Below are 54,101 nucleotides of genomic sequence, written 5' to 3'. Positions count from 1 at the left end.
TCAGCAATTTTTGCAGCAACGATGTTTTTGGCAATGTATCTGGCAGCGTAGGCTGCTGAACGGTCTACTTTCGTCGGGTCTTTACCGCTGAATGCGCCGCCGCCGTGACGGGCGTATCCGCCGTAAGTATCCACTATGATCTTTCTGCCAGTAAGCCCCGCATCCCCCTGCGGCCCGCCGATGACAAACCTGCCTGTAGGGTTAATGATATACTTCGTTTCCGCATCAAGCAGTTCAGCCGGCACGATTTCATTTATGACATGGTGCTTAATGTCTTCACATATTTTTTCAGTCTTCACGTGGTCATCATGCTGCGTGGAAATGACGACTGAATCTATTCTTTTCACTTTACCCGACTCATCATATTCAACCGTTACCTGCGTCTTACCGTCAGGCCTCAGATACTCCAGGATATTCTCCTTCCGCACCCGGGTCAGCCGTATGGACAGCTTATGCGCGAGGGATATTGGCAGCGGCATCATCTCTTCTGTTTCATTACAGGCAAAACCAAACATCAGCCCCTGGTCCCCTGCGCCGGTGGACACAGCTTCAGCCTCCCTTGTTTCTATCGCATTGTCGACACCCTGTGCGATATCCTGCGACTGTTCGTCGATACCTGTAAGTACTGACATCGTTTTATAATCGTAACCGTATTTCGCATTGGTATAACCAATATCCTGCACCGTACTTCTCACGATTTTAGGAATATCCACGTAAGTTTCAGTGCTGATCTCCCCCACTATCATTGCCATTCCGGTGTTGACAACAGTTTCACATGCCACCCTCGCATGTTCATCGCCCTTTAACATTTCATCCAGAATCGCGTCTGAAATCTGATCCGCAATCTTATCCGGGTGCCCTTCCGTCACCGACTCGGAAGTAAAAAGCCTGCGTTCTGCCATTGATAAAACTCCTTTGATTTTATTAGCCATCTCTTAGTAACAAATAAAAGCCTTTTCCCCGGAAAAGGAAAAAGGCTACGCTTTCCCCCTTATCGATCAGAATAACATCTGCATCCTTTAGCACCTTTCTTTATTGGAAAAGAGGTTGCTGGGCTTCGTCGGGTATGTTCCCTCCACCGGCTCTTGATAAGAGATAACTTAACATATAATATACTAGAATAATGAAGGCAAATCAAGGCGTGGTCGCTTGCAATCATAAATGGTCCAGTGTTTCAGCCAGCTTATAACAACTGTTCTCAGTCGTTAATATTTTTATATACAAGCTGATTTTATCCTGATATGTACTTCGGTAACTGCCGGCATCTATTGTTCCAGATTATCTACAGCATACTGTGCTTCTTCAGCCGTAAACTGTTCTCCATAATCAGATATCAATTGATCATAAATCGCTGAATGAGACATATCCATCATTTCCTGATAACTTATTGCTGACGCCAGGGCATTCTCTTTCCAATCAACCTCAATATTATCAATAGCATACTGGGCAGCTTCCTCCGGGAAATTCCCTCCATATTCAGAGACAAGCTGGTCATAGATTCCTGCTTTTGACATATCCATCATTTCTGCGTATGAATAAGCACTGTTTAATGCAGACTCCCATTCTTTCGGTATATCCTCTTCTTCTGCCATTCCACTTTCTTCTGTAGTTTCTTCGATTGTCCGTTCTTCAGTTTCTTCTTCCACAGTTTCTTCGGTTGTCTGTTCTTCAGTTTCTTCGGTTGTCTGTTCTTCAGTTTCTTCCTCCACAGTTTCTTCAACCGATGCTTCTTCTGAATCTTCTTCAGTTGATTCTTCCCGTTGTTTCAACGCTTCGTTTTCTTCCTCCAGAGATTCCACTTCTCCGGTCAATGTTTCCACTTCCCCGCTCAGGCTTTCATTTTCCTCAGTCAGAGAAGATATTTTTTCATCATTTGCTTCAATGGTTTCATCATCGTCTTCACCCTGTGCTCTGAGAGATTCATTTTCTTCTTTCAATTCTTCTATTTGTCCGTTATCCGCTTCGGCTGTTTCTTCTGCCTCTCCTGAACATGCTGCTAAAAATAGCGTTGCTGTCAGTCCGCCTGCTAACAAATACTTATTCATACCAGCTCTCCTTTTCAATATATTTACATTTATTATATCGTTTTACAGTAAAAATATCTACTTATTTTAAATAAATTGCTTCCCTCCTGAGAAATTTACGAATCGTGGACAATATACTGGAACCAGAGCTTGATTAGAAGTAAATTTATATATAATATACTTTATATAATCATCAGGCGGATTTCCTTGAATTAATATGCCACATCATTTTATAATGTGTTATACTATTTCCTGAAAACGTTATACTCATCAACTACCTACATACTATGGGAGGCATTAATATGGTTAATCATTCCGAGCTGATTCAAAATTTAATTTCAAAAGAAACTGCACAGTTTCAGCTTTCTACTTCTCAGCTTGTAGAAAGCTCCCTCAGAAAAGGTGAAGGCAGGCTGACATCAACCGGTGCCCTAAGGGCTGTGACCGGAGAATACACAGGCAGGAGCCCTAAGGACCGCTTTATCGTGGAAGATGATGTTTCTAGAGATAAAGTGGACTGGGGAGAAGTAAATCAGCCAATTTCAGAGGAGATATTTAATAATCTTTATAAAAAAGTGATTAATCATTTGGATGAAAAAGAAGAAATTTTTATCTTTAACGGCTATGCGGGTGCGGATGAAAATACCAGATTGAATTTAAGGGTAGTCAATGAATTCAGCTGGCACAACATGTTTGCCAGAACGATGTTCATCCGCCCGGGATCCAAGGAGGAAGCTGAAGAAATTTCTCCGCAGTTCACTATCGTTTCTGCACCAGAGTTTAAAGCGGATCCTGCTGTTGACGGTACGAAGTCCCCTACTTTCATCATTGTCTCTCTGGAAAAGGGAATCATTTTGATTGGCGGGACTGAATACGCCGGAGAAATGAAGAAATCCATATTCTCCGTGATGAACTATCTCCTTCCTGAACAGAATGTAATGAGCATGCACTGCTCTGCAAACGTAGGTGAAAATAAGGATGTGGCATTATTCTTTGGACTCTCCGGGACTGGTAAAACGACATTGTCGGCGGACCCTCAGAGAGAACTGATCGGTGATGATGAGCACGGCTGGAATCAAAATGGCGTATTCAACATTGAAGGCGGCTGCTATGCCAAAACGATCAACCTGTCAGAAGAAAAGGAACCTGAAATTTATAAAGCGATTAAATTCGGGTCTGTGCTTGAAAATGTAGTCATTGATGAAGAAGGCACACCGGATTACGATGATGGTTCATTAACTGAAAACACACGTGCCGCTTATCCGCTTGAACATATCGATAATGCACGCATCCCATCGGTTGCCGGGCATCCAAATACGATCATATTCCTGACTGCAGATGCGTTCGGAGTACTGCCGCCGATTTCAAAACTGACGAAATCACAGGCAATGTATCATTTCCTCAGCGGATTCACATCTAAGCTTGCAGGAACAGAAAGAGGTATTACATCACCTCAGCCGGTATTCTCCACATGCTTTGGATCACCCTTTCTGCCGCTTCATGCCACTACCTATGCAAACATGCTGGGCGAATTGATCGATAAACACGGTGTCAGTGTCTATCTTGTCAATACTGGCTGGTCCGGCGGCGAATACGGTGTCGGCAAGCGCATGGATCTTACCTACACACGCTCCATGGTCAGACGGGCTATCAGCGGTGAGCTCGAATTACATTCTTTTGTTGAAGATTCCATCTTCGGTCTGAGCATCCCGACATCTGTTCCCGGTGTCCCGAGCGATATTCTGAACCCGAGAAATACATGGGAATCTTCTGAAGCCTACGATGAGAAAGCCCATAAATTAAAAGAGGCTTTCATCGAAAACTTCAGGAAATTCGATAAATCTTCAGAACAGATTGCCGCCGAAGGCGGATTCAAACTGTAAGTAAAAACAGCACATCAGTGCTGTTTTTTTTATTTATTCGAAAAATTCATGTTTCTTGCTCAAATCATACAAATATCTGATACATGCATCTTCAAGCAGCAAACTTCTTTCTTCATCGGGGACGTCACCTGCTGTTCCATATAAAACCGGTCCGTAGGTTTCCATGTATTCACATTTAAAGAACAGATCTTTTATTTTCACGAAATAGACTGCTTTTGTAAAAGGCTGGGGGCCATGCACCGTATAGCTGCCGATACATTTTAAATCCTCGATGCTCCCCCCGGTTTCCTCAAATACTTCCCTGTGCACCGCTTCCTGCAATGATTCGTGACCGTCGACCTTACCGCCGGGAAATTCAATCCCCCTCACCTGATGATGGGTCATCAGGTATTTTCCATTAAATCTGCAGATCGCAAGCACATGTCTGGCCTCCGGACTGCTGTCAAAATCAAGCGTCACTAATCTATCGTGAAAATCTTTAAATTCAAGCAATTGACCATCTCCAATGTTTGCCTTAATCAGGCCGAACCTTTATCATTGTAATAATAAATTAAATCGTATCATGATTACGATCCGGAGGATTATAATGAAATCCATAATATTGTCCATATTCAAATTTTACCAGAAATACATCTCCCCTGCTTTCCCGCCGAGCTGCCGCTTCGAACCGACTTGTTCCCATTATGGTATAGAAGCGGTCCAGGAACATGGGGCGCTTAAAGGCTCGTATCTAGCGGTCAAGCGTATTTTAAAATGTCATCCCTTCCATCCCGGGGGATACGATCCGGTACCGCTCAATCCGAAAAACTATGAAAATAAAGAGCGGTAGGCAATCTACCGCTCTTTTTCCGCTTCATACACTTCTTTGTTTTTTGCTCGTGAAACTTTACCAGTAGACGTCATAAAGACTTTTTCTGTTTCATGGGTCTCTTTTGGCAGTTTATAGCGTGCCAGACGGTTTTCAAGATGACTTTTGATTTTCCCGGAATCTACGTTTGCACCTTCTTCTGGTTCAAACAGGAGCACAGGCACTTCGCCCCAATTCTTATCTTTCTTCTTGATGACGACCGCCTGACTGATTCCATCCAGCGATTTAACTGCATCTTCTATTTCCTTTGGGTAGATGTTTTCACCGCCTGAGATGATCAGGTCATTTCTGCGATCTAAAATATATAAGTACCCGTCGTCATCGATATAACCAATGTCACCGGTTCTGAAAAACCCGTCTTCTTTTTCCAGTTCGGCATTTACATATCCTTCGGTCACCGCCGGCCCTTTGACTAGAAGCTCTCCGTCCTGATGATGATCAATTTTCAAAGATATATTATCAAGCGGCCGGCCGACAGTCCCTCCCAATATCTTGGGGTCCCGCGGTCCGATTGAAACGATTTGCGAGCAGGTCTCAGTCATGCCGAATGAATTATAAACTGGCAGTCCCCAATCAAGCGCACGTTCCAAAATGTCCATGGTGACGCCCGCACCGCCGAGCAGTATGCCTTCAAGCTTATGATCCATATCATATTTCATCATGCGCTCGAGCATCACGGGTACCATGCTGGTGTGGGTGACTTCATATTGATTTATTTTGTTCCATACTGCCTCAGGATCGAATTTCCGATTGAGCACCATAGTACATCCCCGGATCACTGAGCGCATGAGTATGGAAAACCCTGAAATATGATAAACAGGATTCACGTTCATCCAAATACTGTTTTCATTATAGCTGAAGCGTTTTTCACATCCAAGCGCTGACTCATAATGATTATTGTAGCTCTGCCTTACCGCTTTTGCCCGCCCAGTGGTCCCGGAAGTAAACATGATGGATAGCGTATCTTCACCAATAGTATCATTAATGATTTCCCATGATTCCAACTGCTCCATATCTTCAAATGTATACACCCTGTACTTATCCGAAATGAAATCCGCTGTCGTGAGTACAGTATCGACACCGACATCATTCAGCTGCCTGTCGATTTCGTCACCTGTCAGCCTCAGATTGATCATGACACATTCAATGCCTGCCTGGATACATGCATGAATCAATATCACTGAATTCAGATGATTATCTGCATATAAACCGACTCTGCCCCTCTCAAGAGACGTAAGTTTTTGTGCCAGTGCCAGGGACTGGTCATGGAGTTCACTGAATGTAACAGAATTCTCCTCAAATATAACCGCTTGCTTTTTCGGCAGTGTTTCTGCCTGAATTTGTAACCAGTTGGTTTTCACGTTACGCACCTCACTTAAAAAGCCCATCACTTAAGATGGGCGGATTCTTCGTCTTATGGGAATCTTGGGAATTGGCCAAAATCGGGATCTCTTTTCTCTTTAAATGCTTCTCTGCCCTCTTTAGCCTCATCAGTTGTGTAATATAGGAGTGTTGCATCTCCTGCCATCTGCTGCAGACCGGCCAGTCCGTCTGAATCTGCATTCATGCCCGCCTTCAGAAGACGCAGCGCTGTTGGGGAATGCTGCATCATTTCTTCGCACCATTGAACGGTTTCATCTTCCAATTGATCAAGAGGCACCACTGTGTTCACAAGACCCATGTCCTCTGCCTGCTCTGCATCATATTGTCTGCACAGGAACCAGATCTCCCGCGCTTTTTTGTGCCCGACGATCCGAGCCAGATACCCGGCACCATACCCGGCATCAAAGGAACCGACTTTAGGCCCCGTCTGACCAAATCGTGCGTTATCTGCAGCAATGGTCAGGTCACACACGACGTGAAGTACATGGCCGCCGCCGATTGCATATCCTGAAACCATGGCCACAACAGGTTTGGGGATGACGCGGATCAGACGCTGTAAGTCCAGGACGTTCAACCGGGGTACATCGTCTTCTCCTACATAACCGCCGTGTCCGCGCACCTTTTGGTCTCCGCCTGAACAGAACGCCTTGTCGCCTTCACCGGCAAGTACGATCACAGCAACATTCTGATCGTCTCTGGCCCGGGTGAATGCATCTATCATTTCGTTAACAGTAAGCGGTGTAAATGCATTGCGCACTTCCGGACGATTGATTGTCACTTTTGCTATACCGTTGTAGAATTCATACTTGATTTCCTCATATTCTTTGAGTGTCTGCCATTCTCTTGCCATTATTGCATCCTCCTCTTAAAAATCCTAATACTATTATAGCAAACTTTTTGCGGGCTTCCATATGAATGTTATGTCCTGTGCCGTTTACAATTTTCAGCTGCGGATATGGCAGCAGCTGCGCCATGGATTTGTTTATTTCCTTAAATTTGTCGTCCTTTTCTCCCGCCAGCAGGAGTACCCGCTGGTCGACATGTTTAAGATCTTGCCAATAGGCACGCTGCACACCGGTACCATATTTAATCAGGCTGTCAGCCACTTCAAGCGGATCTTGCGACAGCCGGTTCTCTTTTTGTTTCCGCAGCAGATTCCCGTCAATTTGAGTCTGGGAATCAAATAACCCCATCTGTCCCCATTCCTTGATGAACGTTTCATAATCATCCGTTATATGTGCTGCCCGTCTTTGGTCAATTTCATATCTGACAGCTCTCTCATGCATATTTTCTATGCCCGGAGAGGTGCTTTCAAGCACAGCTGAAAGCACCTTTTTGGGATGATTGATTAAGAATGATATGGCCGTCCGGCCGCCCATCGAATATCCGAGCACATGCACTTTTTCAAGACCCAGTGATTCAGTCAGCGATGCAAGGCCAGCAGACAGCTCATCCATCGTATAATCAATACCGGTACTTCGCGTGCTTCCAAAGCCGGGTAAATCAACCTGTAAAATATTGAAATCAGAAGCCAGATCTTTGCATACTGTGTCCATACTGGACATGTCTGAGATGAACCCATGCATCAGAAGTACAGTTTCCCGCTTATGGTTATTGTTGAATCTGTAGTTAATATCCAATGGACTTCACCATATCCCCGATTTCCGTTTTCATCTGCTGGTGCTGCTTCAGATTTTGTTCTCTGTCGGTTTTTATCTCAATCAGGTTCCTGCCGGCCGCATTGACAAGCCGGCTGTCTATATCTGCGTAGCTGTTGACTTCATGATAGTTGAAATCATACAGAGCAGCGGTATGTCTGAAGTCAAGGTCGAGCGGAGTCCCAAAAAGACGTTCGAAATGATCCTGATTGTCATACTGCGGGAGAAAACTGAATATGCCGCCGCCATTGTTGTTGAATACGATAATGTTGAGATCCACATCTTCAAGTTTCGACATGATCAGACCGTTCATATCATGGTATAGTGCCACATCTCCAATGATCAGTGTCACTTTTTGTTTTGATGCCATACCAAGTGCTGTGGATACTACACCGTCGATACCATTGGCGCCTCGGTTGGCATAAATGGTATGTGTGTTCACTGTATCATATCGTTCCCCGTCCCTGACCGGCATGCTGCTCGAGAGGAAAAAGGAACGCCCGGCTTCAGTATGCTTGAAAATTTCATACGTGCATCTGCCTTCATCAGTATATTGATGGATATTTAAATCGATATGTGATTCTACAGCGGCATCCATATTGGAAAACCAATGCTTGAACCGACGGCCGCCCGGTTTGAATTCAATATTCTTTAATGTTCCCCGGACCTGACCGACAAACGCCTGGTAAGGTGCGATCGGAAAAGTTTTTAAATTTTGATGTTCACTGATGAGGTACTGTGGAATTTCAGTTGCAGACAAAAAACTGTTGACTGCTTTTGAGGTTAACGGGTCTCCAATTCTTAATATATAATCCACATTCTCTTCGATGTATGAGAATTGATCTTCATCAAGTGCATTGAATATCAAATCATGATGCGTCACAGTATTGTGCAATGTTTTCCTGATATGCTGCCTGGGATCAGCAATAACGGCCAGATAATCTTTATCGAGCACAGGTTCGATACCGCTGAGCGTTTCCATCGTCTCTCCGATTAACACAAGCCCTGTACCCGTTAATTCTGTCAAAGCATGGTCTGTCAGCTGGTATTCGGGGCGGACTGCCTTTTCCCTGTAAAACAAGTCGGTTCTTGTTATATCCGGTATCAACGGTTCACGTACAGGCACGTTAATCTGGACCGGCCCCGTTTCATTGCCGTTAAAATATCTGGAACACTGCATAACTTTAGTCCCGATTAGATTCAGCGCTGACTTGTGAGCATCAGCAGGAGGGAGTTCAGTGTAATATTTAACATAATTCCCATACATATTATTCTGATCGATCGACTGCGGTGCACCGACATCCCTCAATTCATGCGGCCGATCTGCTGTTATGGCGATGAGTGGAAGATGACTGAGTTCGGCTTCAGCGATGGCCGGAGTGTAATTAGCCGCAGCTGTTCCGGAAGTACAGATGATACCGACTGGTGAATGGTCCCTTTTGGACAGCCCTAAAGCAAAAAACGCTGCACTCCGCTCATCGGGGTGCACATAAGTTTTAATATGCGGATGTAATTCTGCTGCAATGGCAATCGGTGTTGATCTCGATCCCGGACTGATGACCACTTCATCCACACCATGAGACCAAAGGATATCTACCAGGGTAAATACCTGCTTAGTCAGTAATTCCTGATGATTCATCTCTATTGGCCTCCAGTACATTCAACATAGGTGTGAATTTCACCCTTGTCTCTTCAAACTCTTTTTCACTTGAAGAGCCTTTCACAATGCCGCATCCGGCAAACAATGTCGCGCTTTTTGCCTGTACCAGCATGGAGCGTATGGCTACGACAAATTCGGATTCATTATCTTCATGAATCAATCCAATCGGTGCGGCATACAATCCACGGGTCCCATACTCTTCCGCCATTATATATTCCCTTGCTTTATCTTTTGGCAGGCCGCCGACTGCAGGTGTGGGATGAATGGCGTCCAGCAGTTCAAATACGCCTGTTTTCTCGTTCAAAACTGCTTCAATCGGAGTGTGAAGATGATAAATATACTTGTTTTCCATAATATTGGGGTCGGGAGAATATTTCACCTCATCAGAATAGGGTTCCAAATCACTGACAATGGATTCTCTGACCAGTTCATGTTCATATCTGTTCTTTTCATCTGCCATCAGGAAGGATACTTGTTCCTCATCCCTTGTCACATCACCTGTCCTTTCCGATGAACCGGCGACTGCATTCGTAATCAGGTTATCGTCTTTAACATGAAACAGTTTCTCCGGCGACTTTGAGATGAAAGCCGATTTATTCTTTTCGTAATATACCGTGTAAGTCCCTTCCTCGTCATCCAGCCTCTTTAGAAGGTAGAGCGGTTCCGCCGGGGTTTTAAAAGTGATCAGACGCTGTCTTGCCAGCACCACTTTCCTGAAATCCTCATCATTCAACACATCCACCGCCTGGTCCACAAGCTGTTTCCAGGCGCTTGGGAAAATGTCTTTTTCCATATTGATCTCAGGTTTCTCGGGTGCAGGTGTCTCCGCCGAATCAATCGCCTTTAATTCCGAATGGATATCGGTGAGTATGGACTCAATGTCCACATCCGAAATTCGTATGGAATAGAACAACTCACGGTTCACCAGATCAAACTGCCATTTTGGCAGATGGAATTCAACCATTGCATAGTCATTCCATTCGTCAGTGGTGTCCTTGTCATCAAACCGTGTACCGCCAAACAGGCTCAGCCGGGAGCACATCCCTTCCCTTGCAGAAATATGCTGTATACTCCGATATAATCTATCCTTCTCAATGGATAGTGCTTCTGCAGAATATTTATCTCTTTTAATGGTCTCCAAATACCCTATCCCGACCGAATTATACCTCTCATCTTTCGAGCGAAACCAGTATCTGGAGCCCAGCTCATCGGTGAAATGGGAAAATATTTTCTTCTCATCAATATCCAATTCATCGAATGGTAATTGCAGAGTCAAGTAGGATTTCTCAGAATCCAGCCTGATTTCATCAAGAATTGTTTGATCGGTTTCCAAGTTCATTTACTACACACTTCTTTCTGCATGATTAAGACTATTTTATCATTTATTCATATAGTTGTGTATCGTGTATGATGAAATATGCTAAAATTATAATACTAAATGTATAAAGGAAGATGGTAATGCAAGGTACGGATACGCACACCGGCATCAAAAAATATATAAGTCTTACCCGCCCGCACACGTTAACGGCGAGTTTTGTTCCGGTCTTAACAGGGACCGCCTGTGTCCTGCTTTTTGCTCCGATCAGATGGGATATGTTTTTTGCAATGCTGATTGCAACAGTCCTCATCCAATCGGCAACAAACATGTTCAATGAATATTACGACTTTAAGAAAGGTCTTGATAATGCACAATCAGTGGGTATCGCAGGTGCCATTGTCAGAAATGGCATGTCGCCCCGGGCGGTGATCAGCATCGCTGTATCCCTCTATATCATTGCCGGGATCATCGGCATCTATATCTCTGTCAACACTTCACTGTGGATACTCGTTATCGGAGGGATTTCGATGGCTGTAGGCTACCTCTATACAGGCGGCCCTTTCCCTATATCGTGGACGCCTTTTGGTGAAATATTCGCCGGTTTCTTCATGGGCACAGTAATCATTATGATCACTTTCTTCATCCATACAGAGACGGTCCATTACTTCCCTCTCTTAATGTCCATACCCGTTGCTGTAACCATCGGATTGATCAACATGATGAACAACGTCAGGGACAGGGTGAAGGATAAGGAAAGCGGCAGGAAAACCTATGTCATACTGGTCGGCAAACCGCTGGCTGTAATTACTACAGCAGCACTCTTAGCCGGAATATATGTCTTCATCGGTTGGATAGCAATATTCAAACCGTTTGGATCCCTTTTTCTGCTCCTTACCTGCCTGTCCATACCAATCGCAGTCAAAACTGTCAGACTGATGTGGCAGGGAGACAAACCGAAGGAACTCATCCCAGCGATGGCTTCCATGGGCAAATTAAATACCATTTTTGGATTACTGCTTACCGCCGGTCTAACACTTTACGGGTTAACCGGCATATAAAACCCGGGACAAATGTCCCGGGTTTTTTTGCTCGCCCCCATGCCAGTTATTTGAATACTATACTGCATCTGTTTTGCTCCTGATTCAATCAATGACCAGATTTATTATTTCATCTCTCGAAATAATATTGATTATTCTCAGAATTATATTATAATTGGAAATATATAAAATATTTAGGGGGAAATTTGTATGCGTTTAAAGACATACCTGCTCACAGGCGGTTTATCCATCGTACTTTTTCTGGGGGCGTGCGGAGGTAACGACTCATCTGAAGAAGAGACAGACGAAGGGGCAGCAACTGAAGAAGATACGACCGAAGAAGATACCGGAGGAGACAGTTCATCCGGTGAAGGGGACATATCATACTCCGGCGAGAATGGAGACTACACAGTAGTTGAATTTGGTCAGGCAACGATCGAACCGACTGAAGAGGAAATGGCAGCCGCTGAAGATAACGAGGAGGCAGAAGCACCGACAGCAGATGAAGTTGTAACCATTGAATTTGAATTTACGAATAACTCCGATGTAGAGACCTCTCCCCAGGAAGGGTTCGGACTTGACCTGGCAGTCAGACAGCTGATGGAAGAAGGGGAAACCACTTTGGAGAATCTGACCATGGACCTTCCGGATGACTATGAGGAAGCAGACCTGGTTTCCACAGCTGCAGAAATGGTCGAGCCCGGGGAGTCCGCAACATCAGTCGTCGCTTATGGACCGCTAGATCCGGAACTCGAGACAGTGCTGCAAAGCCGTGAAAATCCAATGTCTGAAGAAGACACCGAACAACTCGACCACACCATCGAACTTGAAGGCGCCGGTGATACAGAAGAGGAGACAACCGAAGAAGACTCTGAATCATAATACGCCCTGCCCTTCCCGTTTTCACAATGATCATTTACAGACTGATTCAATAACTTTGAAATCATTTTTCGACGAAAACGTTACCGAAGTGACTAAGGAGTGAAATAATGGATAGGCACACTAAATATAATATCCTTATTCTCGTTATTATTGTTGTTGGTCTTGGTTTAGGTTTACTTGGTTATTTTGGTTTTATGGAGTTTATAAAGAATTTTCCAATGAATTAAACGGTTGATATTTTCTACCTGTACAGTAAAAAGTCCAGAACAATCATTTCTTACAATTTGATTTAGCAGTCACTAAAATCGGCATTGCCAGAAAGAAAGCAAATCGTCTCCATATTCCTAAGAAAACAGTGATGGTAACAAATAATAGCCCCTTACACAATACAGTAATGTGTAAGGGGCTATTTAGACATATAAAAGACCACCGACAAAGTGATGATCATTTATATTACCACTATCAATATCCTAGATGATCCATGAATGCACTTATATTATCGGCATCTTTTTGTGTAATATCTCCCATATAGGAATTACTTTTAAAATCGCCTTCATCAGCAATCTTAGGCGGATTCTTAATCATGATATATGAAGGTGCTTTCAAACCGGATTGCCGCCAGTCGCTTATGAATGGCCTATACTTTTTTTGATGGTTCTTCCCCTCTTGCTTAGTAATGTAATAATAGTAAACTATACCATCATTTGTATGTAAAATAAGCACTGGACGGATTTTGACATTTTGAGGGCTATCTTCAAATGCCACACCCAACCAGTGCATTGATCCTGCGTATATTCTATTAGCCATAGTAGTACCATTCTCTACCTTCTATATCTTTTCTGCTAACCATGAGTTTACCTTCTTTATTCCGCTTCGGTTCTTTTGATTCTGAAACAGCTTTCGCAACGTTGAATTTAAAAGGTGAATTTTTGCTTATGTTATTCCCCTGCTCTTTAATCATTACAGAATCACCCTATCCACTTAGTAGTCTTACTATTATATACCCGCTGGTTAAAGACATGCAACAATTTTAATGCAATCTATGATGCGCCTTTAGATCACATTTACAGTCATTTGTAAATCGCCCTGTCAGCGCCCCCTTTATCTACGTTTGAATGTAAAAATATCAATCGGCATAAAACACCCTCTACGAATTTAATCGCAAAGGGTATGGATCATGTTTATTCTTAGAAAACTATTTTAAACGAAGGTTCTATTATTCTTTTAGTCGTTTAAGTGCATCTTTATATACTTTGGAATTATCTCTTTTACCGATTGCCACAACATTTATTACTTCGACTTTGTCGCCGTTTTGTCGGAATACAATTCTTAAACCTGCATCCCTAAACGTTAGTTTACGGCATCCTGCTAAACTTCCTTTTAACATTTCCCCTGCGTTTATACCTCTTTGCTCAATGCGCTTTAATCCTTTTAATATAAACGTCTGTTGGCTGCCGTCCAGCTTGGCGTAATCATCTTTGGCGTCTTCTGTTAGATTAACAACGTACATACTACGTTATTCCCAACCGTCATTTTTATCGAACTCTATTTCAGATAAGTCTACGCCTGTCGCCTCTTTGACTGAATAAGTTTTTACATTCTCTTTTGCTAAACGCTCTTTAACTATCAACTCATCAATACGATCATATAATGCTTCTATTTCACTATTTAAAGCCTCGTATTGTTGAGGCGTCAAAGCGACACCAACAGGCTGATTACGATTAAGGATATATACCCCGTTGTTACTTTCTCTAGCCGTGTTGAATGCGTCCATTGGTGCTTTCTTCATATCTGAAATACTTTTAAACGGCACATCTAAAGTCTTCATATAGATTACCTCCGATATATTATTTAAATGTATTATATCACTCTTTAACGTCTTTTAAAAGTACATTAATTAGTACGTTTTATTAACGGTATAAAAAATCCCCTGATCGTATCATCTACGAAAAGGGGGGGCTAACAGCTTTTTCGGGGTTAGACGCTGTTCAATCCGCTGATATGGACATTTTTTCAGACCGGACTATCATACGGAATGGAAAAACCTCCAAAAAGATTTCCCTTGATCTCGCAACTGGTTCCATACCTTTTTGAGTTGCTCGATTGACTGTCACTAAAATCATTAGGAAAGAAGATATCCATCGATTTTAGTATATTCGTTTGAGTTTATTCTGTCATCACTTTTGGACGGTCTATTAAAATAAGCTTTTATGCTGCTTTTTTAACTTTTCTATCTTGCTATCAATTCTTACTTTTTCTTCGTTTGAAATATCCTTCTCTTCTAACATACCTCTATACATTTTCATTTTTTCCATTGCGTTAATCTCTGCCGTATTTTTTCTATTTGTGCGCCCTCTGTGTGTTCCGAATACCATTATGAAAAATAGGAACGGGATAAAGATAAACATTAACAGTAGTATGAATTCCATTTATATACATCCTTTCTTTTATTTTCATAATAACATAATAGAACGCTGATATTATGTAGTGCCGGACTTTCACCGGCTGAAAGAAAACGATAAGATTTTCTACGGATCTTATACCGACATCTATAGGCGTGATAGGTAAACGCATAGCTTTTATATTCGATCAATGCGATATTGGAATCATCGCAAACTGTAGATACTTTAGAAACTCGTTCAACGCAACATCGATATTTTCCGTTTTTGCTTGGAAATTAAATTGTGTGACCTTTGTCGCTGTTACTTCGGCATCTGCTGAGCCAGTCACTGAATTATTTAGCGCTAGTTCCTTAATTGCCTGCGCTTTTAATTCGTTTAATTTTTCGTCATATTCTTTGCGTAATGAAGCATCTTTCTCGTCTCTTTCTTCTTCTAGTGCGTGAATGTCGTATTTAGCTTTGCTGTCCACACTGTAAACGGGATCTTCACTATTACGAATAGCTTCGATTCTCTTTTTATAGGACTCGTTATTAGCGTCTAGCTTCTGCGTGTATTCTTGATAAAGACTGTCGTCAATGTGTACGAACTTTACCACTCTGAATAGTGCTTTGAGCGTCTTCCGCCAATTCTAAAATCCGATGAAGATTATCATTCATGCTGCCGCCGCTTTCGATTATTATTTTAATTTCATTCTAGCTAAAATAAAAAACGGGACTACATCCCCATATATGATGACCGAACATAGCCCCGGTTAATAAATTCGGTTATAGGTCGTCAGAGAAATCGTAAAGTAGCTCCCCGTCCTTTACTCGGATGATAGTGAAGGCTTCTGAATTCGGGTTCTTATACTCAATCTTATAACCCTCCCCCATAGAGACGTAAATGGAGTCAGACACCCCGACTAGAGCAGTTACGATATCGTCCCATTGTTCCGAATAATTGCCGTTACTTACATACTCGACTAAAACACTCAAACCTGGGTCTGTAGGCAAGATGGTATACGTTTTAGTCTCTTCGTCAAATGAAACGGTACCTCGCTCCCCGTATGCTTCTTCAAGTATTCCTAAAGTCTCATTCTCAAGGGCTGTGGGTTGCTCATCAACGTTCTCCTCGGAATACTCCTCTGAACGTTCAGAATCTTCGCCGAACACATCCGAGACACTTGATGAGCCAACCGCCTCCCTCGTTTCTTCTCCCGTTTCTTCTAGAGGATTATCGGACATATCCGATTCATGTACGACTTCGCTCTCCTCCGTAGATTCTTCGGTTGTATTCGGCTCTGCCTCAACGTCTGCTGCCGTAGTCTCTGTCTCAACGTCTTGTTTCGGCTCTTCTCCGCCACATGCTGCGAGTAAAGATACCGCCAATATAAGTGTTAGTAATCGTTTCATGCTATCGACTCCATTTCGCTTAATATTCGTTTATTTATTAATTACGGATGATCAATCTCTTTAATTTCGTCAATACTTGCGACGTAATCTTCGTGAGAGGCGTCGTCATCTACTTCGACATCGCCTGCCGCGATTCCGCTATATTAACTATGGATCCTACGATACATACAAGTATAAAAAATCCTAAAGCTATGTTCCTCATAACACTGTCTTCATTCCGTTTAGTTTTCATTTGAGAGAATTAATCATGATTCCTTATTCTCATCTTTAATACTTTCATTATATATGATACTTGAAAATGAAATAGATAAACATACTTAAAATTTACAACCCATTAAAAATATCGAAGTCATTTTCGCACACCCAAATCGAAATTAATTAAAAGACCCGACTCCCTACGTTAAGGAATCGGATCTCTATTATATAATACGCTCAATCACGAAATAGATGATTAGTAGGGAAATATTTCTTATGGGCATCAAATATGTGTTTATCAAATAGATTTACGTATACGCGCACCATCTCTAGCGACCTATGGCCGGGGAGTTTCTGCAACTCGAACACATTCGCTCCATTCTCAACCATCGTCTTTGCATAGTACTGGCGTCTCTTACATTGCGCATATACTTTGCGAATTTTTCGATGTCTAGCGCAGATAGCCGATGAATATCCGCCAGTACCTCCGTATTACAGTCCGCCAAATAGTAGCAGAAGACTCTCATTTCGCTTTTATAGTACGTAATTGTGACATCAGCTAGTCCACGGGCTGCACACCTTGTGATTAGCGCGTCTAATCCGTCATCAAAACTGACTACGATTTGTTTTAACATGCGTTTGCTGGACGCCCTAATCCGCGTCAGTTCTTCATTTGAGAGCGATTTGCTTCGAGTATTTTTCGACAAAAAAAGCACCACCTTTCGAATTGTATTCGAGTAGTAGTGCCGGAGTTTACACGGCTTTTTCTAGCGTGACGTGTATACTTTTTCGCTTTAAAAACGCTGTAAACGTTGGTATAACTGTAACGGACAGTGAGTCCGTTCGATTAGAATCAGATAACAACAGAAAGCGCATTATAACGGTGTTTACACGGTATCACCCATACGATTAAACACTATAAAAATAGATTAAAAAGTCACGGATTGGTCACGTGTCTATGAAAAAATATCAAAATACCTCTTTACTTTATGTATATCGATTGATATACTTTAGATAACAAGGAGGTATCGGCCATGGCTAAGAATGAAGCAAGCTTTATTATCAGGTTAACGCAAAAAGATTTAGATGCGTTTAATGAAATTGTAGAAGCGAATGCGATCAATCGCGCGGAGTTAATACGACAATGGATTAAAGAATATGTAGATAATAATAAATGAGGAGAGATTTAATATGAATGAACAAGAAAAAGTACCGTTTTACAAAAAGAATTGGTTTATCATACTAACGTTAATCGTATTTTTCCCGATCGGATTAGTTTTAATGTGGATGTTTAGTAGTTGGGGCAGAACGCCAAAAATCATAGTCACTGCTGTAATCGCTCTTTTTGCAGTCATTGGATCGACCGGAGACACGGAAGAATCTACTGCAGAAGAAGAAAGTAATGACATGGCACAAAACGAAGAAACCACTGAGGAAGTGACCGAAGAGGAAACTGAGGAGCCTACAGAAGAGCAAACAGAAGAAGAAACGACTGAAGAGCCGACTGAGGCAGAGACAACCGAGGAATCCACCGAAGAAGAAACAACTGAAGAACCCACAGAGGAGCAAACAGAAGAGGTGACTGAGGAAGAGACGACTGAAGAGCCTACAGAAGAAGAGGCAGAGGAAGAAACCTCCCCTGCTGAAGAAGTCAAAGAGACAGCTAATGAAGTAGTAGAGGACGTTATTCAGTCTGACGATGAAATTGAAGAAATCGGATATGTTGAAGAGGGAGAACAACTGTTGATTAGAATCAACACGGGTATTGGATGGTCAAATGAATCAATGAAAAATACTATGTATGTACAGACGCATGACATATTAGAAAAATTAGAAGAAATAAACAACGTGGATATTATAAATATTGGATTTAATCTACCTCTTCAGGACGAATACGGAAATGAAGAAGATAGAGAGGTAATGACGCTAGTGTTTAATGGAGAAACTAGGAATAAGATTAATTACGGGAATATCCTCCATGAAAAATTAGCGGACGTTGCGGATGATTATTGGGAGCACCCGGCATTGAATAAATGAAAAACAGCCACCTATTTAGGTGGCCTTTTTAATACATAAAAAAAGACCCCCGCCCCTCCTGCAGGACGAAGATCAATTTTGCCCATTAGCTTCCACACTAATGAGCGGCAAAAAGAGTAGTACAATCTGTATATCTATTATACCATATTTGATGCGCCTGTGGGGGCGGATTTTCATAAATTTGTGGATTTGGACGGACTACATAATCTGATTCATTTCCTCCATCTCAGCGACTACATCCCCCGCCTTCACAGACTCCACAGATTCAGTGATTTCGTCCTCTGGTAGGTAATAGTCAATGATGGGGGCATAGCGCCCTCTTTTTTTATGTATCCCGGAGCTGATGAGGGCTCCGGGATTTTGCATTACATAGTGTAGTGTTTATTAAATTTTATACGAATTTACCCCAAAGCCCTGAACTAGTCACCTGACCGCCGCCACCATTCCATTTTTTTATTGGCATATATCGGGTAGAGCCTGAGCCTGTTTTGTAAGTGCCCCATACGTGACCATCCTGTCGACACAATTCAAAGAAATCAATACTATCCCCTGGCTTTGCCTGTGAGGGCGCTCGATTATTCGGGTTGATAAATGGCGCATTATCATAGACGTAAATTGGTGTATTGCCTACAACAAAGGTAGCATCCACGGCGACATAGTAAGTGTCGTACTGATTGGAATTCCAATTGTCTTCCTTATATCGGATATTCCCAGCACCGCCGGTACCAGAGCCAGACGATGAGCCGGATGATGACTTTTTAAGACTCAATGTCTGACCGATTGAAATCGTATTACTTGATAGACCATTCCACGATTTTAGATTGCCCACACTGACACCATTGGCATTAGCAATGCCCCACAGTGTATCACCCTTACGAACTTTGTACGTGTCGCCGGATGCTGCAGGTGTGGACGGTTTAGATGTGGAGCCGCCGCCTTTGATATCATCCAGATGACCCTGTACCATGTTTTTGAAAGCATTCCAGTTGTTCCAAGCTCGCATTTTATGCGGACAATCTTTGCCAGACCAATTATAATGCTGTCTGAGTTTATTCACACCCCAACCATACTGATCAAGGATGTGCGCAATATACTCAGCGGCATTCTTTTCCGCTTGGGCATGTCGGTTGGAGTAGCGACCACTATATCCATTGTCCATACTATAGCAAATCTCAATGTGGATAGACCGTCTGTTACCCGGTCCGCTACCACCATCGCCCGCTGCCCAGGCGTTACGATTAAACGGGATGGCCTGTACCGCTTGTTTATCGTCAATGGCCACATGGTAAGAAGTCATATTATTATTCCCGCGCATATATGAGACTTCATTGCGGGCAGATGCAGTATTTGCAGTATTATGCACCGTAATTGTACTTGGACTCATCGCATAAGTCGCTTTAATATTATACTTACTGGACGGTACCCAGTTATTAACTACTTTGTAACTCATTACTCATCAACCTCCTCATCAGCCGCAAGGCTTGTAATTTGTTCTTCTTCAGCCGTTTCGGCTTCATCAGGTGTGTCGATGGACTCGCCCACACCCTCATTCTCTTCCTGGTCTTTCTCTTCCATGATTTCTTGCTCTGTTTTTTCAGCCATCAAAAATCACTCCTATCTAAAATTAGGCATAAAAAATACACCTACTATATAGATGCATCAGTCCACCTTATTATCTTTAAGCACCTTTTTCTGCTGTTTGCCTTTCTTTGTCGCAAACTTGTTCTTGTAAATCTCAAACGCTGTATACGCAAACCCTGCGACCGCGTACAGTACGACAACAAAGGCGTTAATGCTGTCCTGTGTGAGCCAATCAAATTGATAACCCAGTACGCCCAGGAATGACGATGCTGCCAAGAGTATTGCGGCAATGTGCCGGATTAAATCACCGGCTGCGCTGTTCTTAACCTCTGAATCCACTTGCGGCTGTCCAGTCCGTTTTTGTTCCGCCATATTGTCACCTCCTTTCTCAAAACATAAATTGCGCCAATCCAAATGCACCAGCGCCCAATGTGGCAATGGCACTAATCAGCGCTACCATAATCTTTGTATTATCCTGCTTCTTACTTCGCTGCATGTCTTCGATACTGCCCAATCGTCGGCCCTGGTCGGTTTGTTTGTATTCGATATCGGTCATTCGCACACTATGATTACTCATGGTCTTATTGAGTTCGCTCAGATGCCCCTCAATATTTTCCATCGACTTAGGCAAACTTTTTTGACTCTCCATGAAGGTGTGCAGCATCAATTTAAGGTCGTTATGATTATCAGTGTGTTTATTGTCCACATCATTGATGCGTTTGTGCAGGTTGCCTTTAGCTGCCTCTAACTCGTGTTTTAGGACGTAATTTTCGTTTGCCAAATCCGAACGCCCCCAATAAACGCCAAAATCCCATTCAAACCGCTCAGTGTGATGTACTGGACTGGTGTCAACCAGGTCTCTGCATTGCCAAACCCGGCAATCGTGATGATGAAGTAAGCCACTGATGAGCCCAACCCGCCGATGAGCAGGAATATGGCAAAGCTGATTGCAGTGTCCCGCTTAGGCAATTTGAGGCTTGCCAGAATGACGAATAGCCCGCTGAGGGCGAATATTAACCCCCATAGCCACAATGGCATAACAAGGCTTAATGTAGCGTACAGGTGAGAGTCAAATAAAGATGTGTCTGTCTCGATAATCCAAAATAGACCCCGCTCCATTGTCATCAGTCCAGTGCCAATAAGCATCAGGCTGGCAATCATCTCTGCGTAACTCATATGCTTATCAAATGTAATCACACCCTTTCTGCGTATAATAAAAACAATCCACTATTCAGCGGGCTGTTTGCCTTGCTCTTTCAACTGATTATACAAATCAGTAATAATTGATTCCTGTTCAGCAATCTGCATATTTGCCCTAGCCAACTGATTGGATAAAGATTGTATGACGTATTCCTGATTAGGCTCTATATAATCACTTTTTGCCATTTTCTAATACCTCCACTCTGTTTAATAAATTTTGGATTACTTGCTGATGCATGAAGATAATATTATCTTTCTTAATCGTTTCATCATCACGCTTTACCAGATGGTCGTTGTTCATTTTGAGGTCATCAATGATAAAACCGACTTGCCTGTCATTTACCGTTTGTGGATTATCTTTGTTAAATTTCGATTCTTCGTCTATAATCCAGTCAAATGTTTTTATTTTGGCATTTTTGATAAACTCGACACTGTCTTTCAAATTCATTTCGCCTTCATTTTTCTTGAACTTACGAGAAGAAGAGCCAACCAACTCACCGCGTAGCCAATCAGCATGAACCGAATTAATGTAACCGAAAGTTAAAGGGCTGCCTTCACGCCCAATTTGATAATAATACGTATTCGTGTTCAATCCTAATATGGCAAGATTGGCTCCACCAGACCGCCAATCGGTACTAAACTGCCAACCACCGTAACCAAAAGCATCTCTTATTTGCACATTTTTATCCCCTCTAATTTGTTGACTATAAGTTCTGTCAAAAATACCGGTGTCCGTCCCCATATAATATGAGTTTTCGGCCGTGTACATTGGGTGAAATGTGATGGTTCTGCTGTGCATATCAATATTGTAGCCTTTATCAAAATCGAATGATTCGTTCCTTATAAAAACTTTACGTCCTACTATTGACTGACCGGCACCGTCTAGAATCTCCCTCTGTCTAGTATTCGCGATAAACCCCGCGAAGTTATCCTCGTCCCTCGATGATAAATTATTTTTGTTAGTCGTCCCTAAATAGACTACAGGGAAACGTCCATTAATACTCCTATCTACTCCAACACCCGCCGTTCGATTGATTCCTCCGACATCATCAAATCGACGGTAATATATCTGATTCCTCGTATCTGTAAACTCGATGGATGCACTGCCACCGAGTTCGAAGTCTGCATTGCTCATTTGAAGTTTGCCAGTGTTCAAATTAAACAAAGTATTGTTATTAATACTTCTTAATATTCCGCCGGCAATCCGGTTGGCTGTCATGCTACCGGTGGTAATCGCATCAGCGACAATACCGGTATAGGTCAATGCATTATTAAACGTCTGCCCGCCGTCCTGACTGAATCCGATGCCATTGGCATTATAACGAGTAACTCCCTGAGTATTATTCAAATTATAGCCATATATACCATTACGCCGATATTCAAAATGACTATCCTCGCCGGCATTTATGATGTTTGTCGCTTCCCTGACAGCATTGGGCAATACATTATATGGCAATTTTCGCTTACCATCAATCAGATCTTGAATATCCTGTATAGAATCATACTGCATATTCCTATACTGCTGACTGATATTTTCATTACCAAACGTATAATCAGAACTGATTAATTCGCCGTCTTCATCAAATTCCTCATTGATTTCAACCACACGAATATAATCATTGATGCCTTTTGACGGGACAACAAAGCGCACCTCATCCCCTTCATTCAGCGGATATTCAAACAGTTCAGCAGACAATTCAAATGATGTTTTCCATGTGCTTTCTTGTTTAGTTTTGAGCGCCTCTTGAATGCCATCAAGTGTGGAATACCTCTCATCATGGATCGGTTCGCCCCATATGACACCGTATTTTTCGGCCATCGGAGAGATGTATTCATACGTTTTTGTCGGCTCTTTGTCTGAACCTTCGTCATCATCGCCCTGAAAGTCATAATACCCTTTGATTGCTGTGCAAAAAGAATCGGTATCTGTCGTAATGTTAAAATCTATTAAATTATCATCCTCGTGGATTAACACATCATTACGTTGGTTACCAATTCTGTTCCTGATTTGTACTGTTTGTGTGCCGATCGGTATATTAAATTCCGCATTATGCCGACTGATGAAGTATAAAAATCTTTGGGTGCTATTTTCCTGCTTAGAATAACTCATTGTATTAGCGTGGAATGTATCAATAATATTCAACAGATATTTTGTGCCTTCAAAGAGTGGCGGGATGCTGTGATCAATGGTCATTGATTTATTTTCCACATCATCCACATGCCAGAAACCGTTGAAATAATGAAAAAAATCAAGTACGGCATCGAATTCTTTATTCCCGTGCATATCCTCTTTTTCGTTAAAAAGGTGATATATATCGCCTTTAAAATTGACTGTCCATCCAGTTTCGATGTTTTCAATGAATTCATCATTGATTTCATTGCGTAAAAAAGAGAGCGTAATTTCACGCTCCCCATTAATAGATCGCTTACGTGGCACTTCCGCAATCGCTGCGTATGTGACGTTGTTTAGTGATGTTACTGTGAGCATGATGGTTCACCTCCTGAATTTAGGTATAATTATTACTTTTACAAAACTGTAGGGTATCTTTCACCGAAAATACAGGCTATCCTTTGAGTTACACTGAAACTATCCCCAGAGTTTAAATAACTTTTGTTAGTAAAATAAAAGTACACTTTAGATACGTTATCACTTCTAAAGGTGATAAGCCCTGGAGGAGAATTTATATTTTCAACATTTAGATTAATAGCATCTTTCAATGATGTTACATCCATCGCCGCTGCATGATACCGTCCAGAAGTGTTTTCACCGACATATATAGCACTATTCACTCCTAAATCAAAAGAACGTTCAGAACTATCTTGCGGTATAGGTGAGTATATCTCCCCGTTTTCTAATTCTAGTTTATACATATTATTTGGGCTGGAGGGCAACATTCCTAAATAACCAGCGTTAGAAAATATATCGTTTAACACTTCTATATTATTTGTTATTGTCAGAAATGGATTTACCTCAGATATTGTATGAGTTACAATATGACTCCACATCTCTAAGTTAGAGTTCGGATTATTTGCTCTAAAAGTCTGGGAAATTTTTACGTTTTCAACCTCTTTATAATCAAATTCGAGGGTGTTTTTTTCTGTGCCTGAAATAAAAACTTCATGCTCTCCATCCGCAAATATACGACCAGAAACATTTAGGCTGACATTTTTTACACTGCCATGTTGCGGAACCCAAACACCAGAATTGGAATTGCCAACGTCGGTCCCGTTTATTGCGAAATCTGGGATTGAATTAGGTGATATTACCCATTTAGAGGTCGAGTGATTTAAAGGCGAAACTTTTCCATGATTCAATGCATATACCGTGGGGTCTGCCGGTTTGTAATGTACATACCCCCTAGCTGAAGATGTAGGAGGATTAAATGGATCAGCGCCTTTAAATGTAGCTTTACCTTTGTATTTTTGATGTGGTAAATCCTCAAAAACAGTCCTGGTTACAATTGTGGTGTTATTATTATAACAAGTAATATTCTTCTTCATTCCATTACTTAATTCGAACTCCCATAAACCGCCGCGTGATTCAACTACACTCGTAAAGTGAAGATTACTTCCTTCAAATTCAAAGTTGAAAGAATCTCCTACCGCTGTAGTGAATGTACTCGGAGCAGACCCTTCATTAAATACACCATCTAAAGTAACATCTATCTTATTCTGAATAGGGTCTTCAAATCCAGAACGAACACCTCTAAGCAATAATAAACCATCGTCATTATTAACAAATCTATATTCAACAACACCTTTTATTCCATCACCCATCCCAATACCTACATATATTGCTTCTGAATCTTTTTTTAAGTACATTCCCCTCACATTAATTAAGCTATTCACTTTGTCCACAAGATTGGTGTGCCGGAATGATAACACGCTTTTTTTATTGACTTCTTCTTCCTGATTGTTCAACCTATCTTTTAAAAGAGGTAATCCTCCACGTGCTTGCACTACTTCTGCTTCTGAATTTCCGTTTTCAAGTATTATTTCATCTAACTGACGTTGTACATCTTCGTTCATATCATTTGTTTTTTTGGCTTCACTCAAAACACTATGCGCCTTACTCAACGCTTCATCATAAGTGTAACCCATGCCATTGAATAACTTGATCAACTCATTGATGATATTCCGAGTTTCAGAACCATGAGCGCTATTTATCAAAGGTATCTTTTTCTGCACCACATTATCACTCCTCTCATAATAAAAAATGACCAACCCGAAGGTCAGTCATACAAATATCTAAAGTCTATTTTAAATTCGTAATCTCGGTTAGGTATACCTCTGACATCCCAATAGTTCCATCCTGTCTTTACAGTTAGGAAATTGAAGTTTGTATCACCTAATACATTCTTACCGTTCAGCGTGACGTGTTTTCCATGAATCCGAATCACATCGCCGACTTTAAAGTCATACCATAACTTAAACGTTGTCGTGCCGTCGTCAATGTCAATCAATCCATTGGTGGGTACAGCGTTTAATTTCAGAGTAATCAAACTTTCTTTCTGCTGAATGAGTTTCACTTCTTCATCGCCAGCATTATAAAATGTCGGTTTCACACCTGTAAACTCATACTGCCAGTAGTTTTCCGCAAACCATGTCCCCATGCCGTACGCCCACTTATCATTAAAACGGATTCCCTCGCTGTCTAAGTCGGTTGTGGTGTGGAGAGATTGTTTGAATGGCGTGTCGATGATTTTTAGAGGGATTTCAGCGCGTCCCCATGTGAGGCTGATTTCTTCCATCGTATAACCGGAGTCCACAGTTACTTTTAATAATTTGAATGGTTGATGAGTCTCAGCAACATAAAAAATACCAAGGTTCCGGAAGAAACTATATATTTCATCCCGTTTTAAACGCCAGTCAGTTTCATCCATTGCGACAAAAGATAAAACAATATTAACCTCTCTATCTTTTGGGTATCTCTTAACCAACTTATCCGTATAACTCGATTGACTATAAACATTTTCATAAATAACGGATCCGATGACTATATCGAATCCGATGTTTCCCGGCGTTTTCATTCCGTAACCTAAACTATCAATTGGGAAGTTAACTTCATTTTTATCAATGTCGTATATCTTAAACGCCATAATTCAACCTCCCCGTTTTCTTTCTGTGTTTCGATGATTCTCTACTGCTGTAGTTAGCATTCGCTTTTCCGACATCATTCTCAGTGATGCCTGACTTATCCTCAATGCCGGCCAAGTAATTGATTGCCTGATTCATCTGATTGATCTGTTTCTGTTGATTATCTATCATTTGTTCGTAATGTTTATCGCTGCCGCGACCAATTGCGCCACCAACTTGATCATAAATCTGATTGGCCCTACCGCGCTGATTGGCAGATAGTGGGATAACCGCTTCTGGTCCCTCTTCAGCAATTTCTGCAAAGTGCGGCTGATCAAATATGCCGCCCCTCGCATGAGCAAGGACGTCTTTTGGATTAATCGTACTGTTGTTGATGACGTCTGACCCTTGCTGTGCCTGCCAGTGAATATGTGCGCCAGTTGTCCACTGTCCGCTGTTACCAGTTTTAGCTATCAAGTCACCCGCACCAACAGAACCGGTCTTGACGATGTCTGAGAGGTGCATGAAGAATTGAGTGAGTTCACCGGACTTAAGCTTAGCGACCAGTCCGCCACCGTTGTTATTGAGGCTGGATACTTTTCCGGCAGTCGGCGCGTGGACAGGCGTGCCGATTGGTGTCGCATAGTCAATACCGTAATGGTGCCCATTGTTAAACGATGTCGGGTAGCCCGGCACGGGGCTGTTTGGACTGTACGGCGTCGTCTGTCTATAATTCATGAATGATTGACTGCTACCAGTTCCTAAGCCGCCGGCATTATCCTCAAATATGCCTGTGAGCCAATCAAGGGCTGTATCTTTGACAAGGTCCCAACTGCCGCTGACCATATCGCCGGCAAAGCCAGAAAGGCCGCCAAAGTCTGGTGTGATCGTATCCAGTATGGATTCCATCGCTTTGCCCGGTTCTGTGATAAAGTCCCAGACATTGCTGACCATATCAGTAAACGATCCCCACAATCCTTTATCATCTCCGGTATTACCACCTTCAGAGCCAGTGCCCTGACTAAACCGTGGGATTTTTCCGGATGCTATCATAGACTGCGTTTCAGCACCATTAAATATTCGGTCACCTTTTTTGAGGCCGACAAAGGCATTTTTACCCTGTGGTGCAAGCATCTTGTTGCCGCGTTGAATCAGCTCCTGCGTTGCGCCGCCGCGTCCGTTGCCCGGGCCTTTGTCATTGAGGATGCCCGGGCCGTCGTTAGCGATTCGACCATTCCGTGTACCCGTGGAGAATGTCGGCACATCAAATGAGCCAATTTCCATGTCAAGACCAATCGCATCCAGAATCTTATTCAATCCGCCGGTGATGCCGTCCAGAACGTCCTGTAAGGCACCGGCCATGTCATTACCCATTGACTTAACGCCATCAACTGCTGCACTTGCTGCGTTGGATATAGCGTCACCAATACGTCCCGGCAAATCTGTTGCCCAGTCGACAATGTTGTCAAAGGTATCTGACACCCAGTCTTTGATGTCGTTAAAGACTGACTTAGTGCTTTCCCATAGGCCGTCCCAAGCATCTGTGACGCCCGTCCAGATGTCGTTAGCAAGGTTTGTGATTCTATTCCATAAACGATTCCATAAATTGGAAAGGAATTCAAATATATTATTGAAAATATTCTCTGTTCTTCTGAATATAATTTGCCAACCCTCTACAACGGTGTTGAATATATTGGAGACAACGTCTGAAATTGTGCTCCAAATTGTGCTCCATAAATTGGATAAGAAGTTTTTTACGCTATTAAAAATCCTGCTCGTTGTATCAGACAGGCTTCGCCAGCGATCCATAACGGAAGTAACTATATTTCTAACAACTCTTGTAAATGTATTTTTAATAACATTCCACACAGATGTGAAGAAATTGGATATCCAGTTAAAAATACGTTCTATGCCGGCCATGAAGTTTTCAAAATATGAAATGGCAAAGTTAACAATTGCGTTTATAACCGTATTAAATGTTGATTTTATGCCATTCCAAATGCTGCTGAAGAAACTCGCAATTGAGCTGAAAATGGTAGATACTGCATCCTTCAGCATATTGAAATAAGTCCGTCCAAAATCGACAATGCCGGAAACAACAGAATTGAATATATCTTTAATGGCATTCCATACCGTTGATGTTAGAGACTTGATGGTATCCCAAACAATTCCTATAATGTCACCAATTGAGTTAAATTTACCAGAAGCTAGTGTCTGGATCATCCCCCACACTGTGGAAAGCATGGTGGAAATCGTATTCCAGACCGTGGTTGTGACTGATTTTATCGTGTTCCATATTACAGAAAATAAGCTGGATAAACGATTAAAAATCGGCTGAGCAAAAGCGACAATATTATTCCAAGCTGTCATCAGCATGTTGGAAATAAAATCCCAAGCTGTCTGCGCCGCCGATGATACCCCCGTCCAAATATTTGATAAGAAATTAGCGATTGAGTTAAAGACTGAGGTTGCTGTGTTTGAAATCCAATTCCAAACTGTACCGAGTTTATCGGATATAAAGTCCCATGCAACGGACGTTGCAGTGCTTATGACAGTCCAAACAGTACTGATAAATGTGGATATTTGATTAAACACCGGCATGACTAACTTAAGCAGAGCGTTCCAAGCCTGCGTTAAAATCGTAGTAACCACATTCCACCCCGCCTGCGCCATTGTGGAAATGACTGTCCAAACGTTGCCAATGAAGTTAGCGATTCTGTTAAATATTGGCGTTGCTATACCTAATATCCCTTGCCAAGCAGCAGATAAGAATTCTGTAATATAATTCCAGGTAGCAACCGCTGCCTCTGAAACTTTCGTCCACACGTTAGATAAGAAACTGGTAATATGCCCAAAAACGGATACGGCTGTGTCTCTAATCGTATTCCATATGCCGATGACTGCGTTTTTGAAGGTTTCATTGGTATTCCAAAGATAAATAAATACACCGGCTAAAGCGGTGATGCCAGTAATAATTAAACCGACTGGATTCAACAGCATACCGAATACTCCAGCTACTTTAGCGATGGCACCGCCAACCGCTAAGCCAACCTTCACAAAACCACCGAATGCAGTGACTACTTGCGCTATCGGTCCGATGATTGATCCAAGAACCATTAATAGAGGGCCAATTGCCGCTACTATAGCACCAATCGCTACAGTCAGCATTTGTGCAGGCCCGCTCAGATTACTAAACCAATTTCCTAGGCTTTCGACACCTGAGATCAAGTCCATAATCACTGGTTCAAAGTCTTCAGCGATCTGCATAAATACTTCGCCAAGCGGCGCAACTGCCGTCTGTATACGGTTTTTCATTTCCGTAAACCGGTCCCCCACCGTCTTAGTCTCCTCGGATAAACCGGCTACAGTGCCCTCTGAACCTTCCAAAGCTGTACCGAGTTCCTCGAGCGATGGGATCGTGCCATTTCTAACCGCTGTGGTCAGGCGTTGTGCCCCTTCAGCGCCAAACTGTTCAGTAGCAATGCCAAGCGCTTCTGTTTCAGTTTCGGCATCCTGCATCTTACTGATCGTTTTATCAAATTCTTCGCGGCTGTTCTTTCCTTCATCGGCCCAATTTCTAAATGCCATGTTCAAGCCAGGCATAATCCGGGAGACGTTGATGCCGCCTTTTTCCATGCGTCCAAACAGGTCAGCCGCCTCATTCATTTCAAATCCGGCATTACTGAGGACCGGACCGTATTCGGACAAGTTAGAGGTTAACTCACCCAGACCAATACCATAGTCCTGTGTCGCCTTAAACAGGCTATCCATTTGGGCTTCGCCTTGTTCAGCGGGGACACCCCATTGTTGCAAGGCTTTACCGAAGGCTTGAGCGTTGGCTGAGCCATCTTCTCCCATCATGCGGGAGGCTTCCAACACACTAGTGGTTAAGCCCTCCAATACGTCGCCGGTTGCGCCCGTGGAGGTGTTGAGCGTCGCTAATGCATCAGATGCCGTCTGACTGTCTGTAGGGATGGATGTAAAGACGTTCTCGAAGTTCTGTTTCAGTCCCTCTAAATCCTTACCTGTGGCACCTGTACCGACCTGTATTGTGTTATATGCTTTGTCAAAGTCGTTAGCGGCAGCAAAGGCGGCTGTACCAAGTCCAAGAATTGGGGCAGTCACTGCCGCAGTCATACCTTTACCGGCTTTACTGAGACCACTGCCAATCTTATCCATTTTACCTTGCATATTATTCATTTTCTTTTCAAAATCTTTAATGTTCGCGCCGATTCGGACGGTTAATTGTGCTGTATCTGCCATTTCTTCACCTCCTTCATTTCAAATAAAAAAGCACGAGCTAAATGCCCATGCTGCGTTTCATTTCGTCGATGTCTTCTTTTGTCGTAACCACTTTTTCTTCTTTTTCTTGTTCCTGCGCTTCTGGACTCTTACCAATCATTTTTTCAATAGACGGTATCTGCTTACTCTTACGATGAGATGACATCTCCCACTGTGCGTGTTGCGCAAGCTTCGCCCGGTCTTGATAATCATTCCAAATGTAGGCATCCATCATTACATTAAACTCAGCGAGAGTGAGTTCCCAAAATTCCGCGGGTTTGATATTCCCAATCGCTACCGCGTACTTCATGAGGTCTTTATACTCCCACTGTTTTACGCGTTTTTTCCTTCACCTTCATCAGGCGCTTCGTCTTCCTCTTCGCCCTCTTTCGGAATGATGCCGCCGTTCTGGAGCGCTTCTTCAATGGGCGGCATAAGGTCCTGCAGGTCTGTACCTTGTTCCATCTCAGCGGAAAGCAACTGCCCGGTACGTGACAGCGTCAAACCCTTCTCTTTCCACTTAAGACCGGCCCAATATAGCGCACGGATAGACCTAAAGCCCATCTGTCCTTCCTGAAATGCCGCGCCGATACCGAGGCCAATAACCTCTTCAAAATCTGACATTGCGTTGAAATCAAACTTAAGCAGTCTTTCTTGTCCGTCTAACTCTACTCTCACTGGTTTCATGTATATGATTCCTCCTATTATTTAATAAAACGTAAAAAAAGCAGCAGTGTTAATTACTGCTGCCTATCATTAATGTGTCGCCGATTTCCGCCGCCCCTATCTCTAGGGGGTCGTTAGGGTGTCGTCTCGCCGCCTGTGTCTTCTTGACGCTCATACTTGCCTTGCCCAGTAAACGTCATAGAGTATGTCAAAACATCATCCATTGGTGCTTCGATGGGATAAGTGGTTAGAATTGCATCGCCTGTATAGGTATCTACACCCGGAATGGTGAAGTCAACTACCAGCGCTTCTTTATTTTCGAACTTGTCATTAAGAATCCTCAATGAAGAGTCATCTTCAAGGACCACACCGTCTGTTTCAATGGACCATGAACCCTGTCCGGCCAAGCTGTACGCCCATCCGGCAAGCTGCTTGTGTGTCGCATCTATCGTTTCCATCTCGCGGTTAAGCGTCGCTGAACGCTGACCGCCAATCACCTGTTTTTCGCCGTCGCTTGTTTCAACTGAAATTAGTACGTTTACGCCTGTTTGTGGCATATTTATACACTCCTTAATTTAATATTGGTTTCCAGAACACCATGCATCAGCGCGGTATTCGTGGAATTGTCTTGGATAAACTGTGTGGTGATTTCTTCACCTTTAACGCCAAATTCTGACAGCACCATGCTCTCCACATCTGCCATCATCTTTGTAATTCTCCCCCGCTCTCGCCAATTGTCATGCCAGAAATGGATGGTCACTTGCGTATTCTTGCCAAGCGCCTCCTTGTGAAAGCGATCGTTCTGTGACATCTGACTACCAAGCATTAAAAATGGATACTCTGTGCCGGACGGCGGGATGTAGTCGTAAACATTCTCCTCGCCGTATAAATCAGCACAAAGCATCCGTAATTTTGTAAACACTTCTTGTTCGGGTGACATTCAATCACCTACTTTATTAAATTTCTTAAATCGTTGATAAACATTGGATAAATTTCATCGCGCGCAGGCCTCATGAATGGTTGTTCAGGCGCGAATCGAGTGCCGTATTCTACATAAGGGGCGTATTCTGAGCCGACGACCACACTGCCCGTAAGCCGTCCTGGCCACAGGTCGACAGTGATCGAACGTTTCATTGCCCCGGTATCAACAGCTGCTTCTCTCTGCGCCTTTGTTTGACCATCCGACGCGCGTTTCTTAATCGCCTTGTTTATCTCGTCTCTGCCCACACGGTTACTTATACTTTTAACCAGTGCATCCGCACCTTGTAATTTTATTTCAGACATCAGACACCACTCACTTCAAATACCGTCTTATGCCGATAGATTCGCCGCAGATCCGATTGGTATTTATCCCCATTGATAATAATGTGGTCGAATGGACCGTCCATCACTTCATTCAGGCGGACCGTCTTGGACCGTTGGCGGATGCCGGCATATAGGACGTTCATACGCTGTAGTCCGGTGTCTGTGACGTTGGCATACTTATCAATGTACTGATCATCAGATGTTTCATAATTCCCAGTATCAGGATTGTATTTTTCTTTACCGATTACTACAAATGTCACTTTATCTGCAGTCCTCATATAAATCGAACAACCCCTTTCTTGGGCGCATCCTCCAGATGTCGATTGATATAATCCACAATGATACTTTCGTAACTCTGGAAGTCATCATCACCGTACGTCACAGAGTGCCCGTCCATGGATTCGGACTCCATACCCTCTGATCCAATCCGGTTGAAGCGCATGATTGTCAATTCATCAACAATATACGTTAATTCATCCGGCACCTCGGTTGTATCGGATAACGATTGTCTTAACCGGTTCAGCAAGCGTTCTTCTGTCCGGTCATAAATCGTTCTCACCCTTTCATCATCTGTGCCAAGTAGCGTGTGTACATATTCGATTGACATGCTAATCACCTACGCTTCTGGATTTTCTAACGCATCCACACGAGCGACAAGGTCATTCCATTGTTGTTCAGTCGGAAAACCGTCTGCACCGTCAGTGCCGGCTGGGCCTTGCTCACCCTGCGGGCCCTGATTGCCATCAGTACCGGCCGGACCTTGTTCGCCAGTATCACCTTTAGGCCCCTTTTCGCCTTGTGGCCCTTGTTCTCCAGTGTCACCTTTAGCGCCTTTTGTGCCCGCCACATCGATCAGGTTGTGAAAATCTTTTTGATTAGGCACTGCGCCGGTTACAAACGTTTGTTTCAACTCATCTTTAGTCGCCATTAATTATCCTCCTATTTTTAAAGTGTCTCCCAAGATTCCCGCGCCAATTGCGGGGGTACTAGGGTGTCTCTTCGCCGCCACCGTTAAACTTAACTACTTTCTGCTCATCGTAAAGGTACGGTGCATAGTGGTGGTCAGCAGTAACTACTGTAGTCCTGCGGACAATATCGCGATCCGTTTCAACCTGTACAGAGCGTTTAGTTACATATTTCAGCGCGCCTGCCTTCACGAGGTATGCCTCACCAGGTTCCAACTTACGGGAACGCACGATTTGAACACCGAGGATATCGCCATAAACGCCATTTAACATGCGTTCAGCACCAAGCTCTGACCCTTGAATAAAGTTGCCTGCCGCGTCGATTCTCAATTTACCTGCGTCAGAGTTTTCCATGACAAGCACAACAGGCTCATCATCTTCATTTTCAAAGACGTCCAGACCGTTCTGTAGGCCTTGAAGTGTCGTGACATCTTCACCCGTTGTTTGTACCGCTGAGCTTAGGACTTGAATGAAATCATCATCGACCTTCTGTGCAATAGACTGTTGAATCTGTCTCGTCGCTTCACCGAGCGGGTCGCCATATCCTGAAAGAATAGACTCATCAGTAATTTCCACACCGTTACCAGCTTTAGCAATTGTGACTTCCTTAGATTCAGTGCCCAACTTATTCAGTGGAATTGATTCACCTTCCTCCACTTGGGACGCATCACCGATATACGTAAATGCTGGCATCTTAAGTGTGCTTCCGGGTTGTCCTTGAAGTGTATTGTCTGTTTGAGCCAATGGTGTAAATCTTATCTTCTTATCAAATTCGTATGCGATCATATCCGCGAGTACTTCGGGATCGATCATATTATTTAGAGTTGTATCTGCCATATTAATTACCTGCCTTTATTAATTGATTGTATTTATCTGGTTCATTTTGTTTGAGCTGAACCTTCTCTGAATAGCTCATATTGCTAAATTCTTCCTGTGACATAGACTTCTCAGATTTATTATTCACCTTCGGGCTCTTGCCACTGAGCGCCTTCTTGACGCCTTCTTCAACTTTGCTGTTTAACAACTCGACAAACGCATTCACAGACTCCTGTGTGGACTCTGCATCATCTTTAACGACGAAGGAAAGGGTTTCCTCATCAGCGTTGATATCATGCTCAGAAAGCATCTTTGAAGCTTCACGGGACAACTGGTAATACTGGTCTTTCTTCTTGTATTCTTCCAGTTGCTTTTCGAGCTGTTCGCGCTCATGCTCTTTCTTCTCTTCCTCATTCATCTGAGCAAGGCGCTTCGCTTCCTCAACTGCTTCCTCTTTTTCTTTGTCCTTCGCTTCCAGATCCTTCTGCCATTTTGCAAACTTCTTGTTAATGATGTCATTCACTTCATCGTCGTCATATTTCTTCTCAGTCTGTTCAGTTTCTTCAGTAACTTCAGTTTCTGTATTTTCTTCTTCAGTCACTTCTGTATCTTTTTCTTCTTCAGCCATATTTATTAACTCCTTCCATATCTTTTATAGCGAATAAATGCTTGCGCTTAATGTCCATAGAGTTTAAAGACGTGCAATGCTTGGTCATAAAAGACAATAAAAAAAGCGCAGTGTAGCGCCATCAAGATACCGCCATTTTCTTACGAGCCATGGCGATCACCTCCCCAGATGTCTAACTGGGATTTCAAATTCAATGCCTCATCTTCTAATTCCTCGCGGCTCAACTCTCTAATGTAATCCTCGTAATCCGCCTCGACTGTGTAAACTTCTGCATACATCTCATACGTGCCTTGATACGCTCCCAAGTCCATCACAGACACCTCCGATTATTTACGCTTACGCGGTCCACTGCGGCCTTGTTTACGTGCGTCCTTTTTAGGACCGGGTTTCTGCTTAGCCATGGAATCACCTCCCTTAATCCACATAGCTGGATATGGCGCAGCGGCAGTGCGGATGTGCAGGAACGGTTGTTGTAAATGATTCAACCATGAATGTCTGCCCGTCTAATTCAGCGCAGATGGGGCAGGCATCCGGTTCCGCGATCCATATATATTTATCTATGCCTGCATCCTTCATTGATTCCCTGGCTGCAATCGTCTGTGCCCGGGCGGTCTCAGTCACTGCAATTCTATCCGCCGCTCGTTTTTTCTTACCATACTCACTGCGCACATTACGCTTAATCTCAGCGGCCGCCTTCCGTGGGTTTTCTCCTCGAATTAGCGCTCGGTTAATTGCATTGTTGATATCTTTCCTTAACTCATCCTGATTGGCCCATATGCGATCACTGAATGTCGCACCGGACACATCAGACAGCGCGGCCGCTTTTGCCATCTGCTTCATTTTAGATTGTGACGGAGCGGACATGCCCAGTATGCCGGCTTGACGTTTATACTCATTAATGGCCTCATCGCTAATATGTGCGCCTGTCATGCGCTCTTCTTGTAAAGCAAGGTCGATAGTCTCAAGGTTAATCCGGGCGTTCAGAAGCTCTTCTCTGTTCGTTCTCATCGTTACATTGTAGCGTCTGAGTTCACGGTTCGCCTTAGGTGTAAAGTCCCTATCCTCAACCATCCGTTCAGCCGTGGACTGGAAAGCTTCCACATCCGTCTTGCTGATAATCTTCTTAGCCTCTGCCTTACTCACCCCTTCAGAGGTCGCCAGTAAAGCAATGTCTGCATCAATATGACGCTGTATATTATCGCTGCTATTACGATAAATGCCGGCTATCTTCCGCTTAAACTTCCGGTCATTCTTCATCTCCTCTTCGATATGCTTGAGCTCCTGTTTCCGTATTTCTGAATAGCTTGGCATTAGTCATCACCCTCTTAACGCATAATAAAAAAGCACTGGATTTATACCAATGCTTTAATATATTCTTTGAATTGTTCTTTTGTATTATCTTTGTTTCCATACTTATTATGAAAATCATCATGACAACTTTTGCAAAGTGTAACTCCATTGCCTACATCAAATCTGCCTTTTTCAGACCAATTCCAACCATCCATATGATGTGCGTTAAGAACTATCCTTTTACCGTTTCCATTTTTATCGCCGCAAACTTGGCAAGTGTAGTTATCTCGCTTGTATACCGAGTTCCGCCAACTTTCAGCTGTCCCTCCACTTAATATATACCTATGTTTTAAGCGTTCTTCATCAGTGAGATGAGGATTAAAGTTATAATGATTCTCCCCCGTCAACCTCTCCCTTGCTCCCTCTCGTTGAATACATCCGCATGATCGAGTTCCACCTGTCGTTAAGTAAGTGGTTATAGTGTTGACTTTGCCGCCACAATCACACCCACATTCCCACAGCGCCCCTTGCCTTCCATTCTTGCCCGTTTTAGTTCCAATTCTTTTTAAAACGATAAGTTTGCCAAATCTTTTACCCGTTAAATCCTTGCCCGTGTTGTTGCTGGCCTTCTCTTTCTGTAGGCATCCACAAGATTTAGTAAGACCTCTGCGCAACAATGTCGTTATTACTTTTACTTTATTGCCACATTCACATTTGCACAACCACATCACTTGATTATGTTTATTCCTACCTGCATCTTTCATTACAGTAAGACGGTTGAAAACACCGCCCGTTAAATCTATTTTAGCTGTCATATCCTCACTCCTCGATTATATTATATCAAGTTGATATCAGCTTTACAATAGGTATACATGAATATATAATAAATTTGAGGTGATAAACAATGGGTGAAATATCAAAAGATAAAGTGAGATACGCTTTAACTTTATCACGTTCTGATAAAACAAAACTTGAACATTGCGCAAAGGATCAAAATCGAAGCCTTAACAACTTAATAGAAACAGTTCTTAAGGATTATCTTCAGGAGGAATATCCTCAGATGGATCGGGATTAACTTCCTGTTCCATTTCATAATCATATTCCGGTAATTTGTTTTCTTCTTCAATTTTATCTATCTCTTTTTGAGTATCCTCGATGATTGAAAGTACACTTAACTGACTTTCCTTACTAACAATTCCTTCAAGCGATTTAGCAACTTCAGCCTCTTCATTTATATTTCTTGGTAAATTACGCGTAAATGTGTATTCAATACCTATCCATTCATCCGATTGTGAGATTGGAACGTTTGTAGGTAAGGCTGTAAAACACTTAAATAGCGAATTAAGCCCGCGCCTAAATTTGCGTTCCTTTGTACCTGCAAGGTTCTGCATAGGCAAAGTCATCTTATCTAATGCTACGCCAGATGATTGAGTGTAAGACTCACCAGATGGATTAAAGCCAATCGTTAGTTTAAATATTTTATCTTCAAGTATATTCAGCAGCTTTTCTTGAGATGCGCTGCCGTCAGGTTTATTAAGAAATTCTACGACTATCTTGCTTGCATCATCCGTACCAAACAAATTGATGATACGGTTGTCTCGTATTTTGTGTGTCCCCTCTTCATCTAACTCAGCGCCTAATATTGCTAGATAAGCATCAGCAAAGTAATCTACATCATTTCCGAGCTCACTTAATGCTTTGTTATATGCGTTTATCATTGATTCAGCAGGCTTTATTAATGATTGCCTTTCATCATTTTCAACAAATGGAATGATGGGAACAATTGGATAATAATGCCTTTGTCGTTCTTCCCAATTTTCACCGAATCCTATAATCTCATCTTGAGTGAACAGCGTTCCGACCAGCCTGTTCTCATTGTTGTATTTATACCTGACACCATACTTCACATTGTTTTCTATCGTGTCATCATAAATAACAAACATGTCAAACGGATCATTATGAATGACTCTTGTTTGTGATTTCTCATCCTGCCATACATATAAATAACCGACACCATACAATGATGTTATTTTACTCAACTCTGAAAACACGTCACCAAAGTCGTTGATTATCCAGAAATTATTTATTGCTTCGTCTACCGTCTCATTCTCATGTGTAACTTTTGGCGCAACACCACTGTAAAACCCGTTGAACGTATCAATAAGCTTCTTCCCAAAGTTAGAAACAATCCTGTTATCTGGCTTGTACCTTTCCTTTGATGGCATCCTTAGTATCGGCGGCTCTGATTTATATTGATTCCTTAATTGTTTATATCTATAGACTTCTGATTGATGGGCGTTGATGTACTCTCTGAGCTCATTGAATGTAATTTCATCACCATCATGTATAAACATTGTTTCTTCGTCATTGGTAAGCATTATAACCCTCCTCATAAACCGTGTTGGAATAATTTAAGCTGTGTTTTCTTTGACGTCTCCCTGAGCAGGCTCGCAAGACTGTCCGGTGCGTCATCATGTTCAGCATTTTCTGTGTAGTCCAGTATCTGATTGATATATTCTCTATTTGTGTCATTAATAAATATAATGCGGTCCCAGTTCTCCCTGAGATAAGTCGATATCTTAATGTATTTATTCATTTTCTCGTGGTAAGTCTTTGCCGGACGTTTGATCTTCTTGCTGAGATACCCTTTGTCCGCGTTGGTCTCAGTGAAGAGTGTACCGGCTCTGTATTGCATCCGCTTGTGTTCGAAGATATCCAGTACATCATCAATGTGACTGCTTCTCAGGTCTCCATAAACGTATATGTGCCCGTCGTCATGTTCTTTGAGGACGGTGAACGCTGTTCCATCCTCGCCGCCGTATGAAGCGTCTATGTGTGCTGCACCGTCATATATCTTATCCGTGTTCGTACCATCATCAATAATCGGTGAGGTAAACATAGAATCCACATCAGCAATGTGCTTAAGCTCATAGTTTGCCGCGAACAAGGACGGGCTCATTGAACCGCGTATTTGTTGCAATTCATCATCTGTGATCAATCCGGTCGAATAGCAGTCATACTGTTGGACATTAGGCATCAATGTAAATGCATCTTCCTTGTGCCACGGTGTCCCTGTGTTAATAAAGCGTCCGCCTCTGTTCTTGATATTCTGCAATTCTTGATATGTGTACTTGGTCCGCTCCCTATGTGCCTTACTAATCCGGTCATCTATATTGATGATGTCATCTGTGATTACAATGTCTGCGTGCTTACCCGTGAGTGATGCCTTAGAGCCCACACCAATCAGTTGTGCCGTCCCTCGTGATGTTGCTTTGAGATTCGTATCTATCTCATACGCTGATTCCTTCTCCAAAATAACCGGTTGGTTATAAAGAACCAGCGATAACGATTGGTATATCTCTGATTGCAATAACTTAGCCGTTTGTGTGAGTATCTCTTTGACATCATCGTCTGCCTTACGTAAAAAGATGATATTTTCTTTCGGATAAATAACAGTCATCAACGCCATTGCTATAGACAAGCAGGTAGTCTTGTATGATCCACGGTGGGCCTGCAGAGTTAAATCATCTCTAGACAATAAAAAAGACTTGATCCACTCATTATGAATGGGTTTCAAGTCCTCGAATCCTGATTCTATACCAAACGCAATCGGTTGTTCTTTGACAAGGTCGAGCCACTGCCGTTCTTGGCTAGCGATCATCCTTATCACCTCGTAGGTACTTATTAATAACATCCGACTTAACATTCATATCCAATTGACCATTAAGTTCTGTCTCCTGTTTATCTATCGGTTTGAAGCCTGCACGGTCCATGAAATCTTTGGCGGCGGACAAACGGACATGCTCAGGTGCTTCATCGTTTTCCATTATGTTGAACATAATTTTCCGTGCTTCCACTGCATCTCTTGAAAATTGTTGACGTAATGAAGCCTCTGATTCCTCTTTGAATTCCTTTACTAACTCTTGTATCTCCACATTCTTTAACAGCCGTGAGCCCTGTGAGTGCGCCGTTTTTTTAGAATATCCAGCCGCCGCTGCCGCCTTTGTTCTATTGCCGCTCTGCCAATACTCCCAAGCAAATTTTTTCTGTCTATCTGTCAAATTATCCATTTGTCCACCACCCTTCCTATATAATTAAAAACAGGCATCGACTCCGACCTCAATAATAATTATGTGCCTGTCGATACCTCTGTTTAAGTAATAGAAAGACACCCACATGAGTGAGTGCCTGAAATATAAATAGGGGTTACTATTTATGGATTCTATTCGATAATACAATTATATCCCCTAAAAACCGTGACGTGCCAACATTGGCATGTCTTTTTTTACATCAATGTATACCCGGTATAATCCGCTAACCGTTTTAGCATCGACTCCCGCATATTCAAAGTCTTTGTCCTTCCGACAGTAACATCTGGCTTCTCAATCCGCTGCGCCTCACTCTCAATCACTGCCGCAATATCATCCCACTCAGTGATAATGGGGTTTGCCTTGCGATACCTGTACTCATATATAATATGCTCATACTCAGAGAGCGACTGTATAAACTTAGGCGTATTGCATACAATACTGTACAGCGTCTGATACTGTAAGTCTTTTTCCCACTTGATGACCTTTTGCTCAACCGTCGATGTATTACTCCCCGCCTTAATTGTCCGCGGGTCCTGCTGGTCACTATTATTCTTGTGGTCCGGTATATTTTCGGACTGTGTGTACTCCAGTTCCATTTCCCGGAAGCGTAAGAGTTTCTTGTATTTTTCATGATTAATCAGCATGTCTTCCAACTTCTCTATATCCGCTTTATGCATTGAGTTACCTCCGTAAAATATTATTTAATTTGTCATATGCATTACTGCACCAATTGACGAAAGGATTCCAAATATATTCTCCGAAAGTTTGCGGTAAATATTTGACCATTAGCAAACCTCCGATTACACCGATTATAATTACTAATAAAGTTGTCATATTGAGTTACCTCCCTAAGTCCCGTATGATTTTCTTATGTTCAGCAATCAATTTATCACTTTCTTTATTTATCAATTCCTTATTCAATTGAGAGAAGGTATCGAGCGTTACTTCTATGAGATGTTTTCTTTCTATAGATGTATAGTGTTCAAAGAGTCTATCCATATCTATAATGTCCACAGTTGATTTTAGCTGTTCTTTGAGCAATTGTTTTTCGTTCATGTTATTTACCTCCCCAGTTAATTATAAATCCGCCTGCTTGACGAATACGCCATTACGCATAGATCCAGTCCTGCCTTTAATCTCGTCATAAGCCATCTGCAGGCACTCCTCTAACGTCATGCCATTCTGTTGCGCTAATATGATTAGAGTGACGACAACGTCTCCTATGCCGTCCCTTAGCATATCTTCGTTAGAGCGCGCAAGAGCAGCGGCAACTTCCCCAACTTCCTCGACTACTTTTGTAAACTGTTTACTTGAATCTGCTTCATGTAAATTCTTATCTTTCGACCATTGTTCTACCTGTTTAATTAGCTCATCCATTTTAAATCTACCGCCCTCTCTCATTATTAGGTTCTATGACTTCATGAACCGTTGAAACAATCACAGAATAGATTAATTTAACCCCCGCATTATCAATCAATTCCATGAAGTCATCATGATTAATGACCATTCTTATATATTTAATCTTTTTTTCTCTTTCCTCATCCGTCATACCTACACCCCAAATATCCATAATATTGCTCTAGTAGCCAGTGCGACAATGACAAGCATAATTGATGTGGCAATCACATAAGCCATTAGATTTGTAAATTTATTATTCATAATATTCCTCCTATTAAAATGGCACCCGTTGCGCCTTTACAATCTCGAGCGCATCTTTCTCCGAAAATCCGCTTTTGACCAATTGGTTATAATGCTCTCTTTGGTACTGCGCTTTCTTGGGTAGTAGTTCCAAAAGACTCGGAAAGTAGTAATCTAATTTATCTATCGACTCATAAAAGTTTTTGGCTTCTTCATTACTCATGGTTATTTATCCTCCTATTTCCGATACTTAAATATATTTTTGATTTCGTCTGCGCACAGCAATATTACAAGTATTGATGCAGCAATGAGTAAACAGACAGCAATGTACGATAGTATGATTAAGCCAGTCATAAACGGTCACCTTCTTCCAAGTCAAACACTTTTTTTAGTGATAAAGTACGCACTCTTTCTATCTCGTCTGCAAATTGATTTGATGCTTCATCATTTTCCTTAAAACCTTTCCACTTATAATCATCGAATAATTGCATTAATAAATCGTCTGCTAAATTAAACGCTTCGGCTTTCTTATACGCTTCATCCAATTCTTGTTGAATAGGATTGTCAAATTGACGTTCAGGAGATAAATAAACCCTTATAGCTTCTTCTAAATCTTCTTTATATCTATAACTCATTCCACTTCCTCCTTCAATAGTTCTTCTTCTACGTATTTGTCACCGCATAGCGCGCAGGTAAAGAAATAATAAATCCCGTTTATATCTTTTGAAATAGTGACGTCAACACAAGCGCCGCAAATTTCGCACATACGACCAATCTTTCCCTCGTTTACAGGCGCCTCATACGTATTCTCACGGGGATTGACGTCCACCAATACGATATTCTCTCCTGTTGCCTTCGATTGGTACCTCTCGTAAGGTTCGTCGTCATACGTGTAAGATACTTCTCTTATTTCTCCTGTGCCGAACATGCCGAGATCGATAATGTTGACCCATTCATATCTGTCCAGGCAATAAGCTTGGAATTTATAAGTCATTCGCTCACTCCCTATATAATATTTTGCTGCTCTCCCAATCATCATCAGTGCTAATAATTATACGTTCACCATTCTCATGAATGAATTTCACCTGTCTTTCAGGGTTCTCCCTATCGATCCCGTGTATGCCTTCAGCGTTCTCAGTCCTCGGCCTGCTGTCCCAATTCTGATCAGATCTGAAGTTATTCGCTCGGCTCGCTCTATTCAAAGCAGCCGTCAAATCTCTTTTCTCAGACTCCAGTTGTTCGATCTGCTCACTCCTTTTTAAGTCTCGAAATATATGACGGCGTTGCAATTTTCGTAACATAAAATACTTCTTCGCAATCCTCGATTTCACAAATCATCGGGACGGTTTCGCCGTAATCTGCGTTTCTCAGTTGAACTAACCCCTCAAAATCAAATTGCGTTCTATGGCAATGCGGACACTTCGGGATACCATTTTCAATCATTCCTGCCCACTCTCCTCCGCTCTAAATCCGCCATCCCAATTCTGGTCGGGACGAAAATTATATTGTTGCCTATAGAGTTTCAACTCATCTTCCAGATTCTCAATCACCTGACTGGCCTGATTCAGCGCCTCTGTTTTCTTCAGACTCTCGTCCCTGAGTTTACTGATAGTGTCTGCCTGACGGTCTATCCTGTCCACACAGTTGCCGTTACATTTAGTTTTGTAGATCATTTATAATCAGCTCCTTAATTCACTGTTGAATACATCTCATCAGCATTCATGGATAATACAAAAGAATCTTTCATCGTCCATTCGTCATAAATTGTTACCGATACCGAATGCACATCTAATGACTGCCATATTGCTTTCTTTCGCTTCCACATGATGCGTTTGATTCGCTGAATCGTATCGTCTACCTGGTTTTGATTAAATGCATCGTCGTATGGTTCGACTGTAATATATGCTGTGTGATTTTCAATCTTATCCACATGGAGTGATTTGAGTATGCAGTTGCCTTTGCACTTACAATTCAAAATACCGTGCAATGTATCTTGTAAATAGCCGTTCATCCATTCACCTGCTCCCATAAATAGTCGGTAAACTCATTGTGCATCCCCTGCAGCGTCTGAATGTCATACATCCGCTTGAATGTTTCCACATGACCACCGATCCAGACAATGAACTCATACATATTAACTTCGGTGTGATCTACTGCATTTTTGTAATCCAGGAACGCCTGGAACCGGGATTGGTAGTCAAAAAGTGATAACTGCTCCATTTAAAACAACTCCATCTGCCCAAGCTCTGAATCATCAATCAGGCCTAATCTGGCCTTATATCCGTCGAATTCCGTAAAATCCAACGTCACATCCGCATAATGGATTAAATTTTTATAGTAAGTAACTGCCACCGTGCCATTGCGCTTGATAAAGTCCGCCTCGCCCACACAATTGCGTCGATGGTCATATAAATATTTCTTCATTCGCCTATCTCCCTTTCTGTGAGAAAATTAAATTCCTTAAGATATTCCGGGAATGCATCCGGGCTGAGTATTATATCCGTCTGATACGTCTTATCGTTGAATCTCAGGCCATACTCATTCTCATTCTTCATGAAATGTATGGTGCCGATGCAGTCGCCCGTTGCGTCATAAATGTTTTTAGTTTTCATTCGTCCACACCGCCTAACAGATGACTGTGCTGATGGATGTTGCCTAAACGTTCAATGTTTATTGACGGTCTTTCATAAACTGCTAAAGGAATGAATCCATGCTCTTTATCCCTGATTCCGAAAGCACCTTTATGATAAGTTACAATGTGCTGCACTGGTTTTGGGATATAATCGAGGTTGAGAATGATATCCCCTTCGTAAATCTCCACACCGTTTTTATCTTTAAGTCCGGTGTACTGCATGATTTCATAATCATTTGATTCAAGACCGTTAACTAATCCATTTTTAAATACCAGCATCGGCCAATCGTGCGATACTCCCAGTGAAACGACTTCAAGCATTTCTTTGTTTTCGTTGTCATATACTCTGAATTTAATCTCCCTCATTCACATACACTCCTTACCACTTTTTAAAGTAACTTTTATACAAATCCGCCACATATTCACTCGGCTGCCATTTAACTGTATCCTTACTCACTCTGTAAACCTTCTCATCCGCTTTGTGTGCTTCATAATAACTATTCTGGGGTTTAGGTGCGTGATTGAAATTAAGTAGCTTAGAATTCATTTAAACACCCTCTCATTTTATTCATACGAATCATCCACCCGCTCCAGTTTACTCCGCCCACGATCTGCCGCCGGATAGGTGTACCAAATCGCCGTACTGTACTTGAGCCCTGTTTGAGCCACAATCTCATCAATGGTGCCAAACATTACTAGCGCGTCTCCTCTGTAGTACGCAAACTCTGCCTCGATCACCTCGCCCGTAAATTCGATCGCCTGGCGGGACTCCCGGCCGTGTTTGGTGTTCGAAGCCAACACCCGCGCGCTTTTTGGGGTGATCCCCATATGTTCCGCGATCTCGTCGATGGTGCCGCGCATGATAAATGCGTCGTCATAGTAGTATTCATAGATTTTTCTCCGTAGGCTGCTGTCTCTAGCCACTTACTTAACCTCCTCAATATTGATTTGGTATTCCTTCGCTCTGCGCAGTAGCAGGTCATTGAGCTTGATGTTAAATCGCTTAAACCTTCGGATCATCCACACCGTTTCGTCCCGGGTAAAATACTGTGCTTCCGGCGGCGCTTTCGGCGGTGTCGGCCGGACTTTGGGTGTAGTAATCGCCTCGTATTTCGTCATCCCGCGCCTCAACCGCTGATACATTGCGTCGATGCTGATACCGTGCTTTTTCGCTTCCGCTTTATCCTGAGCGGTCAGTAGCGGGTTGCAGGCGGCCACTGAGGGGTGGAAGCCTTGTTCAATTCGTTTTTCGTAAAGATTCATTCTGATTCTCCTTCCAAAGACTCTATTTTTAGATGCACATAATCCTTTTCGCCGTATAATTTTCTAGCCTGTATTTCTGATATTTGAAGATCATCGCCATAGCATATTTTATTGCACCCATCGGTTATCGACTTCACAAGATTGTCGATGTCACCTTTTGATCTCGGTCTCAAACGTCCATCACTGTCTGTGATAGCTTTAATTTGTTTTTTGGTATATGACTTAGGGATTTGGTAATAAAAGTCCACAGACACCCTTAATTGCTCTTGTAATGGCTCTAAACGGTTTCTAGCCATATATGAGCGCGCTGTCCACTTAACAATTGACTTATAATCCATGTAGCGCTGCGCATTCTTTTTTACAAATTTTCCGCGTTGTGTCATCCGCTGCGCCGGCACAGGCTTACCATCAATTTCAAACTCTATAATTCCGATAACCTCCATTCTTCCATCGTATTTTCCAGTTTGTGATAAATGTCTTCTTTGTAATTCAGCCGCGGCAGATGATTCTGCTTGCGGTAGTACTCGGCCACCCGGTAGAGGGCCGCAGGGGTGTAAATGTCTCTGTACGTCTCATAAAAGGTCTGCACATCCGCTGATAAATTCAAATCCTCTTTACCGACCAGGTAATAAATCACATTTTCATAAATCGTATTCATGCGTATCAGTGATTCGCCGTATCTTTCTTTCTCCGCCATCTGATTGCTTGTTTTCATTGCGTTTAAAAACTCAAATATTGTCATCAATAAATCCTCTGAATGTTTTTATAAAAATCAAGCGTCGCTGTGCCAATCTCGCCATCTTTATTTTTGGTAACGATCACTTCCAATGGACTAGGGGCGCCGGGTTTATATTCTTCCGGCGGATTGTAATAATCATCTCGGTAGAGCATCGTAATCATACTTGCGTCTTGCTCTAACTGCCCAGACTCCCTGAGGTCACTCATCATTGGGCGTTTATCATTCCTGGATTCTACACCCCGGTTCAGCTGAGCAATCGGGATTAACGTGATGTGCGGGAATTCCTGAGTGATGATTTTCAATTCCCTGGATATATGAGACGTTTCCTCATACTTACTCTTGTGTTGGATATCGGACTTCATCAACTGCATATAGTCAATGATGATGAAGCAGTGTTTGTCTTCCGGCATATTGTGCGCCGCCCGTCGGATCATGTTCGGTGTGACTTCAGACTGCTCGACAATGTTTAAATTTTTGTTAAACAAAATGTGAATCGCATCCATCACCTTATCGACCTCGTCGCTACTCATCAGGCGCTTCGGCTCCTTAAATTTGTATAATCCTACTCTGGATAAAGCGGACAACGCCCGCTGTGTAATATTCTTGACTGAGGATTCAATTGAGTAAAAGAGGACCTCTGCGCCGTTATTTGCCAGGTTCTGCCCTAATTCAAGGGCAAAGGCACTTTTGCCTATACTGGGCCGGGCAGCGACAATATTTAACTGTTGCCGCTCAAACCCGCCGATGATTTCATCTAAACGGTCAAAGCCCGTTTTGATAATGTTCCTATGCTTTTCTGTATGCAGGTCGTCCATAATTTCAGTGAGTACGTTAAACTTCTCGTCGCCATCGCCTAAATTGAGCTTATTAAGCCTCAAAATTTGATTGCTTAGCTCAATCTGCTTATCCGTTGATTGCTCCTGTTGATAATCATTAATCGCTTTATCAACTTCCCGTTCGACGTATTTTGTGAGTACATACCGCTGATCGCTCAGGTGCTCGGACTCGCTTCCGGACGCCACCCCGTAATTGATGAGGTCATGGATAAATTGCACGTCTCCATACTTGTCGGCATCCTGTATTGATGCCGTCATCAATTTCTCTTTGTCAAAACCCTCATCATTCATTATTTTTTCGACGATTGCTTGTTTACGAGGATCCCAGAACCAATCCGGTTCCAGTTTCAACTGCTTCTTTAGCTCTGGGTACTGCAGGGTGCGGGCAATGACCTGCGTCTCGTGATGAGACACATCATCAAGAATCGGGTCGCTCGTATACATCTTTACGCATCCTTTCCTGCATTTCTTTTAGTTGCTCGAATTTTTGTTCTCGTTCAGCCCGCTTTTCCGGGTCTGCCATTTCAGCCTCTACTCGCTCCCGATCCGCCTTAATAGTCATGTCCACCTGTTCATGAGGGACATGTTTTTTAACAAACACATCCGCTAACGCAGGGGGGAATGATGAATCAGCGGTATATTGCTTAACCTTCTGCACCGTTTTTCGGTAGTCACCTTCACACAAGCGATCAATCCATATTTGATTAAAGTTTTCCATCTTATTTTTATTAAAATTCGGGTAAAAAGCGTATAACAACTCCATAATTTCAACTGCTTCCGTTTTATTCATATTTATCTCCTTTCTCAAAATCAATTTGTTTTTTAATATCGGCCATAGGATCTGTAGTCCCGCTTTTGAATAAGTCTTCTGCCTCTTGGGCTTCAAATTCGTCCATAAATCTTTCTTGATTTAAAAAAGTTGCGGGGAACGGCTGATATTGTTTATCTTTCACGGTTGTTAGGAATTTCTCAGTCCCTTTTTTAATATCTTCATAACTGTGTTTTTTTAGTGCACTATTGAACGCTTTCTCTGCTTTCGGCCTTGCTTTCTTCTTTCCGTAAAAGTTGTACCATTCTTCAAAGAGAGCACTATTATTATTCTTTACATTCTCCCCATTCTTTACATTCTTGTTTGTGTTATTCTGTTGTTCATCTGTTGTTATTCTGTTGTTATTCTGTTGTTCATCTGTTGTTATTCTGTTGTTATGATTTTCTTCTTCATTTTGATAAAAGCCCCAATTAACAATGGTTATGACGGAAAATTTGTTGTTAGAGTTTATAACCAAACTTTCGACTTCATCGAGCATCTTCATATAAGACCAAACGGTGCTTTCTTTCATGTTTAGTTCTTCGCTCGCTTTCTTCCTCCCAAAGACAAATTGACCAGGATTTAATTCAATAACTTTCTGTCCGACGATTTGCTTATGCTTCTTATGTGAGGCTTTCATCAAGCAATACATGAATATTTTAAATAATTTCTCGTTATCAAAAATTGAACTATCTATCATCTGCCTGTGTATTTTCAGCCAGCCAGACATATAATCACCTCACTTTTAACTGACTGATTTTATATTAAAACGGCAGCTGATCTTCGCTGACATCTACGCTGTTATCAGAATTTGAAAATGGATTGCTCTCTGTCTTATTTGCAGCGGTTTGTGAGCCGCTTGTTTTTCCGCCTTGGGGGTTAGCCCCTTGAGACTGATTTGAGCCCTTAGAATCCAGGAATTCAAGCCTGTTGGCGTTTATTTTCGTGACCTCTCGATTATTGCCCTCTTTGTCCTGAAATTTATCGACTTTGAGAGAACCGGTGACACCAATTTTTGAGCCCTTGGAACAGTACTGATTTAGAAGTTCTGCGGTTTTTGCCCACGCTTCGACACGTATAAAATGCGTGGTATCCCTTTTAAAATCATCCTTAACCGCTAGGTTGATGTTTGTCACAACCGTATCTCCCGCCTGCCTTAATTCGATATCTGTTGCTATGTTTCCATTCAGTGCTACTAAATTCATGCTTATTCCCTCCTAGTTAATGAGAAAGGGGGTTTACTCCCCTTCTCCTTCTGCTGGTACGTCTGCGATATACTCAGGCATATCAACAAAACTGTCTTCATCGGGTGTCACATCTTTAATATCTTTGCCTGTGCCTTCATCGTGTGCCACTGCCTGCTGCATTTCGACCGATACCGGCAGGTACTTCCACATATGCCTAATCACTGTTTTCTTTGCCATCTCTTCGTAATCTGTGGCCCATGGAGAATAATTGCTGTTGCCCGCCTTACTTCTTGAACGGCGTTTATCAATATCTGATTTCGGCATGTACTCGAATTGATAGCCGCCATCTTTGAAATGCGCCACTGCATAAGCGCCTTTAAACGCCCCTCTCTCGTCTTCTGAAGGCTTATGTTTCAAATCGGCATGTAAGCCCAGCTCATACTCAAATTCATCATTTTCATAGACTGCATGGGCATAAATGGTGGATATATGGCCAGATCTACGAGCCAGATCAATCATCCCTTTGTAGCCGATGATAAAAGTGACTTCCGTTGTGCCCTTCTTGTTATTTTTAAATGGCAGGAAGTAACAATGCCCCATGGGTCCTGGCTCCAGACCGAGCTGTGCGGATTGCATCACTGCACCAAGCAGGCTAGCGACATCCGCCTCTTTCAATTGCGGGGTCGTTCTGATGACCGTTGTGGCCATGCGGGTCATTCTTTCAACACTCATGTGTTTAGGGAGCGCTTGTGCCATCGCTGGTGCCATTTGGTCAATGTAGTCGCCGATTGTTTTCGGTTTATTACCGTTTGATACTTCATTCTTTTGATTTGTTGCCACCTGATTTTTTAGAGATTCGTTTGTACTCATTATTGTTCCTCCTTGATTTCTTTAATTCTTAATACACGCGTTTCTGTTTCTTTGTAATAGTCTTTGATGAGGTCGGCCTGTTCTTCTTTTAATCGCTTGTTGTCCAAAGATCTCCTTATCTGCGGTTTCCAAGTCACTAGATAATTTGATGTTTTACCAGCAATGTTGTGGCCGAGCTGTTCTTTTAATTGGTTTTCATACTTCGTCTGCAGTGCTTTCGTCTCTTTGATGTCTTTCTTGCAGGCTTCAATTCCTTTAAGCAGTGTGTCTTCCTTCTCGCTGAGCGCAATCTCTGCGTCATCGATGTCTGAATACATATGATTGAGAAATTCACTGGTCGCCTGACTGCCATCAATTTCAGGGATCACGCCAGATTGAATATTGTTCTCCCAGAAGTCCTTTTCAGTTTCGATTAGGATGTTGATCAGTTCTTCATCCCGTTCGATTTCCTTCCAGATAAATGTGTTTCCACCTAGCAGAACCGCAATATATGCTTTTTCAAAACCGGTGACCGCCATGTAATGCTGCACCTGACATAGATACTGCGCCGGTATTTCATCGCCTTCCCATTGGTCCTTGTTGTACTGTGACGTGGTCTTACATTCCAGCAGCGCCTTTTCTCCGACAACGACACGATCCAGATTGGCAATCATGAAATCATGGTCTGGATGCCTGAGCATCCGATTATCACGCCTCACTTTCTTGCCCGTACGATGCTCAAACTCTTTGGCAACGACATCCTCGAGCACATTGCCCCAGTAGATATATTCATTATCAATATCCTGTTTCAGTTCTGGATTTGTTTTTTCAAAGAATAACTGTGTTTTGGATTTCCACTTATTCACCCCAAGTATTGTGCCGCTATCTGAACCACCAATGCCGGACTGTCTTTCCTGTAGCCACTCATCATGGGATAATTGTTTAATGTTGATGTGTTGCACCATTATTGAGCCCTCCTATGTTATAATTGAGTTGTATATTTTCTTATTCGTCCTGATTGCCGTCAGGACGTTTTTATATTTCGTCTTCCACTTTGATGTTTTCAAAGTAACTGCTGCCATAATTCAAGTCTTTCTCTGCCTGCTTGATCTGATACTCGATCAGGTCATTATTCTCTTCTGCGCTTGCGCCGTCTTCCATATGGACAACAATCTCAGCGGTTATCATTCGTTTTACACGGACTTCTGTCGTGCTGCGATGTGGGCCGGGTGCGCCATTCATATGAACAACTCCTTACTGATATATTCCTTTTGATTCCGTTTCGCTGATACAACGTACAAAGCAATTAGAGAGACTGTGACGATTCCAAATACGAGTTTCATCGTTCATTCCTCCAATTCACCAACTCTCTTGCCAGCTCAACACTCAGCAAGGTGAGCAGTATGATTACGCCGATGGCGATTTGATACGGGGTGATGATCCCGGCAACTGTGAGTATCAGTGCAGCACCAAATAGTCCAGATAAAATGTATGGCATAGCATTCACCTTCTGTATTCATCCATGATTTTTTCTAATGCTTGGCGCCCTTCTTTGCGTTTGATGAATATTTTTCGATCTACTTGAGATACATACTGTTTAAAATGGGCATCCCATAAAATATGCTCTCTGAGAAATGACTCCGTAATCCCGGTATCCTTCGCAAAATCTTTCACAGATAGGTACATTCGTTCATCTTTCTCTGCCTGCTGTGGCTTTATTTGCTCCGCTGCCCGCATAAACATATTCATCAACTGCTCTTCATTCTCTGCAACAAACATCGCCATCGTTATATCCTCCTTTGCATCTTGAGCCGTCTGTCTCTGTTTTGGTTCAACGTTTGGGGCTTTAAGAATTCATAGTCCTCGGACAACTTGTTCAGAAAGCCTTGGCCTTCAAACAGCACGTCTTGCAGTTCTGATACCAACATGGATATATGTTCTTTTTCGTCTGGGGTTAAATACTCCGGCCGCTTGTCTAATCGATTGCTGGAAAGTGCATCCACAAATTCCTGTATTTCTTCTTTGATGCGATATTTAAAGCTCATGCGGTGGTCGTCATACACTTGATTAGATGGTGTTGGGGTTGTGTATCCTTTGGTCATTTCATACGCCATATCATTGAGTAAATGAGCATCTGGCACGCTGTTAAAGCCGGCTTCATACATCGACAGCGTGACGTTTCTCCGGTCATTTTCAATGTGACTGATGTTTGCCTTGTCCGTGTGCATCATGTTTGCTAAATCCTGCTGTGTGGCGCCTGTACGTTTGCGATAATCGATAATTGCTCCTCTCATAAGTTGGCCTCCTGTATATTTTTTGTTATTGAATATAGTCATGATTTACTCGTATACTTTGTGTAGAGTTAATCAGTCGCATAATTGATAACTCACTTGATGTCCGGGGTGTTGGTCGCACCCTGGCATCATTCCTCAAAAAGAGCGATGCTCTTTCCTCTTTGAGTTTCATTGCTCTATTACTTTGCTAAAATGTCGAAGTTTTCTCCGATTAATTCTTCGATATTCTCGAAGAATTCAACGAGCCATTCTTCTTTAGTAAGCTCTTTCTTTTTTGATTCACGATTCTGATTAGTAATCGTTACGGTAACTTTGGCAATATTGTCATTTCGAACATCTGCGCAAGTTTGCATTACTTCATTAAGAGTTTTTATTTGTTCTGAATTAAGCATTTAAGCGCCCTCCACTTCTTTGAAATCTACGCCGTACTTGATTGCCATCTTTTGAATGACGGAAATATAAATTTCAATTAGTCTCGGCTCTTCTCCAATTACATCCAACTTTGAAATCTTCTGAACTCCAGTTTTAGCTGATCCATTCGCTAAGGCTTTAGCTTTCCTGTTGTTAACGCGTTGATCCAACTTGCAACGCCCTTTTGTTTCCAGATGTTGATAAGCTTCTGTTCTGATGTCTTTGTGATAAGTTCCGCCACCAAGGGTTTGAGCAATGCGGTTCAGAACTTTGTTTGTATCGTTTCTCCAGTCTTTTGTTTCAATGGCAACGATGTCTCTGATGCTTTGTATATCCGATTTGACTTTCTGTACTTCTTCTCTGCTTTCCTTTTGAACACTAAACATCATTTCCAGTGCTTCCATTGGCGAAGATGGTACTTGGTATTGTTTCGATTTGATGTGATTCTCCATCTTGTGAAATTGATCAACATACATTGCGGTGAAAAGGATGCCTTTTTCTCCAGTCATTTTGTTAGCAACCATGTCGCAACCCTTTTTAGTGAGCAGGTAATGCTTGTACATTTTTCCGGTTCCAGCTTGATAAGAACTTTCTACGAAAAAATCATCAGAACGCAGATTTGCGTTTTGTAAAATTGCGCTTTTATAGTTTTCAATATCTCTTAATAGATCCGCGTGTCTCTTTTCTGTCATTACCGCTACGTCTCTACTATCTGTATAAAGTTCTCCATTCTGTTCAAATACTTGCAATTGCTCCATTTGATACTTCCTTTCTTTTGGTATAATCTTCCTTATAGGAGGGAGGTGA

Annotated in this window: 79 protein-coding genes and 1 riboswitch (1 of these 80 running past the window's edge); of the genes, 6 read left to right on the top strand and 73 right to left on the bottom strand. The window is 42.4% G+C overall.

Annotated features, from left to right (window positions below):
• A protein-coding gene (metK, locus tag G343_RS0107150; RefSeq protein WP_020007443.1) for a methionine adenosyltransferase crosses the window boundary here: on the bottom strand, positions 1-902 show its 5' portion. Its footprint begins 292 nt before the window's first position; the window shows 902 of its 1,194 coding nt (coding positions 1-902); its start codon is at positions 900-902; the stop codon falls past the left edge of the window.
• Positions 903-988: 86 nt separating this feature from the next.
• A riboswitch (SAM riboswitch) is annotated at positions 989-1,095 on the bottom strand.
• Between the two features lie 170 nt (positions 1,096-1,265).
• A complete protein-coding gene (locus G343_RS15170; protein ID WP_020007442.1) occupies positions 1,266-2,045 on the bottom strand; it encodes an Ltp family lipoprotein in 780 nt (259 codons plus the stop codon).
• A gap of 281 nt (positions 2,046-2,326) precedes the next feature.
• Between G343_RS15170 and pckA the strand changes: the two genes are divergently transcribed.
• Positions 2,327-3,907 carry a phosphoenolpyruvate carboxykinase (ATP) gene (pckA, locus tag G343_RS0107140; protein WP_020007441.1) on the top strand — a complete coding sequence of 527 codons (1,581 nt, stop codon included), beginning with the start codon at positions 2,327-2,329 and terminating at the stop codon, positions 3,905-3,907.
• A 33-nt stretch (positions 3,908-3,940) separates the two neighbouring features.
• On the opposite strand, the gene G343_RS0107135 is transcribed toward pckA, so the two are convergent.
• The gene (locus tag G343_RS0107135) at positions 3,941-4,399 is read right to left on the bottom strand and encodes an NUDIX domain-containing protein (protein ID WP_020007440.1); all 459 of its coding nucleotides are present in this window, start codon (positions 4,397-4,399) and stop codon (positions 3,941-3,943) included.
• A gap of 94 nt (positions 4,400-4,493) precedes the next feature.
• On the opposite strand from G343_RS0107135, the gene yidD reads away from it, so the two are divergent.
• Positions 4,494-4,736, top strand: coding sequence for a membrane protein insertion efficiency factor YidD (yidD, locus tag G343_RS0107130; protein ID WP_020007439.1), 243 nt, complete (start codon positions 4,494-4,496; stop codon positions 4,734-4,736).
• Positions 4,737-4,741: 5 nt separating this feature from the next.
• On the opposite strand, the gene menE is transcribed toward yidD, so the two are convergent.
• The 5 genes from menE to G343_RS0107105 are packed head-to-tail and all read right to left on the bottom strand — an operon-like array spanning position 4,742 to position 10,815.
• Positions 4,742-6,136: an o-succinylbenzoate--CoA ligase gene (gene menE / locus G343_RS0107125; protein ID WP_020007438.1), complete on the bottom strand. Its 1,395-nt coding sequence runs from the start codon at positions 6,134-6,136 to the stop codon at positions 4,742-4,744.
• Between the two features lie 53 nt (positions 6,137-6,189).
• Positions 6,190-7,008 (bottom strand): 1,4-dihydroxy-2-naphthoyl-CoA synthase, encoded by an 819-nt coding sequence (gene menB / locus G343_RS0107120; RefSeq protein ID WP_020007437.1) that lies wholly within the window; start codon positions 7,006-7,008, stop codon positions 6,190-6,192.
• Positions 6,974-7,798 (bottom strand): 2-succinyl-6-hydroxy-2,4-cyclohexadiene-1-carboxylate synthase, encoded by an 825-nt coding sequence (gene menH / locus G343_RS0107115; protein ID WP_020007436.1) that lies wholly within the window; start codon positions 7,796-7,798, stop codon positions 6,974-6,976. The genes menB and menH overlap by 35 nt, the downstream gene beginning before the upstream one ends.
• Positions 7,788-9,455 (bottom strand): 2-succinyl-5-enolpyruvyl-6-hydroxy-3-cyclohexene-1-carboxylic-acid synthase, encoded by a 1,668-nt coding sequence (gene menD, locus G343_RS0107110; protein ID WP_020007435.1) that lies wholly within the window; start codon positions 9,453-9,455, stop codon positions 7,788-7,790. Before menD ends, menH begins: the two co-directional genes overlap by 11 nt.
• On the bottom strand, positions 9,430-10,815 hold the full coding sequence (locus tag G343_RS0107105) for an isochorismate synthase (RefSeq protein WP_020007434.1): 1,386 nt from the start codon (positions 10,813-10,815) through the stop codon (positions 9,430-9,432). Before G343_RS0107105 ends, menD begins: the two co-directional genes overlap by 26 nt.
• Positions 10,816-10,934: 119 nt before the next feature.
• Between G343_RS0107105 and G343_RS0107100 the strand changes: the two genes are divergently transcribed.
• Together G343_RS0107100 and G343_RS0107095 are read left to right on the top strand one after the other, a co-directional pair.
• Complete coding sequence (locus G343_RS0107100) at positions 10,935-11,852, top strand: 1,4-dihydroxy-2-naphthoate polyprenyltransferase (RefSeq protein ID WP_020007433.1); 918 nt, start codon at positions 10,935-10,937, stop codon at positions 11,850-11,852.
• A gap of 189 nt (positions 11,853-12,041) precedes the next feature.
• Positions 12,042-12,713 carry a DUF4352 domain-containing protein gene (locus tag G343_RS0107095; RefSeq protein ID WP_020007432.1) on the top strand — a complete coding sequence of 224 codons (672 nt, stop codon included), beginning with the start codon at positions 12,042-12,044 and terminating at the stop codon, positions 12,711-12,713.
• Positions 12,714-13,175: 462 nt separating this feature from the next.
• Here the strand turns inward: G343_RS0107095 and G343_RS0107085 are convergent, their stop codons facing one another.
• The 8 genes from G343_RS0107085 to G343_RS15165 form a co-directional block, all read right to left on the bottom strand.
• The gene (locus G343_RS0107085) at positions 13,176-13,520 is read right to left on the bottom strand and encodes a hypothetical protein (protein WP_020007430.1); all 345 of its coding nucleotides are present in this window, start codon (positions 13,518-13,520) and stop codon (positions 13,176-13,178) included.
• Entirely contained in the window at positions 13,513-13,674 is a 162-nt protein-coding gene (locus tag G343_RS15405; RefSeq protein WP_020007429.1) for a hypothetical protein, read from the bottom strand. The genes G343_RS0107085 and G343_RS15405 overlap by 8 nt, the downstream gene beginning before the upstream one ends.
• A 255-nt stretch (positions 13,675-13,929) precedes the next feature.
• Entirely contained in the window at positions 13,930-14,223 is a 294-nt protein-coding gene (locus tag G343_RS0107075; RefSeq protein ID WP_020007428.1) for a type II toxin-antitoxin system RelE family toxin, read from the bottom strand.
• Between the two features lie 6 nt (positions 14,224-14,229).
• Complete coding sequence (locus tag G343_RS0107070) at positions 14,230-14,541, bottom strand: hypothetical protein (RefSeq protein ID WP_020007427.1); 312 nt, start codon at positions 14,539-14,541, stop codon at positions 14,230-14,232.
• Between the two features lie 367 nt (positions 14,542-14,908).
• Positions 14,909-15,142: a hypothetical protein gene (locus G343_RS0107065; RefSeq protein ID WP_020007426.1), complete on the bottom strand. Its 234-nt coding sequence runs from the start codon at positions 15,140-15,142 to the stop codon at positions 14,909-14,911.
• Between the two features lie 160 nt (positions 15,143-15,302).
• Positions 15,303-15,710: a hypothetical protein gene (locus G343_RS0107060; RefSeq protein ID WP_020007425.1), complete on the bottom strand. Its 408-nt coding sequence runs from the start codon at positions 15,708-15,710 to the stop codon at positions 15,303-15,305.
• A gap of 169 nt (positions 15,711-15,879) precedes the next feature.
• Positions 15,880-16,506, bottom strand: coding sequence for a hypothetical protein (locus G343_RS0107055; protein ID WP_020007424.1), 627 nt, complete (start codon positions 16,504-16,506; stop codon positions 15,880-15,882).
• A gap of 432 nt (positions 16,507-16,938) precedes the next feature.
• Positions 16,939-17,142, bottom strand: a complete 204-nt coding sequence (locus G343_RS15165; protein WP_281167421.1) for a tyrosine-type recombinase/integrase — start codon at positions 17,140-17,142, stop codon at positions 16,939-16,941.
• A gap of 593 nt (positions 17,143-17,735) precedes the next feature.
• Here G343_RS15165 and G343_RS15160 point away from each other — a divergent pair.
• The gene (locus tag G343_RS15160; RefSeq protein WP_020007422.1) at positions 17,736-17,879 is read left to right on the top strand and encodes a ribbon-helix-helix domain-containing protein; all 144 of its coding nucleotides are present in this window, start codon (positions 17,736-17,738) and stop codon (positions 17,877-17,879) included.
• 13 nt (positions 17,880-17,892) lie between these two features.
• Positions 17,893-18,738 (top strand): hypothetical protein, encoded by an 846-nt coding sequence (locus G343_RS15630; protein WP_020007421.1) that lies wholly within the window; start codon positions 17,893-17,895, stop codon positions 18,736-18,738.
• Between the two features lie 391 nt (positions 18,739-19,129).
• On the opposite strand, the gene G343_RS0107035 is transcribed toward G343_RS15630, so the two are convergent.
• From G343_RS0107035 to G343_RS0106720, 57 genes are all read right to left on the bottom strand, one after another.
• A complete protein-coding gene (locus G343_RS0107035) occupies positions 19,130-20,188 on the bottom strand; it encodes a LysM peptidoglycan-binding domain-containing protein (protein WP_020007420.1) in 1,059 nt (352 codons plus the stop codon).
• Entirely contained in the window at positions 20,188-20,340 is a 153-nt protein-coding gene (locus G343_RS15400) for a hypothetical protein (RefSeq protein WP_020007419.1), read from the bottom strand. Before G343_RS15400 ends, G343_RS0107035 begins: the two co-directional genes overlap by 1 nt.
• 57 nt (positions 20,341-20,397) lie before the next feature.
• Positions 20,398-20,691, bottom strand: coding sequence for a phage holin (locus G343_RS0107025; protein ID WP_020007418.1), 294 nt, complete (start codon positions 20,689-20,691; stop codon positions 20,398-20,400).
• 16 nt (positions 20,692-20,707) lie between these two features.
• Positions 20,708-21,100: a hypothetical protein gene (locus G343_RS15005; protein WP_020007417.1), complete on the bottom strand. Its 393-nt coding sequence runs from the start codon at positions 21,098-21,100 to the stop codon at positions 20,708-20,710.
• Positions 21,076-21,516, bottom strand: a complete 441-nt coding sequence (locus G343_RS0107015; protein ID WP_156823586.1) for a hypothetical protein — start codon at positions 21,514-21,516, stop codon at positions 21,076-21,078. Before G343_RS0107015 ends, G343_RS15005 begins: the two co-directional genes overlap by 25 nt.
• Before the next feature lie 30 nt (positions 21,517-21,546).
• Positions 21,547-21,705, bottom strand: coding sequence for a hypothetical protein (locus G343_RS15395; RefSeq protein ID WP_020007415.1), 159 nt, complete (start codon positions 21,703-21,705; stop codon positions 21,547-21,549).
• On the bottom strand, positions 21,692-24,007 hold the full coding sequence (locus G343_RS0107005) for a phage tail protein (RefSeq protein ID WP_020007414.1): 2,316 nt from the start codon (positions 24,005-24,007) through the stop codon (positions 21,692-21,694). The genes G343_RS15395 and G343_RS0107005 overlap by 14 nt, the downstream gene beginning before the upstream one ends.
• A gap of 38 nt (positions 24,008-24,045) precedes the next feature.
• Positions 24,046-25,707 carry a hypothetical protein gene (locus tag G343_RS0107000; protein ID WP_211211836.1) on the bottom strand — a complete coding sequence of 554 codons (1,662 nt, stop codon included), beginning with the start codon at positions 25,705-25,707 and terminating at the stop codon, positions 24,046-24,048.
• A gap of 44 nt (positions 25,708-25,751) precedes the next feature.
• The gene (locus tag G343_RS0106995) at positions 25,752-26,618 is read right to left on the bottom strand and encodes a phage tail family protein (protein WP_020007412.1); all 867 of its coding nucleotides are present in this window, start codon (positions 26,616-26,618) and stop codon (positions 25,752-25,754) included.
• Entirely contained in the window at positions 26,608-30,858 is a 4,251-nt protein-coding gene (locus G343_RS0106990; RefSeq protein WP_020007411.1) for a phage tail tape measure protein, read from the bottom strand. Before G343_RS0106990 ends, G343_RS0106995 begins: the two co-directional genes overlap by 11 nt.
• Before the next feature lie 37 nt (positions 30,859-30,895).
• The gene (locus G343_RS0106985) at positions 30,896-31,186 is read right to left on the bottom strand and encodes a hypothetical protein (protein ID WP_020007410.1); all 291 of its coding nucleotides are present in this window, start codon (positions 31,184-31,186) and stop codon (positions 30,896-30,898) included.
• A gap of 23 nt (positions 31,187-31,209) precedes the next feature.
• On the bottom strand, positions 31,210-31,563 hold the full coding sequence (locus G343_RS0106980; protein ID WP_020007409.1) for a hypothetical protein: 354 nt from the start codon (positions 31,561-31,563) through the stop codon (positions 31,210-31,212).
• A gap of 113 nt (positions 31,564-31,676) precedes the next feature.
• Complete coding sequence (locus G343_RS0106975; RefSeq protein WP_020007408.1) at positions 31,677-32,099, bottom strand: phage major tail protein, TP901-1 family; 423 nt, start codon at positions 32,097-32,099, stop codon at positions 31,677-31,679.
• Positions 32,100-32,101: 2 nt separating this feature from the next.
• Entirely contained in the window at positions 32,102-32,482 is a 381-nt protein-coding gene (locus G343_RS0106970; RefSeq protein ID WP_020007407.1) for a DUF3168 domain-containing protein, read from the bottom strand.
• Between the two features lie 8 nt (positions 32,483-32,490).
• Entirely contained in the window at positions 32,491-32,826 is a 336-nt protein-coding gene (locus G343_RS15000; protein ID WP_020007406.1) for an HK97-gp10 family putative phage morphogenesis protein, read from the bottom strand.
• Positions 32,826-33,125: a hypothetical protein gene (locus G343_RS14440; protein ID WP_020007405.1), complete on the bottom strand. Its 300-nt coding sequence runs from the start codon at positions 33,123-33,125 to the stop codon at positions 32,826-32,828. The genes G343_RS15000 and G343_RS14440 overlap by 1 nt, the downstream gene beginning before the upstream one ends.
• Entirely contained in the window at positions 33,122-33,454 is a 333-nt protein-coding gene (locus G343_RS0106955) for a phage head-tail connector protein (protein ID WP_020007404.1), read from the bottom strand. The genes G343_RS14440 and G343_RS0106955 overlap by 4 nt, the downstream gene beginning before the upstream one ends.
• A gap of 9 nt (positions 33,455-33,463) precedes the next feature.
• Positions 33,464-33,775, bottom strand: a complete 312-nt coding sequence (locus G343_RS15830) for a collagen-like protein (protein ID WP_020007403.1) — start codon at positions 33,773-33,775, stop codon at positions 33,464-33,466.
• A 58-nt stretch (positions 33,776-33,833) separates the two neighbouring features.
• A complete protein-coding gene (locus G343_RS0106940; RefSeq protein WP_020007402.1) occupies positions 33,834-34,649 on the bottom strand; it encodes a N4-gp56 family major capsid protein in 816 nt (271 codons plus the stop codon).
• 1 nt (position 34,650) lies between these two features.
• Positions 34,651-35,256, bottom strand: coding sequence for a DUF4355 domain-containing protein (locus tag G343_RS14430; protein ID WP_020007401.1), 606 nt, complete (start codon positions 35,254-35,256; stop codon positions 34,651-34,653).
• A gap of 140 nt (positions 35,257-35,396) precedes the next feature.
• A complete protein-coding gene (locus tag G343_RS15390) occupies positions 35,397-35,567 on the bottom strand; it encodes a hypothetical protein (protein ID WP_020007400.1) in 171 nt (56 codons plus the stop codon).
• 103 nt (positions 35,568-35,670) lie between these two features.
• Complete coding sequence (locus G343_RS0106925) at positions 35,671-36,567, bottom strand: minor capsid protein (protein WP_020007399.1); 897 nt, start codon at positions 36,565-36,567, stop codon at positions 35,671-35,673.
• Between the two features lie 41 nt (positions 36,568-36,608).
• Positions 36,609-37,361: an HNH endonuclease gene (locus G343_RS14990; RefSeq protein ID WP_020007398.1), complete on the bottom strand. Its 753-nt coding sequence runs from the start codon at positions 37,359-37,361 to the stop codon at positions 36,609-36,611.
• 213 nt (positions 37,362-37,574) lie between these two features.
• On the bottom strand, positions 37,575-38,924 hold the full coding sequence (locus tag G343_RS14410; RefSeq protein ID WP_020007397.1) for a phage portal protein: 1,350 nt from the start codon (positions 38,922-38,924) through the stop codon (positions 37,575-37,577).
• Between the two features lie 11 nt (positions 38,925-38,935).
• Positions 38,936-40,207: a hypothetical protein gene (locus G343_RS0106905; protein WP_020007396.1), complete on the bottom strand. Its 1,272-nt coding sequence runs from the start codon at positions 40,205-40,207 to the stop codon at positions 38,936-38,938.
• Entirely contained in the window at positions 40,197-40,616 is a 420-nt protein-coding gene (locus G343_RS14405) for a terminase small subunit (RefSeq protein ID WP_020007395.1), read from the bottom strand. The genes G343_RS0106905 and G343_RS14405 overlap by 11 nt, the downstream gene beginning before the upstream one ends.
• 215 nt (positions 40,617-40,831) lie before the next feature.
• On the bottom strand, positions 40,832-41,314 hold the full coding sequence (locus tag G343_RS0106895; protein ID WP_020007394.1) for a hypothetical protein: 483 nt from the start codon (positions 41,312-41,314) through the stop codon (positions 40,832-40,834).
• Between the two features lie 163 nt (positions 41,315-41,477).
• Positions 41,478-41,693, bottom strand: a complete 216-nt coding sequence (locus G343_RS0106885) for a hypothetical protein (protein WP_020007392.1) — start codon at positions 41,691-41,693, stop codon at positions 41,478-41,480.
• Between the two features lie 21 nt (positions 41,694-41,714).
• Entirely contained in the window at positions 41,715-42,014 is a 300-nt protein-coding gene (locus tag G343_RS0106880; RefSeq protein WP_020007391.1) for a MazG-like family protein, read from the bottom strand.
• Between the two features lie 7 nt (positions 42,015-42,021).
• Entirely contained in the window at positions 42,022-42,186 is a 165-nt protein-coding gene (locus G343_RS15385) for a hypothetical protein (RefSeq protein WP_020007390.1), read from the bottom strand.
• Between the two features lie 123 nt (positions 42,187-42,309).
• Positions 42,310-42,498: a hypothetical protein gene (locus tag G343_RS0106865; RefSeq protein ID WP_020007388.1), complete on the bottom strand. Its 189-nt coding sequence runs from the start codon at positions 42,496-42,498 to the stop codon at positions 42,310-42,312.
• Positions 42,499-42,625: 127 nt separating this feature from the next.
• Positions 42,626-42,910, bottom strand: coding sequence for a hypothetical protein (locus G343_RS0106855; protein WP_020007387.1), 285 nt, complete (start codon positions 42,908-42,910; stop codon positions 42,626-42,628).
• The gene (locus tag G343_RS0106850; protein ID WP_020007386.1) at positions 42,907-43,269 is read right to left on the bottom strand and encodes a hypothetical protein; all 363 of its coding nucleotides are present in this window, start codon (positions 43,267-43,269) and stop codon (positions 42,907-42,909) included. The genes G343_RS0106855 and G343_RS0106850 overlap by 4 nt, the downstream gene beginning before the upstream one ends.
• Positions 43,270-43,273: 4 nt before the next feature.
• A complete protein-coding gene (locus G343_RS0106845) occupies positions 43,274-43,576 on the bottom strand; it encodes a hypothetical protein (protein ID WP_020007385.1) in 303 nt (100 codons plus the stop codon).
• Positions 43,577-43,714: 138 nt separating this feature from the next.
• The gene (locus G343_RS0106840; protein WP_020007384.1) at positions 43,715-43,948 is read right to left on the bottom strand and encodes a hypothetical protein; all 234 of its coding nucleotides are present in this window, start codon (positions 43,946-43,948) and stop codon (positions 43,715-43,717) included.
• Between the two features lie 14 nt (positions 43,949-43,962).
• Positions 43,963-44,286, bottom strand: a complete 324-nt coding sequence (locus G343_RS0106835) for a hypothetical protein (protein ID WP_020007383.1) — start codon at positions 44,284-44,286, stop codon at positions 43,963-43,965.
• The gene (locus G343_RS0106830; protein ID WP_020007382.1) at positions 44,283-44,495 is read right to left on the bottom strand and encodes a hypothetical protein; all 213 of its coding nucleotides are present in this window, start codon (positions 44,493-44,495) and stop codon (positions 44,283-44,285) included. Before G343_RS0106830 ends, G343_RS0106835 begins: the two co-directional genes overlap by 4 nt.
• Positions 44,496-44,699 (bottom strand): hypothetical protein, encoded by a 204-nt coding sequence (locus G343_RS0106825; protein ID WP_020007381.1) that lies wholly within the window; start codon positions 44,697-44,699, stop codon positions 44,496-44,498.
• Positions 44,696-44,887: a hypothetical protein gene (locus G343_RS0106820; RefSeq protein WP_020007380.1), complete on the bottom strand. Its 192-nt coding sequence runs from the start codon at positions 44,885-44,887 to the stop codon at positions 44,696-44,698. The genes G343_RS0106825 and G343_RS0106820 overlap by 4 nt, the downstream gene beginning before the upstream one ends.
• Complete coding sequence (locus tag G343_RS14400) at positions 44,884-45,273, bottom strand: YopX family protein (protein WP_020007379.1); 390 nt, start codon at positions 45,271-45,273, stop codon at positions 44,884-44,886. The genes G343_RS0106820 and G343_RS14400 overlap by 4 nt, the downstream gene beginning before the upstream one ends.
• 13 nt (positions 45,274-45,286) lie before the next feature.
• Positions 45,287-45,454 (bottom strand): hypothetical protein, encoded by a 168-nt coding sequence (locus tag G343_RS15380; protein ID WP_020007378.1) that lies wholly within the window; start codon positions 45,452-45,454, stop codon positions 45,287-45,289.
• 17 nt (positions 45,455-45,471) lie between these two features.
• A complete protein-coding gene (locus G343_RS0106800) occupies positions 45,472-45,831 on the bottom strand; it encodes a hypothetical protein (protein ID WP_020007377.1) in 360 nt (119 codons plus the stop codon).
• On the bottom strand, positions 45,832-46,170 hold the full coding sequence (locus tag G343_RS14395) for a hypothetical protein (protein WP_020007376.1): 339 nt from the start codon (positions 46,168-46,170) through the stop codon (positions 45,832-45,834). It lies immediately after the preceding gene.
• A complete protein-coding gene (locus G343_RS0106790) occupies positions 46,167-46,613 on the bottom strand; it encodes a RusA family crossover junction endodeoxyribonuclease (protein WP_020007375.1) in 447 nt (148 codons plus the stop codon). Before G343_RS0106790 ends, G343_RS14395 begins: the two co-directional genes overlap by 4 nt.
• Positions 46,592-46,912, bottom strand: coding sequence for a hypothetical protein (locus tag G343_RS0106785; RefSeq protein ID WP_020007374.1), 321 nt, complete (start codon positions 46,910-46,912; stop codon positions 46,592-46,594). The genes G343_RS0106790 and G343_RS0106785 overlap by 22 nt, the downstream gene beginning before the upstream one ends.
• Entirely contained in the window at positions 46,912-48,189 is a 1,278-nt protein-coding gene (locus G343_RS14985) for a DnaB-like helicase C-terminal domain-containing protein (protein WP_020007373.1), read from the bottom strand. The genes G343_RS0106785 and G343_RS14985 overlap by 1 nt, the downstream gene beginning before the upstream one ends.
• Positions 48,164-48,535 (bottom strand): replicative helicase loader/inhibitor, encoded by a 372-nt coding sequence (locus tag G343_RS0106775; RefSeq protein WP_020007372.1) that lies wholly within the window; start codon positions 48,533-48,535, stop codon positions 48,164-48,166. Before G343_RS0106775 ends, G343_RS14985 begins: the two co-directional genes overlap by 26 nt.
• Positions 48,528-49,283: a hypothetical protein gene (locus G343_RS14980; RefSeq protein WP_020007371.1), complete on the bottom strand. Its 756-nt coding sequence runs from the start codon at positions 49,281-49,283 to the stop codon at positions 48,528-48,530. Before G343_RS14980 ends, G343_RS0106775 begins: the two co-directional genes overlap by 8 nt.
• 34 nt (positions 49,284-49,317) lie before the next feature.
• Positions 49,318-49,758 (bottom strand): single-stranded DNA-binding protein, encoded by a 441-nt coding sequence (locus G343_RS0106765; protein WP_020007370.1) that lies wholly within the window; start codon positions 49,756-49,758, stop codon positions 49,318-49,320.
• 33 nt (positions 49,759-49,791) lie between these two features.
• On the bottom strand, positions 49,792-50,610 hold the full coding sequence (gene recT, locus G343_RS0106760) for a recombination protein RecT (protein ID WP_020007369.1): 819 nt from the start codon (positions 50,608-50,610) through the stop codon (positions 49,792-49,794).
• Entirely contained in the window at positions 50,610-51,554 is a 945-nt protein-coding gene (locus G343_RS0106755) for a YqaJ viral recombinase family nuclease (protein WP_020007368.1), read from the bottom strand. Before G343_RS0106755 ends, recT begins: the two co-directional genes overlap by 1 nt.
• A gap of 70 nt (positions 51,555-51,624) precedes the next feature.
• The gene (locus tag G343_RS0106750) at positions 51,625-51,831 is read right to left on the bottom strand and encodes a hypothetical protein (protein ID WP_020007367.1); all 207 of its coding nucleotides are present in this window, start codon (positions 51,829-51,831) and stop codon (positions 51,625-51,627) included.
• 97 nt (positions 51,832-51,928) lie between these two features.
• Positions 51,929-52,087, bottom strand: coding sequence for a hypothetical protein (locus tag G343_RS15375; RefSeq protein WP_020007365.1), 159 nt, complete (start codon positions 52,085-52,087; stop codon positions 51,929-51,931).
• A 5-nt stretch (positions 52,088-52,092) separates the two neighbouring features.
• The gene (locus tag G343_RS0106735) at positions 52,093-52,374 is read right to left on the bottom strand and encodes a hypothetical protein (RefSeq protein ID WP_020007364.1); all 282 of its coding nucleotides are present in this window, start codon (positions 52,372-52,374) and stop codon (positions 52,093-52,095) included.
• Positions 52,375-52,376: 2 nt separating this feature from the next.
• On the bottom strand, positions 52,377-52,883 hold the full coding sequence (locus G343_RS0106730; RefSeq protein WP_020007363.1) for a helix-turn-helix transcriptional regulator: 507 nt from the start codon (positions 52,881-52,883) through the stop codon (positions 52,377-52,379).
• 179 nt (positions 52,884-53,062) lie between these two features.
• Complete coding sequence (locus G343_RS0106725) at positions 53,063-53,275, bottom strand: hypothetical protein (RefSeq protein ID WP_020007362.1); 213 nt, start codon at positions 53,273-53,275, stop codon at positions 53,063-53,065.
• On the bottom strand, positions 53,276-54,101 hold an 826-nt coding region (locus G343_RS0106720), incomplete at its 5' end, for a Rha family transcriptional regulator (protein ID WP_020007361.1).

This window comes from Salinicoccus albus DSM 19776, from assembly GCF_000385175.1.
Lineage (GTDB): Bacteria > Bacillota > Bacilli > Staphylococcales > Salinicoccaceae > Salinicoccus > Salinicoccus albus.
This window is presented reverse-complemented; position numbering and strand designations above follow the sequence as displayed.

Excerpts from the sequence above, each read along its gene's own strand:
- G343_RS14395 (WP_020007376.1), bottom strand. The coding sequence starts at position 46,170 with ATGAATCTTTACGAAAAACGAATTGAACAAGGCTTCCACCCCTCAGTG.
- G343_RS14980 (WP_020007371.1), bottom strand. The coding sequence starts at position 49,283 with ATGTCTGGCTGGCTGAAAATACACAGGCAGATGATAGATAGTTCAATT.
- G343_RS0106775 (WP_020007372.1), bottom strand. The coding sequence starts at position 48,535 with ATGAATAAAACGGAAGCAGTTGAAATTATGGAGTTGTTATACGCTTTT.
- G343_RS15160 (WP_020007422.1), top strand. The coding sequence starts at position 17,736 with ATGGCTAAGAATGAAGCAAGCTTTATTATCAGGTTAACGCAAAAAGAT.
- G343_RS0106825 (WP_020007381.1), bottom strand. The coding sequence starts at position 44,699 with ATGAAGAAATATTTATATGACCATCGACGCAATTGTGTGGGCGAGGCG.
- G343_RS0106820 (WP_020007380.1), bottom strand. The coding sequence starts at position 44,887 with ATGAAAACTAAAAACATTTATGACGCAACGGGCGACTGCATCGGCACC.
- G343_RS14440 (WP_020007405.1), bottom strand. The coding sequence starts at position 33,125 with ATGAGGACTGCAGATAAAGTGACATTTGTAGTAATCGGTAAAGAAAAA.
- G343_RS14430 (WP_020007401.1), bottom strand. The coding sequence starts at position 35,256 with ATGGCTGAAGAAGAAAAAGATACAGAAGTGACTGAAGAAGAAAATACA.
- G343_RS0106980 (WP_020007409.1), bottom strand. The coding sequence starts at position 31,563 with ATGAAACCAGTGAGAGTAGAGTTAGACGGACAAGAAAGACTGCTTAAG.
- G343_RS0106755 (WP_020007368.1), bottom strand. The coding sequence starts at position 51,554 with ATGGTGCAACACATCAACATTAAACAATTATCCCATGATGAGTGGCTA.
- G343_RS0106940 (WP_020007402.1), bottom strand. The coding sequence starts at position 34,649 with ATGGCAGATACAACTCTAAATAATATGATCGATCCCGAAGTACTCGCG.
- G343_RS0106905 (WP_020007396.1), bottom strand. The coding sequence starts at position 40,207 with ATGATCGCTAGCCAAGAACGGCAGTGGCTCGACCTTGTCAAAGAACAA.
- G343_RS14985 (WP_020007373.1), bottom strand. The coding sequence starts at position 48,189 with ATGTATACGAGCGACCCGATTCTTGATGATGTGTCTCATCACGAGACG.
- G343_RS15395 (WP_020007415.1), bottom strand. The coding sequence starts at position 21,705 with ATGGCAAAAAGTGATTATATAGAGCCTAATCAGGAATACGTCATACAA.
- G343_RS0106750 (WP_020007367.1), bottom strand. The coding sequence starts at position 51,831 with ATGAATGGCGCACCCGGCCCACATCGCAGCACGACAGAAGTCCGTGTA.
- G343_RS0107055 (WP_020007424.1), bottom strand. The coding sequence starts at position 16,506 with ATGAAACGATTACTAACACTTATATTGGCGGTATCTTTACTCGCAGCA.
- G343_RS0106735 (WP_020007364.1), bottom strand. The coding sequence starts at position 52,374 with ATGGCGATGTTTGTTGCAGAGAATGAAGAGCAGTTGATGAATATGTTT.
- G343_RS0106995 (WP_020007412.1), bottom strand. The coding sequence starts at position 26,618 with ATGGCGTTTAAGATATACGACATTGATAAAAATGAAGTTAACTTCCCA.
- G343_RS0106885 (WP_020007392.1), bottom strand. The coding sequence starts at position 41,693 with ATGAACGAAAAACAATTGCTCAAAGAACAGCTAAAATCAACTGTGGAC.
- G343_RS15405 (WP_020007429.1), bottom strand. The coding sequence starts at position 13,674 with ATGATTAAAGAGCAGGGGAATAACATAAGCAAAAATTCACCTTTTAAA.
- G343_RS14410 (WP_020007397.1), bottom strand. The coding sequence starts at position 38,924 with ATGCTTACCAATGACGAAGAAACAATGTTTATACATGATGGTGATGAA.
- G343_RS0106895 (WP_020007394.1), bottom strand. The coding sequence starts at position 41,314 with ATGCATAAAGCGGATATAGAGAAGTTGGAAGACATGCTGATTAATCAT.
- G343_RS0107105 (WP_020007434.1), bottom strand. The coding sequence starts at position 10,815 with ATGAACTTGGAAACCGATCAAACAATTCTTGATGAAATCAGGCTGGAT.
- G343_RS0106985 (WP_020007410.1), bottom strand. The coding sequence starts at position 31,186 with ATGAAGTACGCGGTAGCGATTGGGAATATCAAACCCGCGGAATTTTGG.
- G343_RS14400 (WP_020007379.1), bottom strand. The coding sequence starts at position 45,273 with ATGAGGGAGATTAAATTCAGAGTATATGACAACGAAAACAAAGAAATG.
- G343_RS15380 (WP_020007378.1), bottom strand. The coding sequence starts at position 45,454 with ATGAATTCTAAGCTACTTAATTTCAATCACGCACCTAAACCCCAGAAT.
- G343_RS0106850 (WP_020007386.1), bottom strand. The coding sequence starts at position 43,269 with ATGACTTATAAATTCCAAGCTTATTGCCTGGACAGATATGAATGGGTC.
- G343_RS0107065 (WP_020007426.1), bottom strand. The coding sequence starts at position 15,142 with ATGGAATTCATACTACTGTTAATGTTTATCTTTATCCCGTTCCTATTT.
- G343_RS15630 (WP_020007421.1), top strand. The coding sequence starts at position 17,893 with ATGAATGAACAAGAAAAAGTACCGTTTTACAAAAAGAATTGGTTTATC.
- G343_RS15385 (WP_020007390.1), bottom strand. The coding sequence starts at position 42,186 with ATGACGGATGAGGAAAGAGAAAAAAAGATTAAATATATAAGAATGGTC.
- recT (WP_020007369.1), bottom strand. The coding sequence starts at position 50,610 with ATGAGTACAAACGAATCTCTAAAAAATCAGGTGGCAACAAATCAAAAG.
- G343_RS15375 (WP_020007365.1), bottom strand. The coding sequence starts at position 52,087 with ATGCCATACATTTTATCTGGACTATTTGGTGCTGCACTGATACTCACA.
- G343_RS0106730 (WP_020007363.1), bottom strand. The coding sequence starts at position 52,883 with ATGAGAGGAGCAATTATCGATTATCGCAAACGTACAGGCGCCACACAG.
- G343_RS0106970 (WP_020007407.1), bottom strand. The coding sequence starts at position 32,482 with ATGTCACCCGAACAAGAAGTGTTTACAAAATTACGGATGCTTTGTGCT.
- G343_RS0107025 (WP_020007418.1), bottom strand. The coding sequence starts at position 20,691 with ATGGCGGAACAAAAACGGACTGGACAGCCGCAAGTGGATTCAGAGGTT.
- G343_RS0107095 (WP_020007432.1), top strand. The coding sequence starts at position 12,042 with ATGCGTTTAAAGACATACCTGCTCACAGGCGGTTTATCCATCGTACTT.
- G343_RS15390 (WP_020007400.1), bottom strand. The coding sequence starts at position 35,567 with ATGGACTTGGGAGCGTATCAAGGCACGTATGAGATGTATGCAGAAGTT.
- G343_RS0106855 (WP_020007387.1), bottom strand. The coding sequence starts at position 42,910 with ATGAGTTATAGATATAAAGAAGATTTAGAAGAAGCTATAAGGGTTTAT.
- G343_RS0106925 (WP_020007399.1), bottom strand. The coding sequence starts at position 36,567 with ATGCCAAGCTATTCAGAAATACGGAAACAGGAGCTCAAGCATATCGAA.
- G343_RS0107085 (WP_020007430.1), bottom strand. The coding sequence starts at position 13,520 with ATGGCTAATAGAATATACGCAGGATCAATGCACTGGTTGGGTGTGGCA.
- G343_RS0106840 (WP_020007384.1), bottom strand. The coding sequence starts at position 43,948 with ATGATCTACAAAACTAAATGTAACGGCAACTGTGTGGACAGGATAGAC.
- G343_RS15170 (WP_020007442.1), bottom strand. The coding sequence starts at position 2,045 with ATGAATAAGTATTTGTTAGCAGGCGGACTGACAGCAACGCTATTTTTA.
- menD (WP_020007435.1), bottom strand. The coding sequence starts at position 9,455 with ATGAATCATCAGGAATTACTGACTAAGCAGGTATTTACCCTGGTAGAT.
- G343_RS0106845 (WP_020007385.1), bottom strand. The coding sequence starts at position 43,576 with ATGTTACGAAAATTGCAACGCCGTCATATATTTCGAGACTTAAAAAGG.
- G343_RS0106725 (WP_020007362.1), bottom strand. The coding sequence starts at position 53,275 with ATGCTTAATTCAGAACAAATAAAAACTCTTAATGAAGTAATGCAAACT.
- G343_RS0106830 (WP_020007382.1), bottom strand. The coding sequence starts at position 44,495 with ATGGAGCAGTTATCACTTTTTGACTACCAATCCCGGTTCCAGGCGTTC.
- pckA (WP_020007441.1), top strand. The coding sequence starts at position 2,327 with ATGGTTAATCATTCCGAGCTGATTCAAAATTTAATTTCAAAAGAAACT.
- G343_RS0106835 (WP_020007383.1), bottom strand. The coding sequence starts at position 44,286 with ATGAACGGCTATTTACAAGATACATTGCACGGTATTTTGAATTGTAAG.
- menB (WP_020007437.1), bottom strand. The coding sequence starts at position 7,008 with ATGGCAAGAGAATGGCAGACACTCAAAGAATATGAGGAAATCAAGTAT.
- G343_RS14990 (WP_020007398.1), bottom strand. The coding sequence starts at position 37,361 with ATGACAGCTAAAATAGATTTAACGGGCGGTGTTTTCAACCGTCTTACT.
- G343_RS0106880 (WP_020007391.1), bottom strand. The coding sequence starts at position 42,014 with ATGGATGAGCTAATTAAACAGGTAGAACAATGGTCGAAAGATAAGAAT.
- G343_RS15830 (WP_020007403.1), bottom strand. The coding sequence starts at position 33,775 with ATGGCGACTAAAGATGAGTTGAAACAAACGTTTGTAACCGGCGCAGTG.
- yidD (WP_020007439.1), top strand. The coding sequence starts at position 4,494 with ATGAAATCCATAATATTGTCCATATTCAAATTTTACCAGAAATACATC.
- G343_RS0107070 (WP_020007427.1), bottom strand. The coding sequence starts at position 14,541 with ATGAAGACTTTAGATGTGCCGTTTAAAAGTATTTCAGATATGAAGAAA.
- G343_RS0106865 (WP_020007388.1), bottom strand. The coding sequence starts at position 42,498 with ATGAGTAATGAAGAAGCCAAAAACTTTTATGAGTCGATAGATAAATTA.
- G343_RS14405 (WP_020007395.1), bottom strand. The coding sequence starts at position 40,616 with ATGGATAATTTGACAGATAGACAGAAAAAATTTGCTTGGGAGTATTGG.
- G343_RS15400 (WP_020007419.1), bottom strand. The coding sequence starts at position 20,340 with ATGGCTGAAAAAACAGAGCAAGAAATCATGGAAGAGAAAGACCAGGAA.
- G343_RS0107035 (WP_020007420.1), bottom strand. The coding sequence starts at position 20,188 with ATGAGTTACAAAGTAGTTAATAACTGGGTACCGTCCAGTAAGTATAAT.
- G343_RS0106955 (WP_020007404.1), bottom strand. The coding sequence starts at position 33,454 with ATGTCAATCGAATATGTACACACGCTACTTGGCACAGATGATGAAAGG.
- G343_RS15000 (WP_020007406.1), bottom strand. The coding sequence starts at position 32,826 with ATGTCTGAAATAAAATTACAAGGTGCGGATGCACTGGTTAAAAGTATA.
- G343_RS0107075 (WP_020007428.1), bottom strand. The coding sequence starts at position 14,223 with ATGTACGTTGTTAATCTAACAGAAGACGCCAAAGATGATTACGCCAAG.
- G343_RS0106990 (WP_020007411.1), bottom strand. The coding sequence starts at position 30,858 with ATGGCAGATACAGCACAATTAACCGTCCGAATCGGCGCGAACATTAAA.
- G343_RS0106790 (WP_020007375.1), bottom strand. The coding sequence starts at position 46,613 with ATGGAGGTTATCGGAATTATAGAGTTTGAAATTGATGGTAAGCCTGTG.
- G343_RS0106785 (WP_020007374.1), bottom strand. The coding sequence starts at position 46,912 with ATGACAATATTTGAGTTTTTAAACGCAATGAAAACAAGCAATCAGATG.
- G343_RS0107005 (WP_020007414.1), bottom strand. The coding sequence starts at position 24,007 with ATGCTCACAGTAACATCACTAAACAACGTCACATACGCAGCGATTGCG.
- G343_RS0106975 (WP_020007408.1), bottom strand. The coding sequence starts at position 32,099 with ATGCCACAAACAGGCGTAAACGTACTAATTTCAGTTGAAACAAGCGAC.
- G343_RS0107100 (WP_020007433.1), top strand. The coding sequence starts at position 10,935 with ATGCAAGGTACGGATACGCACACCGGCATCAAAAAATATATAAGTCTT.
- G343_RS0106765 (WP_020007370.1), bottom strand. The coding sequence starts at position 49,758 with ATGAATTTAGTAGCACTGAATGGAAACATAGCAACAGATATCGAATTA.